The 57,671-nt window shown below is 49.0% G+C and carries 19 protein-coding genes (2 of these 19 only partly in view); 15 read left to right on the top strand and 4 right to left on the bottom strand.

The features are described from left to right. A protein-coding gene (locus MHN31_RS01205) for a fasciclin domain-containing protein (protein ID WP_239443222.1) crosses the window boundary here: on the top strand, nucleotides 1-1,525 show its 3' portion. 644 nt of this gene lie to the left of the window's left edge; 1,525 of the gene's 2,169 nt are visible here — the last part of the coding sequence; the start codon falls outside the window, past its left edge; the stop codon is at nucleotides 1,523-1,525. A gap of 70 nt (nucleotides 1,526-1,595) precedes the next feature. On the opposite strand, the gene adhP is transcribed toward MHN31_RS01205, so the two are convergent. Then, nucleotides 1,596-2,612, bottom strand: coding sequence for an alcohol dehydrogenase AdhP (adhP, locus tag MHN31_RS01200; RefSeq protein WP_239443221.1), 1,017 nt, complete (start codon nucleotides 2,610-2,612; stop codon nucleotides 1,596-1,598). Nucleotides 2,613-3,576: 964 nt separating this feature from the next. Here adhP and MHN31_RS01195 point away from each other — a divergent pair. The 9 genes from MHN31_RS01195 (at nucleotide 3,577) to MHN31_RS01155 (ending at nucleotide 42,235) form a co-directional block, all read left to right on the top strand. Next, complete coding sequence (locus MHN31_RS01195; protein WP_239443220.1) at nucleotides 3,577-13,593, top strand: non-ribosomal peptide synthetase/type I polyketide synthase; 10,017 nt, start codon at nucleotides 3,577-3,579, stop codon at nucleotides 13,591-13,593. Nucleotides 13,594-13,595: 2 nt separating this feature from the next. Then, entirely contained in the window at nucleotides 13,596-23,507 is a 9,912-nt protein-coding gene (locus MHN31_RS01190; protein ID WP_239443219.1) for a non-ribosomal peptide synthetase, read from the top strand. Then, a complete protein-coding gene (locus MHN31_RS01185) occupies nucleotides 23,507-35,542 on the top strand; it encodes a non-ribosomal peptide synthetase (RefSeq protein ID WP_239443218.1) in 12,036 nt (4,011 codons plus the stop codon). Before MHN31_RS01190 ends, MHN31_RS01185 begins: the two co-directional genes overlap by 1 nt. A 128-nt stretch (nucleotides 35,543-35,670) precedes the next feature. Continuing rightward, the gene (locus MHN31_RS01180; protein ID WP_239443217.1) at nucleotides 35,671-36,624 is read left to right on the top strand and encodes a TauD/TfdA family dioxygenase; all 954 of its coding nucleotides are present in this window, start codon (nucleotides 35,671-35,673) and stop codon (nucleotides 36,622-36,624) included. 73 nt (nucleotides 36,625-36,697) lie between these two features. Continuing rightward, nucleotides 36,698-38,065 (top strand): serine hydrolase domain-containing protein, encoded by a 1,368-nt coding sequence (locus MHN31_RS01175; protein ID WP_010380845.1) that lies wholly within the window; start codon nucleotides 36,698-36,700, stop codon nucleotides 38,063-38,065. 331 nt (nucleotides 38,066-38,396) lie between these two features. After that, a complete protein-coding gene (locus MHN31_RS01170) occupies nucleotides 38,397-38,957 on the top strand; it encodes a DUF697 domain-containing protein (protein ID WP_010380848.1) in 561 nt (186 codons plus the stop codon). Nucleotides 38,958-39,054: 97 nt separating this feature from the next. Beyond that, on the top strand, nucleotides 39,055-39,231 hold the full coding sequence (locus MHN31_RS01165; protein ID WP_164487838.1) for a hypothetical protein: 177 nt from the start codon (nucleotides 39,055-39,057) through the stop codon (nucleotides 39,229-39,231). A gap of 188 nt (nucleotides 39,232-39,419) precedes the next feature. Then, nucleotides 39,420-41,081: a cyclic peptide export ABC transporter gene (locus tag MHN31_RS01160; protein WP_239443216.1), complete on the top strand. Its 1,662-nt coding sequence runs from the start codon at nucleotides 39,420-39,422 to the stop codon at nucleotides 41,079-41,081. Beyond that, nucleotides 41,078-42,235, top strand: coding sequence for a prohibitin family protein (locus MHN31_RS01155; RefSeq protein WP_125557291.1), 1,158 nt, complete (start codon nucleotides 41,078-41,080; stop codon nucleotides 42,233-42,235). The genes MHN31_RS01160 and MHN31_RS01155 overlap by 4 nt, the downstream gene beginning before the upstream one ends. A 503-nt stretch (nucleotides 42,236-42,738) precedes the next feature. Here MHN31_RS01155 and MHN31_RS01150 read toward each other — a convergent pair. Both MHN31_RS01150 and MHN31_RS01145 read right to left on the bottom strand, forming a co-directional pair. Next, a complete protein-coding gene (locus tag MHN31_RS01150) occupies nucleotides 42,739-42,912 on the bottom strand; it encodes a hypothetical protein (RefSeq protein ID WP_164517458.1) in 174 nt (57 codons plus the stop codon). A 1,523-nt stretch (nucleotides 42,913-44,435) separates the two neighbouring features. Beyond that, a complete protein-coding gene (locus tag MHN31_RS01145; protein WP_125557289.1) occupies nucleotides 44,436-45,149 on the bottom strand; it encodes a LuxR family transcriptional regulator in 714 nt (237 codons plus the stop codon). A gap of 336 nt (nucleotides 45,150-45,485) precedes the next feature. Between MHN31_RS01145 and MHN31_RS01140 the strand changes: the two genes are divergently transcribed. Next, nucleotides 45,486-49,445 (top strand): hybrid sensor histidine kinase/response regulator transcription factor, encoded by a 3,960-nt coding sequence (locus tag MHN31_RS01140; RefSeq protein ID WP_239443215.1) that lies wholly within the window; start codon nucleotides 45,486-45,488, stop codon nucleotides 49,443-49,445. A gap of 72 nt (nucleotides 49,446-49,517) precedes the next feature. Here MHN31_RS01140 and MHN31_RS01135 read toward each other — a convergent pair whose 3' ends face one another. Then, a complete protein-coding gene (locus MHN31_RS01135) occupies nucleotides 49,518-49,688 on the bottom strand; it encodes a hypothetical protein (protein WP_164517457.1) in 171 nt (56 codons plus the stop codon). A gap of 383 nt (nucleotides 49,689-50,071) precedes the next feature. On the opposite strand from MHN31_RS01135, the gene MHN31_RS01130 reads away from it, so the two are divergent. From MHN31_RS01130 to MHN31_RS01115, 4 genes are all read left to right on the top strand, one after another. Next, nucleotides 50,072-52,024, top strand: a complete 1,953-nt coding sequence (locus MHN31_RS01130; protein ID WP_239443214.1) for a BNR-4 repeat-containing protein — start codon at nucleotides 50,072-50,074, stop codon at nucleotides 52,022-52,024. Nucleotides 52,025-52,655: 631 nt separating this feature from the next. After that, nucleotides 52,656-53,255: a class I SAM-dependent methyltransferase gene (locus MHN31_RS01125; RefSeq protein WP_239443213.1), complete on the top strand. Its 600-nt coding sequence runs from the start codon at nucleotides 52,656-52,658 to the stop codon at nucleotides 53,253-53,255. Continuing rightward, nucleotides 53,248-56,220: a DEAD/DEAH box helicase family protein gene (locus tag MHN31_RS01120; RefSeq protein WP_239443212.1), complete on the top strand. Its 2,973-nt coding sequence runs from the start codon at nucleotides 53,248-53,250 to the stop codon at nucleotides 56,218-56,220. Before MHN31_RS01125 ends, MHN31_RS01120 begins: the two co-directional genes overlap by 8 nt. A gap of 10 nt (nucleotides 56,221-56,230) precedes the next feature. Next, nucleotides 56,231-57,671 carry the 5' portion of an NACHT domain-containing protein gene (locus MHN31_RS01115; protein WP_239443211.1) on the top strand. 1,088 nt of this gene lie beyond the right edge of the window, so only the first 1,441 of its 2,529 coding nucleotides appear in the window; the start codon lies at nucleotides 56,231-56,233; the stop codon falls past the right edge of the window.

Raw genomic sequence — 57,671 nt, 5'->3', positions numbered from 1 at the left:
AACAGATGCCGCTTTTGCAGCACTGGGTACAGCAACCATTAACACCTTACTGGCAAACCCTGACGTGCTGGGTAGCATTCTTAAGCAGCACATTGTGGCGGGCAAAGTGGATTCAGTGACGGCTATGTCACTGAACGGTAAAAATGCCACTACGCTTGAGCAAAACCAGCAGAGCGTCGCGATCGACGCAGCAACAGACATGTTGAAATTTGCAGGTGTAACTGTAACTCAAACTGATATTCCGGCTTCAAACGGCATCATTCATGTACTGGACGCCGTGGTGGTGGGTAATATCAGCGTACCTGAATCTTTGGGGCTCATTCCTGAGGTCGCAGCAGGCGCTGGTTCATTTAATACTTTGTTAAGCCTGGTTACTGCGACGGGTTTGGATACAACATTGGGTGACCCGACTACTAAGTTTACCGTTTTTGCGCCTACTGATGCTGCTTTCGCGGCTTTGGGTCAGGAAACGCTTGATGCGCTAGCCGCAGACACCGACAAGCTAAAAGACATTCTTCTTTATCATGTTGTGGCAGGGCAGAGTGTGATGTCAGATGCGGCAGCTGGTATTGCCTCATCTGCAGATAATATGGTGGCTATGGCAAATGCTGACAAAAGCGCTTTGAGTATAGTCGATAGCATGCTGTTTATTGATGATGCCGTTATTCGCACTGCTAATGTAAAAGCAGATAATGGCGTGATCCATGTGCTCGACAAAGTGATCATGCCACCTATGGATAAAATGGCTAGCGAAAAAACCATCGTGGATGTCGCGGTTGAAACGGATGACCTGTCAACTTTAGTCACGGCACTTCAGACGGCAAATCTGGTTGAAGCGCTATCCGATACCACTAAGCAGTTCACCGTTTTTGCGCCGACTAATCGCGCATTCCAGAAAATCCCGGCGGCAGATCTGACTGCCTTGTTGGCCAACCAGGCAGGTTTAACACAAGTGCTGACTCAGCATGTATTACCGCTGGAAGCATCGTCTTCACTGGCTTATAGCCTGAACGGTAAGCAGGTTGAAACACTGGCTACCAATATGTTGGACTTGAAAGTGGTTGATTTCGTGTCGACGGCGAACACTGAAAACGACATGGTAGCTTATGATGCAACCAACCAAAGGCTGGTATCTGGCAATGGTGCAGCCATGGCAGGTAAAACGCTGTATGTATTCGACGATGACCTGACTTTTGCTAACAGCCAATGTGTTGATGCGTGTGCGACTAACTGGCCACCTGTGACTGCGACACAGGAACAGGTTGCAAATATTCCGGGCTTGTCACTTATCGCCAGACAGGATGGAAGCATGCAAGCTGCCTATCTTGGCCGCCCATTGTATATGTTCGCACAAGACGTCAACCCTGGTGATGCAACAGGTCAGGGTGTTGGTGGCAAATGGTGGCAAGTGAGCTTGCCGACGTCTGGTCTGCAGGTAGAAGGTAGTAATATCACCCAGGTTGATATTTACACTGCAAATGGTGTGGTGCACCTGATTGATACTGTGATCACAGCAGTCGATTGATTCCCTTCCTCACCTTTCCTATGAGGCTTTGGCGCAACATCCTTAATGTTGCGCCTTTTTTATGTAGTGATTACTCATCAAGCGTCAGAACAATTCTGCCAGTGATGTCATTATTAAGCATGTTATCAAAGACTTCATTGATGGCTTCGAGTGGTTTGGTCTCAACAATGGCTTTTACTTTACCTTCTGCTGCAAATTGCAGGCATTCAACCAGATCCTGACGGGTACCGACGATACTGCCAACGACACTGACGCCCTTGAGCACTGTATCAAAAATGGGAATTGGCATTTCCTCCGGTGGCAGGCCAACCAGCATACAGACTCCACCACGTTTAACGCTATGAAAAGAAGCCGTAAAAGCTGATTTAGAAACTGCGGTACATACTACCGCCTGAACGCCGCCAAGTTGTTCTTGTATCGTGGTGGCAGGATCTTGCTGAGTATAATCCACGACCATATCAGCCCCCAGAGAGTGAGCCAGAGCAAGCTTATCGTCACCACTGTCTACAGCCACGACATTGAGGCCCATGGCTTTGGCATATTGAATTGCCAGATGACCTAAACCGCCGGCACCAACAATCGACACCCAGTCGCCCGGTTTTGCTCCTGAAACTTTCAGTGCTTTGTAGGTCGTTACGCCCGCGCAGAACAAGGGAGCAGCTTCGACGAAGGGCACATTTTCGGGGATTTTAACCACATAATTGGCGTCAGCTTTAGTAAATTGTGCGTAACCGCCATCGACCGAATAGCCACTGTTTTGCTGCTGTGGACAGAGATTTTCTTCTCCTTTTAAGCAGTGTTCGCAATGGCCACAGGCACTGTGTAGCCAGGGCACACCAACTCTGTCTCCAAGCGATAAATGGGTCACATCGTCGGCCTTTGCTACGACAGTGCCCACGCCTTCATGACCTGGGATTAGGGGGAGTTTAGGTTTTACGGGCCAGTCCCCGTGGCAGGCATGCAGATCTGTATGGCATACACCACATGCAGCAATTTCAACCAATACTGAACCTGGGGTCAATGACGGCTTGGGTACTGTTTGAATTTCTAAAGGTTGTTTAAATGCATGAACGAGCGCGGCTTTCATAAGAGTCTCTCCTGAAGGTGTTAGCCACGAGTATAGAGATTTAAAACTGACATATTTTGATCCGGCGCAAACTCGCCAGTGACTGTGTATTCATTTTAGGTTCGTCATTGCGCTGCTAACTTTTGGTCAGACTGTAACGATTGTCATACACCCGGCTCAAGATACCTATGCGTTTTTAAAAAGAGCAACTAAACTTCATGCAAAATAGCAGCTTGTATTAACTTCCTTTGGCTGGACGCGTCGCGTCATAGAAGTAAGGTTGGTTTATCTTTGGGTACGTAAGCAACTGTAATTTACCAATGCAACCAGCTGCGTTAAATTTGGCACATAGCCTGCTTTGTCATTCATCGCTGATTATGTGGCGTTTATCGCAGGTGATATAAGGGGGTGGCGCTTCCCCCGACTTAACTCTTGAGTTAATTGTGGTTGCATATTTGTTAAATTTGTATTCTGTTTTGCTTTATTTTTTAGTGCTTTGTGATAGCATCAGTATGAAAACCATCAAACAGGAAGCGTTATAGCTGTTTTTAAAATGGCTACAAGAAGATAAAAACAACGTTAGGGAATGGTATTTTTAGTTCAGTTGTCGTCCCGTCAGATTAACACTAACAAACAATTTGAGCCTGTACGAATACAATGTGTCATGATTAATTTTATTTTTAATCATGCGCTTATGTTCTTCAGGTGTTAAAGGTGTAGTTGATTAGCGTGGCTTGCGGTTTTAAGCGGTTAGTTAACCTTTAAACCACAATGACAGGATAATACGACTTTGCAGTTATCAATAGCCGCAGAGGTCGCATATTGTCATTGTGTTTATGTAATTAATTGGTTTTTTCCAATTTTACGGATCGGACAACTGTGCTTAATACCAGCAGAGGCGCTAGCTAATGTCGCCAGATCTGGGTCGTTGAGTCAGGTGTTCTGATCAAAGGAACTTACTCAATAAACCTTGTATGGGTATGGCATGAATAACGACTTAGTGGCTACATTAGTGACATTGGCCCGGACACGTGGCGATGACATTGCATATCAGTATTTCTTCGAAGATAACCAACCGGCAGTTTCCCTGAGCTATGCTGAGCTCGACTTAAAATCTAGAAAAATCGCAGCACGTTTGCTCACTTATTTTGACAGAGGTGACAGAGCTTTGCTCTTGTACAACTCAGGGTTTGAGTTTGTCGAAGCCTTTTTTGCCTGCCTATACGCTGGCATAGTGGCAGTGCCTGTATACCCGCCAAAAAAGAATCAAAATACCGATAGACTGAGGAGCATCATAGAAGACGCTGGTGCAACCGGTGCGCTGACCAGCAGCAAGATTTACGAAATCGCTCAGCCACTGTTTGAAGCTGAAACCAGCCTCAGTAATGTGTCTATCATCGCCACCGACAGTGAAGGTGTTGAGCAGGTTGAGCCTATGGCCTGGCAGGACATTCGCATAGCACCACAAGATCTGGCCTTTTTGCAATATACCTCAGGTTCGACGGGTAGCCCCAAAGGGGTGATGGTGAGCCACGCGAACATCATGGACAACGAAGAAATGATGAAACAGGCTTTCGGTCACAGTGCACAAACACCTATCGTCAGCTGGCTGCCGCATTTCCATGATATGGGGCTCATTTTTGGCATCTTGCATCCTATATACATTGGTGCCCCTGCGGCCCTGATGAACCCGACATCGTTTTTGCAAAAACCCCTGCGGTGGCTGAAGTTATTGAGCGAGACCAAAGCCGTGACTTCCAGTGCCCCTAATTTTGCCTATGATCTGTGTGTCGACACAATTAAAGAAGAAGAGCTGGCAAACTTAGACCTATCGCATTGGCAAAGTGCACTGAATGGCGCTGAGCCAGTTCGAGCCAGCACTCTTGAGCGTTTTTATCAGAAGTTTAAGCACTGCGGTTTTCGTCGCGAAGCCACTGCGCCTTGTTATGGCATGGCTGAAACCACCCTGTTTGCCACGGGCGGACGTTTAATGAAAACGCCGTCGGTGCTGCAGCTGGATAGTAAAGAGATGCATCAGGGAAAAGCTTCGTTACTATCAGAACCTGCGGCGCACACAGAGTTGTTTTACGATTTGAATGTTACGGATAACACGCCAACAGACAATCAGCCCTATTATGCGGTGTCTTGCGGCAGTACCTGGCATGGTCATACCCTGGCGATTGTGAACCCAGAGACTAAACAGCGTTGTGCGGATGGGCATACTGGTGAGATTTGGGTAAAAGGTGCCAGCGTTGCTCAGGGTTACTGGCGCAAGGCTGAGCAGACGAAGGAAATTTTTCAGGCCCATATTGCCGATGATAATGACGGCCCTTATTTGCGCACTGGCGACCTGGGGTTTGTGCATCAAAACGAGCTGTATGTCACGGGGCGTGCCAAAGACGTGATGATTTTCCGCGGTAAAAACTATTACCCTCAGGATATTGAGCTCACTGTGGTGGAGGCGCATGCTGCCATGGACAATAATGGCGGCGCGGCGTTTTCCTATTTGTCTGAACAAGGCGAAGAGCGCCTGGTTATCGTGCAGCAGGTCAAGCGTACGGCCGTGCGCAAACTGAATGAACAAGAGATTTTTGCGGCTATTACGTCAGCGATTACCGAACAACATGGCATTACACCACATGAGGTTGTGTTGATTAAGCCCGGGCGGATACTGAAAACCTCCAGCGGCAAAATTCAGCGTCAGGAAAACAAACGCCATTATCTGGCAGATACGTTTGACGTGTTAGCCCGTTCACGAGCCCAGCAGAGCGCGTCAGACAAAGCGTCACACTCGGCAAAAAACACGCACTATTCGGACATTGAAGCGACGTTACGCACAGTCTTACAGGAAGTGGTGGGACTCGAAGTTGACCGCCAGCCGAAAAGCCTGGATGTTGACGCCACCTTTTTATCTCTGGGTGTCGACTCGATGAAAGCCGTACGGATCTCGGGCGAGTTGATGGAGCTGCATGATATCGAACTCGAAGCCACGGTGCTTTACGAGTATCCATCGATTGCCCAGCTTGCTAATCATCTGAGTCAGTTTGACTCGGTACGCGAACGATTGAGTGCGCAAGTGCCTGAACACTCAGCGCAGCAAGCGACAAATTCGACGGCCACGCAATACCAGCGTGAAGTGCGCGTACTGACGGACAATATGGATGTGGCCGTCATCGGCATGGCATGCCGTTACCCGCAAGCCGCAGATCTCAGTGGATACTGGCAATTGCTTGTGGATAAACGCGATGCTATCGGTGTGCCAAACGCAGTGCGGCAGGCGCTGTGTCCTGAACTCGGCCAGACACGTCTGGGAGGGTATCTGGATAATATTGAGCAGTTTGATGCTGGGTTATTCGGTATTTCACCGGCAGAAGCCAGATACATCGACCCACAGCATCGTTTGCTGCTTGAAACCAGCTTCCATGCCATTCAGTCAGCTGGCATGATGCCCGCTGAATTGGCCGGTCAGCCCGTCGGCGTATATGTGGGTATTTCCCAGAGTGATTACTTCAATATGTCGAACAAGGCACAGCAGGGTAATGCGTACCTTGGTACCGGCACCGCACTGAGCATTGCGGCCAATCGTCTGTCCTATACCTATAATTTTACGGGCCCGAGTCTGTCGGTGGATACGGCTTGTTCTTCCTCTTTGGTTGCTTTGCACCATGCGCTGACCGGGATCCGTGCGGGTGATATGCCAATGGCACTGGTGAGTGGTGTGAACCTGATCCTCAGTAATGAGGTCACCGACGCCTGTGAGAATGCGCAAATGCTGGCGCAGGATGGTCGCTGCAAGACATTCTCACGCGCTGCCGATGGCTATGTGCGCAGTGAGGGCGTGGGTTGTGTGTTATTAAAGCCCCTGACTCAGGCAATGGCAGACAGAGACCCGATCTACGGAGTACTGAAAGGCAGTGCAGTGAATCAGGACGGGCGCAGCAATGGGATTACGGCACCGAATGGTGCATCGCAACAAAGGGTGATCAAGTCGGCTTTACACAATGCGGCTTTAGCAGCTGCGGATGTGCAATATATTGAAACCCATGGCACGGGCACTGAACTGGGTGATCCAATCGAAGTATCGGCACTGGCTAAAGTGTATGGCGAAGGACGCGCGCCCAACCAGCCTTTACTGCTGGGCTCTGCAAAAGCCAACATTGGTCACCTGGAGTCCGGTGCGGGCCTTGCCGGGCTGATTAAAACGCTGTTGTGCCTGGATAAAGGGCAAGTACCCGCGCAGTTACATACCGCGCAGCTCAACACCCATATTCCCTGGCAAAAGCTGCCGGTGCGGGTTGCGACACAAGCCCAGAGCTGGCCCGCTCAGACGGGACAGGACAGGCTGGCTGCAGTTAGTTCGTTTGGGTTTGGTGGCACCAATGCCCATGTGATCTGTGCCCAGGCACCTGCTTATGCGACTCAGGATAACAAAGCCTCATCGCAAAACTCGGGGTATGTGCTGCCATTGTCGGCAAAATCTGCCAAATCAATGACTGAGCTTGTTAGTCGTTATGCCGATACACTGAGCACGGCAACGCCACAAGCGTTCGATGCCCTGATCAGTCAGACCGCGAGCATGCCGCATTTCAAGGAAGCTCGTTGTGCTTTTGTTGGTGAAACCCGAGAGGCGCTGGTTGCGGCGCTAAAAGATCATGCTCAGTTAACTGGTTCTGCAGATGACGCGCAGACGTCAACGCGGGAGCTGGTGTTCCTGTTCACCGGGCAAGGGGCACAATATCCGGATATGGGTAAAGCTTTGTATGAGTCGCAGCCGGTGTTTCGTGATGCCATCAATGAATGTGACCGTTTGCTTGGCGAAAAATTGGGACCAAGACTGACTACTGTTTTGTACAGCGATCCGAGCGAGCAGTATCTGGCGCAGACTCAATGGACTCAGGTGTGTTTATTTGCCATCGAATATGCACAAGCTCAGTTGTGGCTCAGCCGAGGTCTCAGGCCGGAGCGTCTGGTGAGCCACAGTGTTGGAGAATATGCTGCGGCCTGTATAGCAGGCGTGTTTTCGCTTGCCGACGCAATCAAGCTGATTGCAGAGCGTGGCAGGCTAATGAACGCACTGGCGGATAATGGTCGTATGGTGACTGCGCGCTGTGAGCGTGCTCAGGCTGATGCGTTGGTGACCGATATAGCCGGTCAGCTCTCTGTATCGGCTTACCATGGTGAGTCGGGGGTGGTGTTTTCTGGTCACAATAGTGCCATGGATATTTTGTGCCAGGCGCTCGATGATGCAGGTATACGCCACAAAGCTATCAATACAGCGCGGGCATTCCATTCTCCGCTGATGCAACCTATGCTTAGTGAATTCGCTGAGGTGGCCGCGCAAGTTACCTACCATCAGCCAACAATCCCTTTTATTTCGTCTGTCACGGGTCAGCAAGAAGCGCTGCGGCTGTGCGATCCTGGTTATTGGGTTGAGCAGATCTGTGCGCCGGTACAGTTTGAATCCTGCATCGCTCAGCTGTCTCAGTCAGACGCTTATTGTGCCCTTGAGCTGGGGCCTAAACCGGTGTTATGTGGCCTGTTGCAGGAAAATCGCCCTGCTGAACGATGTGAGTTTTTACATGTATTGCATGCCAAAGGCGCTGATTTACCACGCTTGTTATCAGTGCAAGGGCGTTTGTTTGAGTTGGGCATAACGCTTGACTGGAAGCAGCTATACGCGGATGACACTCAGCCCAATGTTCCATTGCCTTTGTATCCGTTTGATCACAGCCCTTACTGGATAGCGGAATTACCGACTGCATTAAGCGCGCAGCCCGATACTGAGAGAGCGCAGTTGCAGGCGGCTCAAGCAAGTACCACCCGGGAAGAGGCGATCCGTCATTTTGTACTCAGTACTTTGTCGCGCTTGCTATCTATGCCAGTCAGTGACATTCAGACTCATGTGCCGCTATTGGAAATGGGTGTGGATTCGTTGATGATTATGAATGCTGTGCGCACTTACGAGCGGGAATTTGGATTGGAGTTTAGTGTACGCCAGTTCTATGAAACGCTTAGTACGGTTGATTTACTGGTGGCATACATCATTGAACACAGTGATTATCAATGTCAGGAAGCAAAGTCAACGCCACCATCAGGACAAGGCAGCAGCGACACCGTACTTGCATTACCGGCTGAGCCAACGTCAGTGTCCGCGCCGAATGACCTGGTTGCAACTATTTGTCGCGAACAATTGCAGGCCGCCGCGTCAGTCACCAATACCAGTGCAGCAACCAGTGTTGAAGCCATCGCCGCTCGTCAATTAGCCATGCTACAAGGTATGAGTGGCCAGGTTGGCACACAGCCAGTTAGTACGGCACTTGCAGCGACAGCTGCTCCGCAGGCTGTAACCACACAGACTTTAGCTGAGCAGTCTGTGACGCAGCAAAGTGAAGCCGCCCAGGTTTTACCCGGGTTCGCTCAAAAGCAAATAACCACGGCTGCCAGCAGCCAATCTGTACAAAAGCATCTGGCTTCACTAATTGAACGTTATTGTGCCAAAACACCTTTGTCGAAAGCCATGGTGTCTGAGCATCGCCCACATTTGGCGGACTGTCGCGCGTCGGCAGGATTCCGTATGTCCAGCAAAGAACTTCTGTATCCGGTCTTTGGACAACGCTGTGAAGGCAGTCGGATCTGGGATATTGATGGCAATGAATATATTGATATTACCATGGACTTTGGCGTCAACCTGTTTGGCCACAAGCCCGACTTTGTCACCGAGGCGCTGAATCAGCAGATAGAGAATGGTCTGCAACTGGGGCTGGCAAGTGCACAAGCCTGTGATGTGGCTGAACTTATCAGTGAGTTAACCGCACTGGAGCGCGTTACCTTTTGCAACTCCGGCACTGAGGCGGTGATGACTGCGGTGCGTCTGGCACGCAACAAAACCCGGCGTAACAAAATCGTGCAGTTTGAAGGGGCTTATCATGGCCACTATGACGGCACGCTGGCGCAAAATGCCCCGGGCGGGGAGTCGGTTGAACCTATGTGCAGCGGCGTCAGAGCGGGCGCGATTAGTGATAATCTGGTGCTTGAATACGGTGCAGAGTCCGCGCTGGATGCCATCCGAGCGCAGGGTAGCGATATTGCAGCTGTGCTGGTTGAGCCGGTGCAAAGTCGTCATCCGGGGCACCAGCCTTGGGCATTTTTGCACTCACTCAGAGCACTGACTGCCGAGCTGGGGATCGCGCTTATCTTTGATGAGATGATCACTGGGTTCAGAGCGCATCCCGGTGGTGTGCAGGCGATGCTGGGGATCCAGGCGGATATGGCCACCTATGGCAAGATCGTCGGTGGCGGTTTGCCTGTGGGGGTTGTTGCAGGCAGCCACGAATATATGGATGGCATTGATGGGGGCGTCTGGCAGTATGGTGATACTTCTTATCCGCAAGCGGATACCACCTTTTTTGCCGGCACTTTCTGTAAACACCCATTGGTGATGGCCAGCGCTAAAGCCGTACTAAGTGAAATTAAAGCGCAAGGCGCGCAGCTACAAGAAGCGATTACCAATAAAACTCAATATCTTGCACAAACACTGAATACGTTTTTTGCGCAGCAGCAAATTCCAATGCAGATAGAGCATTTTGCCTCTTTGTTCCGTTTCCGCTTTAGTCAGAATCTGGACGTGTTCTTTTATGAAATGCTCAATCGTGGCGTGTTTATCTGGGAAGGGCGTAATTGTTTTCTGTCGGCCGCACATACAGAAGCAGATGTTAAGGCCATTATTCAGACCGTCAAAGACAGTGTACTGGCGCTAAAAGCGGCCGGTTATTTTGGCGAACCGGACCCGACAGATGCACAGCCTGAGCGTTTCCCGTTAACGGGGGCGCAGCAGCAACTACTGGCGCTGGCGCTCAAATCTGAGCAGGGCGCTCAAGCGTATCACTTACAGGCGGTAATACGTCTCAGCGGACCTTTGGACAAAACCCGTCTCACTCAGGCGATAGCTCAGCTGCTTACTGATTATCCATTGTTGAGTTACACCGTGGATCCGCTCACTTTGTCGCATGTGCAGCTTACACGACAGGCTCTGGCTTTAACTGAGCATGAGTGCAGTGATAAATCGCAATCACTTCAGACCTGGCTTACGGAATTGCGTTATCGGCCCTTTGAGTTTGGTGTCCAGCCTCTGTGCCGCTTTGATTTATTGCCATGCGGTACTCATGAGTATGTACTTAGCATTAGCGCGCACCACGTGTTGTACGATGGGCTCAGCCTGCAACAGTTGATGAGTCGCATTGCGGACAATTACAGCCAAGCGGATAGTCAAGCAACGCCACCTGCTACGGTGCACTTTAGTGCCTATGTTGAGGGCGTGAAACATTATCTGAATAGTGAAGTATATCAGCAGGATAAAGCGTATTGGCTCGGTAAACTGACCCCGTGCGAAGCGCTGACTCTGCCAATGCGTTCCGGGGCAGGCAGTCAGGAAAGCTTTGCCGTTGAAAAGCGGGTGTTTACACTGGATGCGTTACCTCAAATTAAGGTGCTGAGTCAGTCTCAGGGATGTGGTCAGTTTGCCACCTTGCTGGCTGTCTATGCCTTATGGTTACACAAGCTGACGGGACAAAAACACATCGCAGTTGGCATTCCGGTCTCTGATCGGGGCTTACTCAGCGGCAACTACGACCCGGATGATCTGGATGAGCACTTACCTGGTTATTGCACCAATATCTTACCCATCGTCGCTGAATTCACTGGCCCACTGACTGTGGGTGAGTTAATTAAGCAGGTGCAATCCAGCCTGCTTGAGGCCTTTGAGCATCAGCACTTGCCATACAGCGAACTAACGCATGAGCCAGTATGTCTGCCACAGACACTCTTTAACCTGGATAAAGTGCAACACTTGCCTGAATTTTCTGGACTGAAGGTGTCGACTTGCACAACGGATACCCGCTTTGGTCAGTATGAATTAAGCTGCAACCTGTTGTGTGTGGACGGTCAGTGGACGCTGGAGTTGGAGTATCTGAGCGCACGCTACGACAGCGCTATGATGAACAGTTATGCGCAGTCGCTGATCACTCTGTTTGCGAGTCTTGAAACTGAGCAGACGTGCAGCCGTGCAAGTTTGCTGGACAGCGAGACTCGGGCACAGTTGCTGGCGCCGGTTTCTGACAGCCCAGCCTTGCCGTTGTTGCTGGATGCATTAACAGAGCAAGTGGCGCACTCGGCGCAAGAGACTGCTTTGATTTGCTCAGGACAGTCGCTCAACTATGAACAATTGCAAGCGCGCGCCAATCAGCTTGCAAATTACCTGATGGCGCAGGGCGTGGGCCGTGACTCTCTGGTAGCGATTGCATTGCCACGACGGACTGAGCTATTGGTTGCTTTACTGGCCGTGTTGAAAACCGGTGCCGCGTTTTTACCACTTGATTTGAGCTTTCCGCAGGCCAGGTTGCAGGACATGCTAAACGATAGCCAGGCTGCTTTCTTGTTGTGTGATGAGCTGAGTGAAGCGGCGGTTGCCATTGCTAATACCCATATTGAGGTTGTTGACCTGGATGCCCGGCAAACTGAGATTGCTTCATGTCCGAGCACATTTGAAGTCCAGGCAATTTCTCCCGAGCAACGTGCTTATGTGATTTACACATCAGGCTCCACTGGTAAGCCCAAAGGTGTGGAGATCAGTCATGGGGCGCTGGCAAATCTGTTACACACTATGGTGAAAGAACCCGGTTTGTGCCGCACAGATTGCCTGTTAAGTGTGACCACTATTGCCTTCGATATCGCATTGTTGGAGTTGTTCGGACCCCTGATGGTTGGCGCAACGGTACTGCTGGCTTGCGACCAGGCCTGTAGTGACCCAAATGCGCTGCTTGAGCTCATTGGTCAACATCCGGTGACTGTCATGCAGGCTACGCCAACCTTATGGCAATTACTGCTCTCGGCCCGTCCTGAATGTGTTACCGGATTAACCGTTTGGAGCGGCGGAGAGCCCCTGACCGAGATACTTGCTGCGCAACTGCTTTCACAGGCAAAAGCACTGTGGAATATGTACGGACCCACCGAAACCACCATTTGGTCTGCAACCACTCAGATCCTTGACCCTGAACACATCACCATCGGCAAGCCTGTCGCTAATACGCGCCTGATTGTACTAAGTGAAGATGCGACATCCAGTGCTGATATGCAGCCTGATGGCGTATGGGGAGAGCTGTGGATAGGTGGCGCTGGCCTGGCCAATGGCTATTTGGCGCGCCCTGAGCTGACAGACGCCCGTTTTGTGAACTATGAGTTTGATGGTGAACACAGTGAACGACTTTATCGGACCGGCGACAGAGCCCGCAGACTGGCTGATGGCCGATTTGAACTAGACGGTCGCCTCGATCATCAAGTCAAATTACACGGTCACCGGATTGAATTAGGCGAGATAGAGGCTCAGTTGCGTAAGGTTCTGAGTGATGTGGATGTGCGCGTATTTATTAAAACCACAGCGCAAGATCAGAGGGCGTTGTGTGCCTATGCCATTGAACAGGGCGAGCTGGCACAGCACTGGAATATCAGTGCGCTACGCAGCGCGTTGGCTAATCACTTACCAGCTTATATGTTGCCGGAGTATTTGTGCTGGCTCTCGCAGTGGCCAACCACGGCCAATGGCAAGCTGGATCGTAACGCGCTGACGGTACCCGACACCAACTATGCGACACAAACCACCTTATGCGCGCCGAACAACCCGGTAGAAACTCAAATCCTGGCCTTCTATCTCGAGTTGCTAAACACCGAGCAGCTAGGTACCCGACACAACTTCTTTGAATGTGGTGGCAATTCGGTGCTGGCCATGCAGCTGATCTCCCGGTTAAACCAGCACTTTGCTATCAGAGCGACAGTGGGAGACATCTTTGATAACCCCAGTGTCATGCAATTGGCAGTGCGTGTTGATGAGTTGGTGAGTGCAGGGCCAGTGACAGACTCACAAGGCGTTGAACGCCTCAGTAATATTGTCAGTGGTCGCGATATCAGTGTGGCATTAGATGATCAATCCATGACGGAGATGGACTTGTAAGTATGGAAAATTCAGCGATTGAAGCGTTATTGGCCGAACTGGATGGTCAGGGTATTTATGTTTATCTGCAAGAGGGTCGCCTGAAACTGCGTACCCACCTTGCAACTGTGCCAGCTGCACAGCTCAATAAAATTAAAGCGCACAAGCCGGCGCTGATAGAGTATATGCAGGCGCACCATCAGAAGCAGGGAATGCTATCCGCCTCCCAGCAGGGGATCTGGCTTATCGACCAGTATCATGGAGGCGATATTGCCTACACTATGTCTGGAGTACTCAGGCTATCACAGCCTGTCGGTAAAGCGCAGCTTGAAGCCGCCCTGAATACCTTGCTGGCCCGTCACGATATTTTGCGCAGCCAATTTTTCGCTACAGAACAAGGTGGATGTCAGCGCGTAAATACCGAGTTGTCACTGACCTTAACCCAATTGTATGTGTCTGAGCCTGTGAGCCAGGGGCAGATTGAAACCGAGTTACAACCTTTATTGCAGCAAGGGTTTGATCTACAAAAAGCGTTACCGATACGCGCCGCTTTGATTAGCACAGCGAATGAAAATCAGGGACGTTGGGTCTATTTGATGCTGCATCATCTGGTGGCTGATGGTTGGTCGGTTCAGTTGCTGGTGAATGAATTGCTGGATATATTGCAATCAAAGGAGGTGCCACAGACGGCACCATTACAATATCTGGATTATGTACATTGGGAAAAACGCTTTTTACAGTCTGATGACTACCTGCAACAGCATGCCTATTGGCAACAACAGCTTGCAGACTTTTCGTCTTTTTCAATGCCCACCAGCTTTGCCAGCCAGGCTGAGCCCTCGTTTCGCGGTGCCAGTCATCAATTTACACTGAGTGAGGCGCTTTGCCAGCGTTTCGAACACAGCTGTCAGCAGCTGGGCGTCACGCCATTTTCTGCGCTACTGAGCGTTTTTTATGTGTTGCTTCATCGCTACAGCCAGCAACAGGACATCACGGTTGGGGTCCCAGTGCTGGGTCGAGAGCAGAGTGAGTTTGAGTCCATGATCGGCTGTTTTATTCATACCCTGCCACTGCGTCAGCAGCTGGATGGGGGGATGTTGTTTAACGAGCTGGCTCGTAGTACTCAGTTAAAGATGACTCAGGCGCTGGAAAATCAAAGTGTTTCTCAGGACACACTTGCCAGGCTGGCGGATACTTCTCAGTTGTTTAGTGTGCTGTTTAACTATGATGCGTTGCCAGTAACACCATTGCGTTCCGGCGAATTGGAAGCGCAGCTATTCACGCTTAATAACCACACTGCCAAATTTGATCTGACCTTAAATTTAACGACGCATGACAACGGCATGCAGGCTGAACTTGAATATAATGTTGGCTTGTTTTCGTCCGAGTTGATTGCTCAGATTGCCTGTGATTTCGAGGCGTTAGTGCGCACGTTAAATGACGATCTGGCTCAGTCACTTGGCGGGGTTAAATTGCCGTCAGTGGAAGCTGCGCAACAACAACTGAACAAAGCGACTGACACGACATCAGCGCCTTTGCTGTTGCCTCAGATCCTGGCCCACGCACAGTCGACACCAAGACACATGGCAATTGTGGATGCTGATAATCCATCTCAGTCAGTGAGTTACGCTGAACTCGGTGGACAAAGCGCCAGTCTGGCTGGTGCGCTCAATGACGTTGCACAGGGTGAAGAAGTGGTAGCCGTGCTGGTCAATCGCCAGGTTCACAGCCTGGTTGCGCTGATAGGCGTGATGCGCGCCGGGGCCGCTTATTTGCCCATAGAGCAGGATACCCCTGTACTGCGGATTTTAGAAATTATGGCGCAGGCTGGCTGTCGTACATTATTGGTGTGTGATGCTGAAATGATGACAGAGCAGGTGCAAGCCGCACTGAATGAGCGCGACATTGTGGCGTGGGATTTTCATCAGCTGTTAGAACAAAACCGCACTCTATCAGAAGAGTCAGAAGTAGCGCTGAGGCGCGATGCACAAGACCTGGCTTATGTGATCTTCACCTCCGGGTCGACGGGTAAACCAAAAGGTGTGGCGATGAGCCATGGTGCCCTGGCCAGTTACTGTGAGTCGATTACGCATCGTATAGAGTTTTCGTTGCATACGCGGGCCGGGATTGTCACTGGACTTGCGACCGATCTTTGCCTGACGGGTATCTACCCGGTGCTTGCGCAGGGGGGCTCAGTTGTTATGCCAGGGAGCCGCACACTACCAGAACCTCAGTATCTGGTAGAGATGCTCACGATACAGCAGGTCAATATGCTAAAAATAACGCCGTCATTTGCTCGTGAGCTAATACCTCAAATTGCAGCTATGGGTGAGAACCAGCCAGCGATAGAGCAGTGGATACTCGGCGGTGAAGCACTGGATGTAGCCTTAGTGAGCGAGTTACAGGAGCATTATCCGACAGCCCATATCGTTAATCACTACGGCCCCAGCGAAACCTGTATCGGAGTGACAACGCATACCGTTACTGCTCAAAGACATGCCAACAGTGAACATTACCCCATTGGTAAGCCGCTGGCACATACCCGGGTGCTGGTACTGGATGAACAGGCTCAGCCGGTGCCATTGGGTATGCCGGGAGAGCTTTATATTGGTGGCTCGTCCCTGGCCGATGGGTATCTGCGTGCGCCACAGCTGACAGATCGTTACTTTGTTCACTGTGAAATGCAAAATGGAAAATTAGCGCGCTTTTATCGTTCCGGTGACAGAGTTCGGTTAACTCATCGGGGTGAGCTGGAATATCTGGGCCGTCTGGACAATCAACCCAAGATCCGTGGCTACCGCGTTGATATTAGTGAAATTGAAGCAAAACTGACAGCACTGCCTCAGGTAAAAAGTGCGGTTGTTATCGCCCGTAAACAGGCCAATATTGATACGCTTGTGGCCTACTACGTTGCTGCCGGTGAGGAGGAGGTGGTTACCTCTGATGTTTTACGAGATGCACTCAGTGCGCTTTTACCTCAGGCCATGATCCCCAGCCATTTCAAAGCACTGGAAAAACTGCCAGTGCTTAGTAATGGTAAAGTTGACCGTAAACAGTTGGCAACTTTATCGCTCAACGAAACACGTAATTATACGCCACCTAAAACAGAGCTACAGCAACAGCTGGCCACCTTATTCAGTGACCTGACAGGTGTGTCTCAGGTCTCGGCAGACGATGACTTTTTCGCAATCGGTGGTCATTCTTTACTGGCCATGCGACTTGCTAATCATATTCGCGCCAGATTTGAACGAGTGTTGTCTCTGCAAGTCATTTTTGCTAACCCCACGGTGGAGAAACTGGAACGTTGCCTGCTTGGACAGGACATTCATGTAGGCCATAACTTAGTGACGGTCGATCAATCTGGCGCGCATCCTCTGTCTTTTGCACAGCAGCGGATCTGGTTTGTTGATCAGATGCAGGGCCACAGCAAGCAATATAATTTGCAGGGCGCTTTCACGATTAAAGGTGCGTTGAATATCGCGGCCTTGTCTCAGGCATTTGAACAGGTGGTTCAGCAGCACGCCATTCTAAGATTTAATTATGACCAAAACGAGCAGGGCGAAGCGGTCCAGTCTTTCAATGACACCCTGAACTTTGTGTTACGGCAACGGGATTTAAGTGGCTTTGATGATGAACGGCAGGCAGACACCCTGCGTCAGCTGTTGGCTGAGGATTATCATACCGGATTCGACCTGAAGCAGGAGCTGCTATTACGAGGTCAGCTGCTGCAACTCGATGCACAACTGTATGTGCTTATCGTGACTATGCATCATATTGTCTCAGATGGTTGGTCAATCGGGGTGTTGTGTCGCGCACTGGAAACCGCTTATCGCCAGGCCTATGAGGGCACTCAAACAGGGTTGCCAAAGCTCACGCACAGTTACATTGACTATGTGCACTGGCAACGGAGCCTGGCCACTCAGCCTCAGTGGCAAACGAGTTTGACGTACTGGCAAAATCAGCTGGCTGACTTGCCCCGGGTCCATGAATTACCCCAAGATAACTCACGGGAAAACCGAGTGATTAGTGGGGGGGCTTTACATTGTTACGAGCTGCCAGCTGACTTAACCCAGGTACTGCGCCGCTTTGTTGTGACAAGCGGACAAACCTTGTTTGGTGTGCTGGAGAGTGCCTTTGCGTTATGGATGAGCCGGCTGTCGGGTCAATCTGACGTGGCGTTGGGTACGCCGGTTGCCGGGCGCGAGTTCAGTGAACTTGAGCCTGTTATTGGCAACTTTATCAATACTCTGGTGCTGCGTCATCATATTGAGTCGGATATGACGTTCAGTGATGTGTTGACGACAAGCAATGAGACACTGCAAAGTGCGCTGACTCATCAACATATCCCGTTTGATTTGTTGGTTGAAGCGCTCAACAACGAGCGGAGTTTGGGTATTCATCCGTTAATTCAGGTGGTCTTTCGGGTCAACAACCAGATCAACGAAGCACTGCAACTGGAAGGCCTGGATGTCACCGTGAATGACACCGGCGTACGAAGCGCTAAATTGGATCTGGAAGTGTCAGTGATTGATTGTGGCGACACTTTGCAGATTGAATGGCTCTACGATAGTGCCTTGTGGCGCGAGCACAGCATTGAGTCTTTCGCCCGTCAGTACACCCAGTTGCTGAGTGCCTGCCTGGAAGCACCGCAACGCCGCGTGAGCGAGCTGAACTTGATAGACCCAGAGCAGCTGGTACAGATACTTTCCTATAGTGCCCCCCAGAATGAACAAGATAGCAGTGATATTGGTTGGCACCATCACTTCAGCGCGATTGCTGAGATCCAGCCTCATAGCATTGCACTGCGATGTAATGGTGAATCATACAGTTATCTGGAAGTGGAGCAGCGTGCCAATCAGTTGGCGCACTGCCTGCTTGAAATGGGGTTTGATGAGCAAAGCCGGATTGCCTTATTACTCCCGTCCGGTCCTGCCATGGTTATTGCGGTACTGGCTATTCTTAAAACACGTCACGTCTATGTGCCCTTGCATTACGATACACCAGAAAAATCATTGTCTTATATCGTAGAAGATGCAGATATTGTGATGATTTTGGCACTCAGCGAAGATACTGAAAAACTCATTGATAGTGGCACTGATTTTTTGTTTCTGGACGATTTATTTGACGTTGAGTCAAATTTTGCCGGTTACCCAGTGTCTGCTCCTGGCCTGGAGGAGTTAGGGGAATCGCAGACTTCAGATGCCCTGCGCTTGTGTTACATCATTTATACGTCGGGCTCAACCGGGCGGCCAAAAGGCGTGATGATCAGCCATGGCAATCTGAATGTTTACTTATCTCATGCCATGGATACGTATCTGGACGCCGACGCGACCTTACCACTTGCGGTGGTAAGTACACCTTTGGCATTTGATGCCACGATCACCGCACTGGTTCCCCCCTTGCTGTGTGGCGGTGAGGTTGAAATCGTGACTCAGGGCCCTCATCAGCTTGCGGCCATTACTGAACTTCTGTTCAATGCCATCCGACCGCGTTTATTCAAACTGACGCCGGCGCATTTGCGGGCAGTACAGGCGCTGATGGATGAGCTGGGTAGCAATAGCGCACCCCATACCATAGTGATTGGGGGTGAGGCACTCGATAGTGATTTACTGATTGCGCTGCGCGCTAAGCTGCCGGCTTGCACCTGGGTTAATGAATATGGTCCGACTGAGGCAACCGTGGGCTGTAGCGTCTTTTCGCTCACTCCGGATCTGAATCCGCAGGCGGCACTGCGTTATCCGGATGTGCCGATCGGTCTGCCCAATCCGGGCGTTGCTATGTTGGTGGTCGATCAGTGCGATCAACCAGTGCCTGCTAATACTCCTGGAGAGTTATTGATTGGAGGGGCAGTGGTCAGCCCGGGTTACGTCAATCTGGATGCGCTGAATCAAACCAAATTTGTCACCCTGAGCGTGGCTGATCAGCCGCCAATGCGTTTCTACCGCAGTGGAGATTTGGTACAGTGGCAGAGCGATGAGCAGGGCAGACTGAGTTATCTAAGATATTGTGGTCGTACCGACGAGCAAATCAAACTGCGGGGCTATCGCATCGATCTTAATGCGATTTGTCATTATCTTCGCGAATTGGATGGTGTTCGCGACTGTGCGGTGTCAGTTGATGAAGGGCAGCAGTTGTTGCAGGCCCACCTTCTTTACCTTAACGGTAACGTACCGCCGGACAGCCATTTGCGTAATCATCTGGCGCAGTATCTGCCGCCGTATATGATCCCTGGGCAGTTTAATCGTGTTGAGGCTATCCCGCTTACCGCCAATGGCAAAGTAGACAGCAAAGCACTCAAAGCCCTGGCGCAGCAGGGAGAAGGCAGAGCCAGCAAAAGTATAGACCTGACAGCGCTGACAGCCATGCAGTCTTATTTATATCAGCTCTATCGTGACACTTTGCTGACTGAGCATATCGACCTGCACGACAGCTTTTTTGACCTCGGCGGTCATTCCTTATTGGCCATCAAGCTGATCAGTCAAATTCGTCAACAGAAAAACCTTGAGGTGACGTTACCTCAGCTGTTTAAAACACCAACCATTGCATCATTGGCGCAGGCACTGGAGCACTGTGAGCCTATCTCAGCTGTGCATGCTATTCAGCCTGTATCACGGGAACAGGCATTACCTTTATCGTTTGCCCAGCAGAGGCTGTGGCTGATTGAGCAGCTCCAGGAGTCGAGCACCCAGTACCACATGCCAGCCGGGTTTAAATTCAGCGGCACACTCGATAAGGCTGCTTTCAGTGAAGCGCTGAAGGCGCTAATCGCACGTCATGAGGTGCTGAGGTCGCGGATAGTGAAAGTGGAGGGGGCGGCTGAACCTGTGCAGCAGGTGAGCGAGCAATTCGAGTTGCCGTTAACTCAGCTAGATTTGACGAAAATGAGCGAACGTGCCCGGCAACAGCGTTGGCAGCAGGGAGCGCATGACAACGCGACTGCGCGATTCGACCTGAGCCAGGATCTGCTGTTGCGGGTATTGTTGGTCGAGTTTGCCAAAGACGATTATCGGGTGCACTTCAATATGCATCATATTGCCAGCGACGGCTGGTCGATGGCCATTCTGGTGCGGGAGTTTATCGCATTCTATCGTCACTTTGCCAAAGAATCCGGCTACCAGTTGCCTGCTGAGCTGACTCAGCCATTGGCTGTGCAATATGGCGACTTTGCACACTGGCAGCGCAACATTTGGGCGAAAGAGGCTAATCAGGCAGATTTACAACACTGGCAGACAGCCTTAGAAGGCCATCCTCCGCTGCACCAATTGCCACTTGATTATCCGCGTCCTGCCATGGCTCAGCTGAATGGTTCGCGACACACACAACGTCTGAGTGCCGCGCTCACCCGAGCCATTCATGAACACTGTAAAGCACAAGGCGTGACCTTGTTCATGTGGCTGCATACGGTATTTTCATTGCTGGTACAGCGTTACAGCCAGACAAACGATGTGGTGATTGGCTCACCGGTTGCGGGTCGTGAACACAATGAAGTGGCTAATTTGATTGGCTTTTTCGTCAACACGTTGGTGATTCGCACGCGCACCCAGTCTGGGCAAAGCTTTAATCAGTTACTGGAGCAGCAAAAACAGGTGATCCTGGATGCGTTTAAGCATCAGGCGCTGCCCTTTGAGCAGTTGGTGGAAGCGCTTAAGCCCGAGCGTAACTTGGGGCATCAGCCCATTTTCCAGATTTTGTTTGCATTGCAAAACAACGAAACCACAGATTTGGTGCTGCCTCAGTTGCATATTGAAGTAGAAACGCCGAGTGAGCCCATGATGAAGTTTGACCTGGAGGTCAATGCAATTGAAAAGGGTGATGGCATTGAGCTGGAATGGAATTTTAGCTCAGCGCTGTTTAAGAGCGCGACAGTCGCAGCACTGGCTGAATCTTTCGAGGTATTGATCAGTACCATTCTTAAATCGCCTGAGCACAAGGTGGAGCGCTTAGCTTTGTTGACTCAGTCGCGTCAGCAGCAACTGGTGAGCATCAAGGGCGCAGACACGGCCATATCAACACAGTGTATTCACAGTCAGGTCACCGCCCGGGTACAGAGTGCCGCAAATCAACTGGCCGTGCGTGATGCGGATGCATGCATGCTCAGCTATCTGGCGTTAGAGCAAAAGGCCAATACCCTGGCCAGTTACTTGCTGGAGCAGGGCGTTAAGCCGGGAGCACGCATTGCCTTGTGTCTCGGCGCTGAGTGTGACCAGCTGGTTGCTATGCTGGCGGCCTTTAAAGTGCGTGCCGCCTATGTGCCGATTGATCCGACACTGCCTGCGTCGCGCTGTCAGTTTATTGTGCGTGACAGTGGTGCAAGCTGGTTGATTACCAACAACAAACTCCTGTCACAGTTAGAGCCCGTGATTGATGCCGTGCAGCAGCCGCCATTGTCCGTGCTGGTTATGGATAGCCCACAGAGCTGGCAACCGAGGCAGCTGCATGCGCGTTTTGCCAGCAGTGAATCTTCAGATCTGGCCTATGTGATTTATACCTCAGGCACCACAGGCCAGCCTAAAGGCGTCGCGATATCACATGGCAGTCTGGCGCTCTACCTTGACCATGCTTGTCATGCGTATTTGGATGAGCAGCCCAGCTTTAGCGTTGTCAGCACTCCCTTGGCGTTTGATGCCACAGTAACCGCTATCTGGCCTGCGTTATTGCAGGGGGTATGCATAGATATGTTGGCTGATGACGAGCGAATGTTAAAAGAGCTGGCTAACCGCCTGTGCGGCAAGGTTGCTGGGGTCTTTAAAGTGACGCCAGCACATTTACAAGGGGTTGTTGCAATACTGAAACAATGTGGCCTGTCGGATGAGCGTTCCTTTGACGCTGCACATAAAGTGGTCGTGGGCGGTGAGGCATTACCTGTTGCGCTGTTAGCCGAACTGAGTGAACGATTACCGAATGTCTGCTGGATTAATGAGTACGGTCCAACCGAAGCCACGGTGGGCACCAGTACTTATCAGTGTGACAAACAGGAGATTGACCGACTTTCAGCACAATCGATGATCCAGGTTCCTATCGGTCAGCCAATCGCTAATACGCATTTGCTGGTGCTGGATGAACAGATGCAGCCGGTCCCGGCCGGGGTCATGGGGGAGCTGTATATTGGGGGGAATAACCTCGCTCTGGGCTATCTGAATCGTCGTGACCTGAGCGATGAAAAGTTTGTCTGGCTGCCTGTTGGCGTGCAGCAAAGTGAGCAGCGCTTCTATCGCAGTGGCGATTTGGTGCGTTGGTCTGTCAATGATGATGGTACGCCGGGTGCACTGCAGTTTTGTCATCGACTTGATGCACAACTGAAGCTCAGAGGCTATCGCATTGAGCCTCAGGAAATTGCTCAGCAATTGCAGCAAGACCCGCGAATTGAACAGGCTGTGGTGGTGCTGAATGAAGCCGCTGATAACCTGGAGGCCTACCTGGTCGCTAAGCCAGATGAGGGCCTGGCACGTCCTGAACCGGCAGAGTTGGTGAATGCCGGGGTTGCCACCGAACTGTCGGCACGACTGAGTGAATCGCTGCCCGCTTATATGGTGCCTTACCGCTATGTACTGACTGATACAATTCCTCTGACTGCCAACGGCAAGGTAGACGCGCGGGCGCTTCATGCGCTGGGGGCACAATGTGACTCTGTGGATAAACTCATTGCACCGCGCACTGATGTGGAGGCTGTCCTGGCGGATATTTTGGCGTCAGTGCTGAAACGCACTTCAATCAGTGTTGAAGACAACTTCTTTAGCCTGGGCGGTCATTCATTGCTGGCGACGCAATGCATCGGACTGATTGAAGAACGACTGGGTGTCGGTATGTCAGTCAGAACGCTGTTTGAGCGGCCGACCGTGGCTGCACTGGCCCAGTGGGTTGAAATTCAACAGGCCATGGCACATCAGGCACAGGATGATAACGAAAACGACACTTCAGAAGAGATGTTTTTGTAATGACGGAACAGTTGATAATAATTGAGCAGTTAATCGCAGATGCATTGCGTGCAGGCATCACCTTGTATGAAAAAAACGGTGCACTGGCATTTAAGCAACAAGGCGCGTTCCCGGATGAGCTCAAACAGCGCATAGTGGCGAATAAAGCTGAGATCATTGCCTATTTTCAACAGCAGCAGGGTGAGGCGCGGGTATCGGGCGCGTATTCGACGATAGCAAAAGTCGATAGCTCACTGCCTTTGCCTGCCAGTTATGCGCAGCAGGGGCTGTGGTTCATCGAGCAGTTACAGGGCAGCAGTCAGTACTATATGCCCGCTGAATTTGTCCTTACCGGCCACCTGGACATCAATGCGCTGCAGGCGAGCATCCACGCCCTTATCATCCGTCATGACGCTTTACGCAGTCATTTTATCGCCGACAGTCAAGGTGATCAGGGCGTTGTTGTGCACGTGACAGAGGCATTTGAAACGCCGTTTGAGTGGCGCGATGCCAGCGCCTGGCCTGAGACCGAACGGGCGCAGACAATCCGCACCCAACTGACAGAGTTTCTGGCTCGGCCATTTGATTTAACGCACGATGTACTGTTACGAGCCTTAGTGATATCTGATCAGCAAACTCACTATCTGGCGTTCAATATGCACCATATCGTGTCCGACGGCGCGTCGATGCAGGTGTTGGTCAAAGAGTTAGAAGCGCTTTACCGTGCAGCGTTAAACGAGGATAAAGCCCCTCAATTGGCACCTCTGAAGATACAGTATGGTGATTACGCAAGCTGGCAGCAAAATACTCTGAAACCCGAGTATCTGGCGAACAAGCTCTCGTTCTGGCAGCAAGCGCTGTCAGACCTGGATCCGATCCAATCTCTGCCCGGAGACTTTGTTCGCCCGGCGGTACAATCACACTGTGGCCGGGTTTATCGTCAGACCCTGAGCCCATCCTTGGCTGTCGGCATCCAGGCCCAGTGTGCCAGCCAATCGGTTACGCCATTTATGTGGTTGCTCAGCAGTTTTATGCTGTTTGTTGGCCGGTTAACGCAAAATGAGCAGGTGGTTGTTGGTACGCCTGTGCTGGGGCGCGACCACCCTGAGTTAGCGCCCTTGATTGGCCTGTTTGTGAATACGCTGGTGATCCCGGCCAAAGTCACTGAGTCAATGCGCTTTAACGACTGGTTACAGCAACAAAAAGAGCAAATCCTGGCAGTATTTGAGCACCGGGAAGTGCCGTTCGATAAAGTCGTTGAGGCGTTACAGTGTGAGCGTGACATGAGCCACCATCCGCTGGTACAGATTTTGTTTACGCTGGAACAAAATACATCGGCACATACTCTGAATCTGCCTGGTTTAAGTGTGGTAGAGCAAACAGCCAGCAGTGACAAAATCGACATAAAATGTGACCTGGAGCTCAGTGCCATTCTGGACAATGAGACCCATTCACTTACGCTCAACTGGAAGTACGACAGCGATCTGTATCGCAGCGAAAGCATAGCGCACTGGGCTGAGAGTTTCGCGGTTATGCTGGAGCAGCTGGTTGACGCGCCGCAAACGCAGGTTGGGCATGTTGCGTTACTCAGCGAGCAGCAAACTGAGACTATTTTGGCACATGCACAATACACAGACACCCATTGGGATACCAGCCAGACGCTGGTGAGCCTGTTCGAAGCAAAAGTTGAGCGCTTTGGTCTGCGGATCGCCGTGGTCGATGAGCTGGAACGTTTGAGTTATCAGGCGCTGAACAACCGGGCAAACCGGCTTGCCAGAGTGCTGGTGAAATGTGGTATCACACCCCAAGCCATGTTGCCCGTTAGTGTCACTCGCTCTGTGAATATGGTGGTGACTTTACTGGCGATATTAAAAGCCGGGGCAGCGTATGTACCCATTGACCCGGATTACCCCAGAGACCGGATTGAATACATCATCGGTGATGTTGGCAGTCGCTGGTTGATTTGCGACAACTATACTCAGGCACGCTTTGACACCTGCGCTGAGCAGCTCATCAACATTGACGATGAAGCTCTTTACGATGGCGTTGCGATTAGCGATAACTTAGCACTGGATATTGAGCCACATCACCTGGCTTATATGATTTATACCTCAGGTACCACCGGCCGTCCTAAAGGCGTGCAGATAGAACACCGTCATGTAGTGCGCCTATTACACGTAGAACCTGCTTTATTTGACTTCGATGAGCATGATGTGTGGACTTTGTTCCATTCATTTTGCTTCGATTTTTCGGTTTGGGAAATGTATGGCGCCTTACTGTTTGGCGCAAAACTGGTGGTGGTCAGCAAGGCAGTGAGCCAGGATACCCAGGCCTTCGCTCAGTGTTTACTGAACGAGAAGGTGACAATACTCAATCAGACACCCGGTGCGTTTTATGTCCTGCAATCAGCGATGTGCGCACTACCCGAAGCGGATCAGGCGCGCTGTCAGGTGCGCTATGTGATTTTCGGGGGAGAAGCTTTGCAGCCGGGCAAGCTCAGGCCCTGGGCTAACCGATTCGACATCTGCCAGTTGATAAACATGTACGGGATCACCGAAACCACAGTGCATGTGACCTTTAAGCGACTCACGCAAGCGGATTTAGCGCTGGGAGTGAGTAATATCGGCCATGCTATTCCAACCACGTCGTGTTATGTCCTGGACAAACATCAACAGCTGTTGCCAATGGGGGCGGTGGGCGAGTTATATGTCGGTGGTGAGGGGGTGTGCCGGGGTTACTGGCAAAGAGAAACGCTCAATACTGAGCGCTTTATCGCCGATCCGTTCGCCGCATCAAGTGACAAAAAACTGTATAAAACCGGCGACCTGGTGCGTTTTCTGCCAGATGGCGAGCTGACATACATTAGTCGGGCCGACGATCAGGTCAAAGTGCGTGGTTATCGTATTGAGCTCGGAGAGATTGAAAATCAGCTGCGCCAGCATCCACAACTACAAGCTGTCAGCGTATTACTCAACCGCAATGACCAGCAAGGTGCGCGGATCAGCGCGTTTGTGGTTCCGTGTCCCGGTGTTGAGCTGGCAGAGCCGCTGACTCAGCTGCAAGCGTATTTGCGTAGCTCACTGCCCGACTTTATGTTGCCCACCAATGTGGTGGTTGTCGACACTTTACCCCTGACCAGCAATGGCAAAATAGACAAAAAGGCGCTGCTGGCACTGGACGTTTTGCAGCAAGAAGCGGTGTATCGTGCACCAACTACGGATACTGAACATGTAATTGCTGCGTGCTTTTCGAGTTTACTGGGGGTGGAGCAGGTCGGCCTGGATGACCATTTTTTCCGCCTGGGCGGACATTCTTTGCTGGCCACGCAACTGGTAAGTCAGCTCAGGGAGCATCATAGTCTGCCTGTCACATTAAAAGATGTGTTTCAGAACCCGGGTGTTGCTGAGCTGGCAAAAGTGGTCACTCAAGCCGGTGATCAAAGTGCTTCGGCGTTTGATATTCCACGTACACAGACCACGCAACCTTTGCCCTTGTCTTTTGCGCAGTCGCGACTGTGGACAGTCGAACACATGACGCCTGACTCAGCGCAGTATCACATGCCCGCGGCTTTCACTCTCCAGGGCCCATTAAACCTGGTTGCATTTAAGCAGGCCTGGCAGGCTATCATTGAACGCCATCAGGTGCTGCGCAGTAAAATACTGCTCGATGACGCGGGCAGACCACAGCAGGTGCTTAATTCCGACTTTGAACTGCCTTTGCACTACATAGATGCACGCGCTCTGGCACCAGAGGCGCAGCAGCGACGTTGGCTTAGCGCACAGCGCGACGATGCCATGCAAACCTTTGATCTGAGTCAGGACCTGATGGTGCGGCTGACCCTGATGTCATGCAGTGATAGCTTGCATCAACTGCGTGTTAATTTGCATCATATCGCAGCGGATGCACACTCTTTGGAGATTTTAACTTCGGAGTTGGCGGCATTCTATCAACACTATGCCACGGGGCAGCCACTACCTGAGTTGCTGTCGCAACCTTTGCCATTGCAATACGCCGAGTATGCACAATGGCAGCGCGAGACCCTGCAAGGTGAAGCTTTGCAGGCACACAAAGACTTTTGGTTAGCGCACCTGGCAGATGCACCACCACTGCATCAGTTGCCACTGGATCGGGCCAGAACCAATGCACCGGATACGCATGGTGCAGTACACATTGCACACCTTGACCTGTCGCAGCTCGAATCTATTGAAGCCCAGTGCCACCACAACGATATCACCTTGTTTACCTGGTTGCAGACTGCGTTTGCATTATTTGTTGGCAAATACAGTCGTTGCGACGATGTGGTGATTGGTACGCCTTTTTCGGGAAGGGAACATAGCCAGTTGCAGCCTTTGGTAGGGTTTTTCATCAATACCTTGCCAATTCGTACGCACTTTACGCCACACATAACTTTTGGTGAGCTGCTGAATCAGCAAAAAGCACTGATGATAGACATTCAGGCCCATCAGGCAATGCCCTTCGAGCAGATCCTCGATGCGCTTAATGTGTCACGCGACCTCAGTCATCAGGGCGTGTTTCAGCTGAGTTTTTCACTCAATCCCCGGCTGGACACACAGCTGCAACTGGCTGATATAGAAGTGTGCCCGGAGCAAGCGGTGTCCGTGTCAGCTAAGTTCGATATCGAACTGAGTGCGGTACAAACTGCGGACGGACTGCGTCTTAGCTGGTGTTACAACACAGGTTTGTTTGATGCCGCCAGTATTGCCCGCATGAGCGAGGCGTTTAACGTGATGCTCAATGCACTGGCGAATAACACCGAGCTTCGCATCGCCGATATTCCTTTGACACTTCAGCGATACCAGGCAATTAACGGGCAGTCGCACAGTGTATCCGAACACACCACGCTGGTTGAGCAGCTCGCTCGGTTTGCCAGTCAGACACCCAATAAAGTCGCAATTAAGGATCCCGCAGCGGATAGCATGCTCACCTATAGTGAACTTGATGCACGCGCCGGCGCGGTGGCCAAATATCTGGTCGGCCGGGGTCTGGAGCCACAACAAAGAGTATTGGTCAGCTGCGATGCTGGTATCGATTTAGTGGTGGCCATGCTGGCGACCCTCAAAGCCGGTGGGGCCTATGTGCCTGTGTCGCCGGATTACCCCGAAGCACGCATCAGACACATTGTCAGCGACAGTGACAGTCGCTGGTTGTTGACGCAAAAGCGCTTTGCCAGTCGGTTTGCGGCATATCAGGACTGCCAGCAGGTATGGCTCGATAGTCCTGACCTGAACGCGCAGTGTGCCATCTATGCACAAATGACGTTACCAGCAATCGATGCTGGTCAGCTTGCTTATGTGATTTATACCTCGGGTACCACAGGACAGCCCAAGGGCGTCATGATCCCACACCGTGGGCTAACAAACTTGTGTCACTGGCATCAGCGCTCCTTTGCACTGGACCAGCACAGTGTCGGCAGCCAGACCGCCAACATCGCGTTTGATGCGGCTACCTGGGAAATATGGCCCTATCTGAACGCCTGTGCACAGCTGGTGTTTGTTAGCAGCGCGCATCTGAATGATCCGCAATTATTGTCAACATTGTTGACCGAAGAGGGAGTAAGCCATTGCTTTTTGGCAACGCCCATTGCAGAAGTCATGCTGGCAGACTCAGCCTTTACACCGGCAAAGTTAAAATATTTGTTGGTTGGAGGTGACAGGCTGAATCCGGTCCGAGGTCAGTATGAATTTAAACTAGTTAATAACTATGGACCCACAGAGGCTTCTGTAGTGGCAACCTCGGGTCAAGTTGCGTGGCATAGCGAGCAGCAGCCGGACATTGGTCTGCCGGTGGACAATTGTGCGATTTTCATAATTGATGAGCATGGTCGCAGTGTGCCCGACGGCATGGTCGGAGAGCTTTATATTGCAGGCGCAGGCCTGGCTCTGGGCTATCTGAATAAGCCCGAATTGAGCGATGAAAAGTTCACTGAACTGACACTGGATAACGGTGAATGTGTGCGCGTTTATCGCAGTGGCGACCTGGTTCGGCGGCTTAATAATGGCCGCATTGCGTACATAGGGCGTAATGATGCGCAAGTTAAATTACGTGGTTATCGCATTGAACTGGCTGAAATTGAGCATCAATTGCGTGAGCAGGCTGGTGTTGCGGACTGCGTAGTATTGATAACGCAAACGCACCCAGGTAACAAACAGTTGACGGCATTTGTGGTGCCTGAGGCTGCGCAATCTGGGCACGACTCGGGTGAAGTTTGGCGTGCTGCACTTCGTGCTCATTTGCCAGATTACATGGTGCCAAATGCATTTATCGTTTTGCAGGCGTTGCCATTGACTGCTCATGGCAAGCTTGATCATCGTGCATTGGCGCAGCTGGCTGCGCAGTCTGACGTTGAAAAAGTCGCACCGGTTGAGATGAGCGGCGCAGCAAACGCTGAACACAATCCGATTTTAACGCTAATGCGGTCACTGCTGAATACAACGGACCTGCAAGCCCAGGATGACTTTTTCGCCAGTGGCGGTGATTCCATTTTGGCCATTCAGCTTGCCAGCCGGGCCAGAGCTGCTGATATTGCCATCTCTGTGGCTGATATTTTTACACACAGTACAGCGGACGCTTTGGCAGCAAACTTTATCACTAACACTGCGCAATCCAGCATTGCCGAGTGTGAATGTGAGCAGCAGCATTTTGTCGGCAAATTGACCCCACATCCAATCCAGCACTGGTTTTTCGAGCAGGCTTTTGCGGTGCCCGAGCACTGGAACCAGGCGGTCATGTTGAGCATAGATAAGTCCGTTTCTTATGCACATTTGTGCGATGCAGTCCAGGGGCTGATACAGTGTCATGATGCGCTCAGACTGTCTGTCAGAGAGGGTGAACAATTACACATCATGGAGCAGCTAGACAGCGCGGATGTGTGCCATGCTTACGACTTTAGCGCCAAAGGCAGTTGCTGGCGGGATGCTCTGGCGGAGATCTGTGCGCCGGCACAGGCGGGGTTTACTTTTGACGGTTCACCCTTGCTGCACATGTGCCATATCGTGACACCAGACACGGAACAAGCTGATCGGCTACTGGTGATTGCTCATCATTTACTCATTGATGGCGTGTCCTGGCGTATTTTGCTGGCCGATCTTGAGCAGGCCTGCGCTCAGGTTCAAAGCGGACAGGCTGTGCAGTTACTGCCAGCCAGTGCTTCGCTGGATGCCATTGCGTTTTATCTTCAGGACCGCGCTCAGGAAACCCAATATCTTGCCAGATGGCAGGATGCGGCGGCGGTCTCCCGGTGCCAACGCCCGCTGGGCGCAAGTTTTACGGGCAGTCAGCTGACCACGGCCATTATCAATAAAATACAGTTCAGCCAGTCTCAAACACAGCAGCTGCTGAATGAGGCAAACCGGCCGTACAGAAGTAATATCCAAACCTTATTGCTCAGTGCGTGGCAGTGGCTTGCGATACGTCACTATCAGTGTACAGATCAGGTGGTGATGCTCGAAAGCCATGGTCGTGCACAGCTGCAAGGTGCGCTGGATGCCAGTCGTACCATTGGCTGGTTAACCGCTTTATTCCCGCTGCGTTTAACTTGTGGCAGTGTTGTATCGGGGTCGGCACTGACCGAGGTTATCTGCGCTGTTAAAGAACAACTTGCCTGGACCACCCGCCATGGCAGCGAATTTGGCGCTTTGCGCCATGCCCACCCGGAGCCTCAGATCAGGGATTCATTGAATATAAATACCCGTGAACAGGTCTTTTTCAACTATCTGGGGCAGCTTGATACGGTCTTGCAGCACAGTGGCTTGCTTGGTGACGCCGCTGAGCCCACAGGCTTGCTTCGTAGCGAGCTGGATAACGTGTTCGGGGCATTACAAATTACCGCGGCGGTGACGGGCGGCTGTTTGTCAGTGACGCTGGAGTGCGCATCTGATTATTATTCTGAACAAGATGCCAGGCAGCTGAGCACGCGTTTTGAGCAGGCCATTGAAGAAGTACTTGCGCATTGTGTCACGCAGACAGAGCACTATTTCACACCCAGTGACTTTCCTCTGCTGCCGCAGCTCGACAAACTACAACTGGATCAATTGCTGGACAAAGCAGGGCAAGGTGTTGCCGATATCTATCCAATGACGCCTCTGCAGCAAGGCATGTGGTTTCATGCACAAGGTGCTGACAACAGCGCCTATCTTGAACAGTCAGTGATGTTACTGGAAGGGGTTTTAGATACAGAGGCTTTTGCCTATGCCTGGGCGCAGCTGGCAGCCAATCATTCAATTTTGCGCACGGCATTTTTTGTCACCCCACATCAGCCTGTTCAGGTGGTATTTGAGCAGTGCACTGTGCCTTTGCAAATTGATGAGCCACAATCTTACGACGGTACAGTTGAAACTTGTCTGACGCAGGTGGCTGCACAGGAATATCAGCATCCCATTGATTTACAAGGTGCGCCTTGTATGCGCCTGAGGCTGGTGCCGTTTGGCGAGCATTGTCACGGGTTTGTCTGGACGTATCATCATATGATCATGGATGGCTGGTCCTTGCCCGTGTTGTTCGCTGAGCTGGTTGAGCACTATCATGCGAGAGTGCAAACCCGGATGGTGAAATCTGTCATGGATCCGTTCCGCGACTATGTTGAATATCTTGAAAAGCGGGATATTCAGGCAGAGCAAGCGTTCTGGCAACAGCAACTTGCAAAGGTCGATACGCCAACGCTGGTGACAGAGCACCTAGCCATCAGCGATGGAAAAAATCACAGCGTCAGTGAGCTGACAGAAACCTTGAGTACTGACTTTACCGCCCAGCTCAGTGCATTTGCGAAGCAACGTGGACTGACGCTCAACCAAGTGGTTCAGGGGGCGTGGGCCTATTGGTTGCGTACCTGTTGTCAGAGTGATTACGTGTTGTTCGGTCAGACTGTTTCCGGGCGTCCCGAATCCTTGCCTCGAGTCGCAGAGCGGGTTGGCTTGTACATCAATACTCAGCCGGTGTTGATTCATACTCCAGGGCACTTGTCGGTCAATGACTATCTTGCGCAGATCAAAGAGTTGCAGGGATCACTGGCGCAACATGCACATACGCCACTGTCACAGATCCAGCAATGGAGCCAGATTGACAACAGCAGTGATTTGTTTGATGCCCTTTATGTGTTTGAAAATTACCCTAGTGATCCGTTGGCTGAAAACACCGCGCCGTTTAAAGTCACAATATGCTCGGAGCGGGACCAGACGCATTATCCAATAACGCTTGCAGTTGGTGTTGCAAAACAGCTTTCACTAACGCTGTGCTACCGTGACGCGATGTTAACCGCGCAGCAGGCGCGCCAGAGCCTGAGCCTGATAGCGGATTTACTGACTGCCTTCATGGAGGCACCGGATAGTACGCTGGCTCAGTTGCCGTTGGTGAGGCCAGACCAAACTACCCAGCTACCTTATTTCGAGCTGCCCGGTGCGAGCAAACAGGCTGTTCATCATCAGACGTTGCAGCAGGCGTTTGGTCAGGTTACAGCCAGCAACAAGCAAAACACCGCTATTCGCTTTTATCAGGCGGGGACGAAGCTCCCCGTTCAGACACTGACCTACGGCGAGCTGGATGAGGCCGCCGGTCGACTGGCAAATTACCTGATGTCTCGGTATTCACTGCCCGTCGATCAGGCTGTGATTGCGATATGTCTGGAGCAGGGCCCACAATTGGTCATTGCGATTCTGGCCGCACTCAAGCTTGGCGCATCCTATTTACCGATCGCACCAACACTACCTGAACAAAGGCGTCAGTACATGCTCTCTAATGCAGGAGCCGCGTTGTTGATCAGCACAGATCAAGACTGGCTTGGAGGTATGCCCGCTTGCCCGGTAGTTGATTTGGCAGCCTGTGAGGCTGATATTTCAACTGAGTCAGGCGATTGTGTACAGCACACGTGCAATAGCAACGCTCCTTGTTATGTGATTTACACCTCAGGCACTACGGGTGAGCCAAAAGGAGTACAAGTTGCTCATCGCAGTGTACTCAATTATGTGGCGTGCTTGCAAAGCAATTACGCTATTACACCGGCCGACAACTACCTGCAATTTGCCAGTTGCAGTTTTGATGTTTTTGCAGAAGAAGTGTTTTGTACTTTACTCAGTGGCGCAACTCTGGTGATGGCCGAGCAGAAACAGTTGCTTGATAGTCAGGCGCTGGCCGAACTGGCGCGTAATGCCGAGCTGAGCCTGATGAGTTTGCCAACGGCTTACTGGCAGCAGCTAGCGGCCAATCCAGTCGATTTTGGTTCACGCATGCGGATCATTACAGTCGGCGGTGAGCAAATGCAAAGTGCGGCACTGCGCGCCTGGCAGGGCCATTATGGCTCGGCTATTCGAGTTATCAATGCTTATGGGCCGACTGAAACCACCATTTCTGCCACGCTTCAGGATGTGACGCGTTATCAGGGCGAATCCGTGCCAATTGGTCAGCCACTGGCCGGCCTCAAGGCACATGTGCTGGACAGCGAGTTCAGACCCTTGCCGGATTACGTTGCCGGAGAGCTTTATGTCAGTGGCGAGGCACTGGCACTTGGCTATTTGGGTGATAAAGAGAAAACAGACAAAGCTTTTGTGCTCAACCCCCGTACTCAAGTGCGTTGCTATAAAACCGGTGATAAGGTGCGAGTGATTGACGGAGCGTTACACTTTTTAGGACGTCTGGATGAGCAGGTAAAAATTCGCGGCTATCGCATTGAACTGAGCGAAATAGAAAGGGCTTTGTTGGCGCAGGAAGCGGTGTCTGCCAGTGTTGTAATTGTGAAACGAGATCAATACAACGGCGATCAGCTGGTGGCCTTCGTTGAGTCTGCGCTTGAGCCTGATGTTTCGGGGCTTAAAGCGGCACTGGCTGAGCATTTGCCCACTTATATGGTGCCACAGTGGATAATCGTCCGCGCACAGCTACCCCATAACCACAACGGCAAGCTCGACAGAAAAGCACTTGCCAGTGAGGCTGACACACTAATGTTGGCCGAGCCTGAACAGTATGTTGCCCCAACCACGCCCCTGGAGCGTCACTTATGTGACTATCTTGGCGAACTGTTGCAGTGTTCGCAGGTGGGGCTCAATGATGACTTTTTTGCACTGGGTGGCCATTCATTATTGCTCATGCGATTGCATACTGAACTGTGTGATGTACTTAAAGCCCAGGTACCCATAGCCTTGCTGCTGCAACATACCCGTATTGATGCGCTCGCGCAGGCTTTAAGCGATTTTCAGCAAGCCAGTCAGCAACATCCTGCGGAACTTCAAAGTTTGTTATGCCTGCAAGCTGGCAGTCCAGGCGTTACACCTGTGGTGTTGATAGCCGGTGCAGGTGGTCTACTGATGGCCTTTCAGGCATTAGTGCAGGGGTTAGATAAACAGGTCCCTGTCTATGGCCTGCAGCCAGATCTGATTGCACATAACCCGGATGTTGTCGGGTCGGTTGATGCAACGGCGCAGCATTACTTGTCAGCACTCGGGAAGGTGCAGATCGGTTCTGTGCATCTTATTGGTCATTCGTTTGGCAGCTTTATCGCACTGGCAATGGCGCAGCAGCTGGACAAGAACTCCCTGCCTGAAGGACAGGCGCAGAGTGTCGCTGTGTCGTCAATAACCATACTGGATACACCAAAACCAACGCATAGCTCAGTGTCGATTTCGGCCGCAGAAGCAGATCAGTTGATGCTGGAGAATCTCAATGAATTCTTTGGACTGAGCTTGAAAGCCGAACAGCTTCGCGTACTCAGAGCTGAGAATCTTACACAGCAAACCATAAGCCTGGTGGATGTCATGGCTCAGTCAGGTTATCACTTTACAGCTGAACAGTTATCACGCCTTCAGGCCGTGTTTCGTGGTCAGTTACTGGCAGAAGTGCACCTGGGGTCAGAGCTAAGTTGTCCGCTGACCGTGATCAAAGCCAGTCAAACCCGGGAGTTTGAAGGCCGAAGGCTCTCAACTGATATGGGCTGGCAAACCTTGTATGCCAATGTGAATGCCCATGAAGTTGAGGGCACTCACTTGTCGATTTTGCAGTATCAGCAAGTCGATAGGGTTATAGGAATAATAGAGAGTTACTACAATTTGTAGTCTATTGTTTAGCAAAGTGTTTTTAAATTGTTTTAATTTGATGTTGGTTGTGCGTAAAAAACAAACAATAAATGTCAAAATTGCGATGTAAATTTTATTTGATACCTAACGAGAAGGATGGGAATAAAATGGATCAGTTACTATCAACAGACATGGATCTCAGTTCCGCCGAAACAGATCAACGGATCCATGATCTCTCAGGACAAAAGCAAAGTGGTCTTGCCTGGGTCAAGGCGAATGTGAAGGAAATTAATGCCTGGGTAGACCGCGATGGGTTTGCGTTACTTCGCGGTCTCAACATCGTCAGCACCAACCAGTTCAGCACAATATTGGAAACGATTTTTGGCGAGCAGTTGAGCCAGTATATCTATCGTTCTTCCCCTCGCACTGCACTGCGCAACAACATTTACACCACCACTGAATATCACGCCGATCAGGTGATCCTGCAACACAACGAAAATGCTTATTCAAATTGCTGGCCAATGAGAATGGGCTTTTTCTGTGTCGTACCGGCAAAAACTGGAGGGGATACGCCACTTGCTGACAGTCGTGAAGTTTATAAACAGCTACCAGAAGCGTTAAGAAATCGCTTTGAAGAGCGCGGCATTATGTATGTGCGCAACTACGGCGATATAGATTTGCCCTGGCAAGAGGTGTTCCAGACACAAAGTCGTGACGATGTAGAAGCGTACTGTTGGAAGAATGACATTCAGTGCGAATGGTTTGACGATGGCAGGTTGCAGACTCGCCAGTTCAGACCTGCGGTGATGACGCATCCGCAGACCGGTGAAAAGGTTTGGTTTAATCAGGCACACCTGTTTCATTGTTCTGCCGTTGACACCGAAATGCCCGACAGCATAGGTACTGACTATTTACCGCGTAACGCTTATTACGGTGATGGCAGTGAGATTGCGAAACAAGATATTGATGTTATCAACCAAGTCTATCGCGATCTGACGTTTTCCTACCCCTGGCAGCGCAACGATATTTTGCTGCTGGACAACATGCTGTATACCCACGGCCGTCAGGCCTACACAGGTACTCGTAAAGTACTGGTGGGAATGGCAAAAGCTGCGCGTTAAGACGCGCATAATGGGGTTTGTTAGTGGTGCTGCGGTTGACAAACAGAGTAGTCAAATTTGAGGAATTCAAACAATGAAATGGTTAAACCCTTCAAGGCTGAATATCATGGTGATGTGCCTGATCAGCCTCGCCCTGGCATCGTGTCTGCAAAATAAAAGTACTGCGAAAGATACTACGATCACCGCATCGCAAATTGAAATGATAGATACGTCTGTCAGGCAATATTGTGATGCCATGGTGTTTTTCGGGACTATTTATATCACTTCTGTAGACAAAGTGGTTTATGAATACCACTGCGGTCCGCAAAACATGCAGTACAACGTGGATAACACGGTTAAATCTAAGTACCGGATTGGCTCAAATACCAAAGCGTTCGCAGCTGCGATCCTGATGCGGATGCTCGAAGGAAAGGACCTCAGAGTGGAAACCGTCGGCGATCATCTGCCCTGGTATCCTAAAAACCAGTGTGCGGACGTCACTTTGCACAACCTGTTGGCCATGTCGTCGGGGATCCCGAACTACAGTGACAACGAAGAAGTCTATAACGACTGGGGTTGGCGTCCTTATTTGTACGACGAAACCCTTAATCTGAACGGCCCTGAAGGGTTTGGCAATCGCTTTTGTACCTGTGAAGAGCAGGGGGGACAGCCGTCTTTCAGCCAGGGTAGCAAGTACGAATACAGTAACTGTAACTATTACCTGGTTGGCAACATCATTGAGCAGCTTGCAGCGGGTACTCAGGGTGACATCGACCGCAGTTTCTGGTTCAGCAATATCCTCAAAGAGCAGATCCTCGATCCGCTGGACATGAGCGAAAGCGGCTCATTTAGTGCCATTGGTATCTACCCAGATATGACGACAGGATACATCTACAAAGATAACCAGTATCTGCCACTGGCCAATGGGCGTCCGCCAGCGACTGGGGGCCCTGCGCCGTATGAAGATATTCTGGTGAACCCTTACAGCAATCCGCTCGTGCTTTACTCAGCCGGTGATATGTATTCAACCGTGGAAGATATGCACAAATGGGATCAGGGTTTGTACACCAACAAAATACTTAATGAAGCCCAGAAACTGGCTGCATTTGCACCTTATTCCAACACCGGTAGCTCCTCATCGTGTGAATACTATGGTTATGGCTGGTTTGTGACCTATATCGACCCAAATCAGTACGGCAAAGTGGCCGATTGTCCGGATGACCCAAGTGAAACAAATCTCAGAAAATACGAAAAATTCTTACAGTATTCAGGCAGCTATCCGTACTCGTGGGTGACCAGTTTTAACCGTCTGTTGGAGCGCGACCAGAACGTAATGGTGTTCAGTAATTACGTTAAAACGGGCACCGAGTCGGATTGTATTGCGCAGGAAATTCGCAACATTATCTTTTATAGCGATAAACACCGTACCGAAGCCTGTCAGACGGTATTGGATGAAGCGTAAAAGTGAATGTGACCGATCAGGTGTGACGACTTGGATTCTACTAAGACACCTGCACCTGATGCGGGATTTGCGAACAGGCTATGCGTATAGGAAGCAATGAAATCAGAACGATGATGTCATCGCTAAGAAAAGATAAAAGCAGTGGTTAACGGCGGTTTTGTATCGTATCCATTGCATTTTAAACGAATTTACTTGCTGTGTTTTAGGACATGGAAAGTGAAAAAGGGCAAGTTAGGGTCTAGGCTTTACCTGACTTGGTGGGTTTAACAACTGTTTATGCCAACTGAATTTTTAATGACGTTGGTACAATTCCAATCATAGAGGAAAAAACATGACAGCGACAAAAACAGCGAAGGATGACAAGGCCACAACGGCTGCTGGCGCTGCTCCACAGCAGGAATCAGCAAATGTTGAGGTTGAGAATCGCGAAGCCGTAGCGCGCATTATTGTCGACAAGTACACCAAATGGTCTTTCGGTACGGGTCTGATCCCAGTACCGGCAATCGACTTGGTGGCCTTGACTGGGGTACAAATCAAGATGATCAGTGAGATTGCTCAAGTATATGGTCAGTCTTACAGCGACAATAAGATCCGCGGTACGGTAAGTGCGGTGATTGGCGGCTCATTCCCACAGTCTTTGGGCGGTGCAGGACTTAGCAGTTTCTTAAAGTCGGTACCAATCATTGGCACGCTTAGCGCACTCGCATTTATGCCAGTGGTATCCGCTGCATCTACAAATGCAGTAGGTTCTACGTTTATCCGACACTTCGAAAACGGCGGCACTTTGCTAGATCTTAATCTGGCAAGCATTAAGGGAGACATCTCTGAAATTGCAGCTAAGTATCGAAAAGATAAAGGCAACAGCACTCAAGACAACCAAGCTACAGCGTAAGTTGAGAGGCTAAAACACAAATAAACCAACGGCGTGTCTGTTGGTTTATTTGCTCATCGGTTAATTGGAACTGCTAGTCAGTTCAGAGGAGCAAATCATGTTAGTTACTTTGTATCTGGTGTTATGTGTACTTTCTGGTTACTGGGGACGCAATACCTTTGCGGGTCCAGTTGGGTTTTTCTTTATTGGCCTAGTATTTACGCCACTGGTGAGTTTACTGGTGTTATTACTGGCTAAAACACGTCTGGCAGAGCCAAGAGAAGCGGAGGAATAACAGAAAATCCGGCATTGCCTAAATTCACTATTTGATTGTGACCAAAAAACAGGCAAGCTGAAAACAGAGGATGTAGATCCTCAAGATAAGATAACAAGGATTGCAGTTCTGACTGCGTCGTAGCGCTCAGTATTATGACCAGTGGCGGACTTTCAGGCCACTGGTAACACAATGAAAAGACAATAAAAATGGTATTATACGATTTAATAAGTCGAAACATTAAAATTAAAAAAAGGACCTTTGTATTACTCGGTTGTATCTCTGGCCTTGCCAATGCACTGGTGCTTGCTCTTATCAACAACGTGGCAGAAAACATTTCTGATATCCACAAGGAAAACCATGTATTTTACTACCTGGTGCTTTTTACCCTGACGGTGTTGATCTACGGATTAACCCAGCAGAGGTTAATGACTAAAGCCGCTAAAATGGTTGAAAAGTCCATTGATCATATGCGGGTTGAGTTATTCGAATCGGTTCGGCATACCGAACTATCGATGCTTGAAAAAATTGGCAAGGAGCGGATTTTCAATACGCTCAGTAAAGAGCTGCAAACCATTTCTCAGTCTGCTCAGCTCTTTGTGATCATTGGTCAGTCTATCAGTCTGGTGTTTTTCACCTCATTGTATATTGCTTATCACTCGGTGATGGCGTTTGTGGTTTTGAGTGTACTGATCATGTTGGGCGGCAGTATCCACCGCTTACGGGCCAATGAAATTCAGCGTAATATGGCGCAGGCATTTCAGAGCGAAAACCAGCTTATCCAGCGCTTGTCGGACTTGCTCGACGGTTTTAAAGAAGTAAAACTGAGCGCACCGAGAGCAGACGACCTGGAACACGAGTTTTCTCTATCTTCTGGCAAGGCGCGGCGCGCACAAACAGTGACCAAAACGTTGTTTGCGACCGACTTTGTCCTTTCTCAGATAACCTTTTTCGCTGCAACCGGTGCAATGGTGTTTTTCGTGCCAGTGTTATCAGATGTTTATCCGGAAGTGGTCATCAAGGTGACGACGGCCTCGTTGTTTTTAATCGGCCCGATCACCAGTATTGTTGGTGGTATTCCAGTGTTCACGACGGCGACGGAAGCGGCGCAAAATGTACTGACGCTCGAGGCAGACCTTAAACGGGAGCAAGCTGAAAATACGGTACGGCGCAATACCCAGGTACAATCCATTGATAGCTTTGAGGAGTTAAGGCTTGAGGGCGCGTATTATCAGCATAATCGTAAGCCTGGCGACAGACCTTTCTTTGTCGGGCCGGTCGACTTAACGGTTAAAAGAGGACAAATTACCTTTATTACGGGTGGTAACGGCAGCGGTAAAACCACGTTTATTCGTATGTTAACCGGTTTATATGAGCTTCAGGCCGGACAAATCTTCCTGGACGGGCGGGCGGTTCACGATGCCGATCGAGAGAGCTTCCGCAGTATTTTTACCTCAGTCTTTGCGGATTTCCATTTGTTTAAACAGCTCTATGGGATCAAGACAACGTCTCAGGAAGATATCGATGAATGGCTGACCTTTTTAGAAATGAACGCAAAGGTCAGTGTGATTGATGGAGAGTTCAGCACCATAGACCTTTCTTCCGGGCAAAGAAAACGCCTGGCACTACTCAGCACCATACTGGAAAATAGGCCGATTTATATTTTTGATGAATGGGCCGCCGATCAGGACCCAATATTCAGACGAAAATTCTATGAACAGGTATTGCCCAGACTCAAGGCCCGTGGCAACACGGTGATCGCAATTACACATGACGACGCCTATTTCCATCTGGCGGACGTGCATTTGAAGATGGTAGAAGGACAACTAATGGAACATCATGAAGTAGAAACAGATGGAGTACCGTCATGAATATTATCCTGCCTCCTGATCTGGCACTCATAGGGCTGGCAGGTGCCTGCCTGTTGATCCTTATTGCCAACTTGGTAATGCGGGCACTCAGGCGTTACAAGCCGGCCTGGCGTAAACGCATATTATCCTGGCGCTTCAGAGCCGGTTTAACCATATTGATCTGTTTGTTTCTAATCGTGGCATTGGTGCCGTTTATTTTTATCCGGGTTGACTCTGGTGAGGTCGCTGTTTTGTGGAAGCGCTTTGGTGGAGGTACGTATCTGGAACAGCATTTTAGTGAAGGTACTGTGCTGGTTATGCCTTGGGACAAGTTGGTAATTTACAACGGACGTTTTCAGACGGCACATGAGAGCATAGATGCAATCACCAGCGAGGGTCTCAGAATAACACTCAATGTCACGGTCAGGTATCGTCCTGTCATTGAACATGTGCCTTATCTACATCAACTGGTGGGGCCCAAGTACCTGGAAGAAATGGTGTTGCCGGAGGTGGCCTCTGCGGTACGCATGATAGTGTCAAGATATCGTGCTGAGCAGGTTTACAGTCATCAACGGATAAAAGTGCAAAAAGAGCTGCTTGAAGAAGTGCTGCATGAGTTACACCTTCAGGAAGAGACGATTTTAGAGCAAACAGGCCACATGAAAGATGGTCATACCTTAGTTAATTTAGACGATATGCTGATCAAACGGGTAGATGTGCCGGATAAAGTACATGAGGCAATTATTTCTAAGGTAAACCAGAGCTACCTGAATGAGGAATACGCAATGCGTCTTGAAGTAGCAAAGAAAGAAGCACAGCGTAAGAAAACGGAAGCTCAGGGTATTGCTGATTTTCAGGAAACCGTAGCTGGCGGTATTTCTGAAACTTACCTGAGGTGGCGCGGTATTGAAGCCACCATCGAGCTGGCAAAATCGAACAATGCTAAAGTGGTTGTGATTGGTAGCGGCAAAGACGGGCTGCCATTGATCCTGAACACAGAAAGCAGCTTGAATGGATCTGTACCAAACCTGGTTCAGGACTCGGCCAATTTGGTTAAAGCGGAGGAAGCGACAAAGCCTGTGCCTGACTACGTAAATAGTGTAATTAAACCAGGTGAGCCTATGAGTACACATCATATGAGCTCAGCAAAATCTGGGGAACCATTGCATAAGTGATAAGGCCTGAATCGTCTTTGCGTCGTCAATGGAGCCCGAGTTGAGCACGGGATGACGCAAAGCGAGGTCGGGCCGTGGCAGGCTTGAGCGCATTTACATACTGTGAGCCTAATATGTTTGGCCAATCTGGTCTTTGAAGCGATATTGCATGTTAAATGCGCCTTCACTCGACATGAGATCAACTAAGTCGCCTTTCAACCACCTTGGGTGTGACAGGTGTCGCCTAAGCTATTTACCCCGCCGTCATCCCGGCCTCCGAGCCGGGAACTACCTACAAACCGCTCGATACGCCAGATACCCATAGAGATTTCGTTGCCTATAGTTCTCGTAAAGGGGCTTTACATTTTTCTCAGGCTCGATCAGGTGTGTAGAGCTGTGAGTAAAGGGCTATAGAAAACGGCAAATATACGTTTGTTCTGAGTGGGGGGCAGAAATGGCCAGATAATGTGAGAGGTTCATTTGGCTTACTGTACAGGGCACTCAGAGTGCCCTTTTTTACCTGCTTATCGAGGGATACAGGTATTCACTGGGAAATAAGAAAAATATGGGCAACCTTTCTGTACTCGGGTTGGCGGAATCGCACTTGCCCCGCCGGCGATCATTGGCGTTTGATCTGAGTCCAGTGCATTTTTATTGCCCAGGTTTTTTAGGTTCTTTTTGCTTAGGTGTAACTTCATGGGGATTTCCTTCTTCTGTTTATAAATTGTTCGGTAATATTCTTTGCACAAAGTTTACTTTGTGTAAATTGAAAGAATCTAATGTGTTAAATTTGCGTTCTGATATGAAGTGACAATCCATACGTTGGGTTTCAACGTAGCAAGCAGTAATTCTCTGTTTTTTTGTATGATTTTTATGCTGTAGCCTTTGCGTAGAGTAAGTTTAGTACAGAGGTTTTTTTGTTACATCCATATTTTGTTCTCATTTCTTGGTTAATCTTTCGGGACGGTCTGAGGGAGCATTGTCTACTTATGAATTGAGCTGTTACCAAAAGCAATCACTTGTGTGAAGTTGCTTGGTTTGGTTGGGAATATTTCGTATTTTTATGCGCCAGAAAGTAACGGTTCGATAATTTATTTGGTCTTATTCCAAAGAGTAAATAGATTCAATAAGTATAGTCGCTGGCCAGGGTAGCCTGAAAAGGTGGTCAGTATAAAAGACTGTAATTGAGAGTACTTGTATTGAGGCACACAGGATGTGCCTTTTTTACCCCAGTGCACCTGCACTAATATCAGCCGCCATATCTTTTTAGACAAAACATAATGGACTATTCGCGTTTTACCTATAAAGCACGCCACTATGTTTCGAATTTTAATGTCTGTACTCCCTTTTTGGGGAGTTATCATCGCCGGTTTTCAGGCGTATATTCTCTATGCACTTAAACAGTCAGCCGGATAACAAGACAAGGCTCAATAGGCGTTCTCATCTTGCTGTAATTAGGCACAGCTGGCACTAGCGCACAGGCAATACCACAATAAAAATTAGGGGCTTTGGCATAGCCATTATATCGCCGTGTTTAGGAAAGGCCTGACATGCAAGCAGACGATAGAAAAATAATGTCTCAAGACATAGAGCAAAAATAACCATAGCATGCACGAAACTTGTCCTCAGCAAGTAATACTATAAGTGATCAAGTTTGAGGCGAAAAAATAGGGTCGATAACACCGCTCCCGCATCCTGCTATCGCTGAGGCACCTACACCCAAATAGGCGAGGCAAAAATTTATAAGCTTATACCTTAGGTAGCGGTTCTAAATGGGAAATTTTATCGCTGTTAGCGTCCTATTTGCTCCTTCAAATAGGCCAGGAAATTAAGTGAAATTGGTATACTACCTGAGCCCTTGGATATCATCACACACCAGTCATGCGGATTAGCCGATGGCTGAAATAAGCATTTTATTTTGATATGTAAAGCCTGCAACATATTAGGTGTACTTGTAGGGAACTCCGGGCTTTCCCGGGAGTCGAAAGCTTACAATAAGCAAAGTGTTATAACGAGTAATAATGGTGCTTTGAAAGCCAGGTTCAACCGGGGTACTGGCACTTTGTTGGTTATTGCGAACTGTGATTTTGCCGCGGAGCAGCAAAAGTAATTAACCAGCCAGGATGTTTTCTCAGGATTGAGCATTAAGGATCCAGCTAAGTAAATTGAGTGTCAATAAGTAGGCCAACCACAGGGTACTTCCTTTTGGTTGGCCTCTTTTTTATGGAATGAGCAAGCTTTGTTTTGCTTTGAGTACTGCCTCTGTTCTGTTTGCTGCACCCAGTTGATTAAGGATCTGGCTGACCAGCTCCTTAACTCTGTCCTTAGATACCTGCATCAGTTCAGATATTTCAGGGTTAGTCATGCCCTTGGCCATATATAGCAAACACTCGCTGCTCTTTGGCGTTAATGTTGGTCGCAGAAATAAATAGTCCGGGCACTCTTTGATAATTCTGGGGATCAGAGTGAGTGTGATGTCACTTAATATTGTACTATGCTGATAATATACAGATTTTATCTCATCGTATGATTGGCTGGAAAAAAAGTTTACCAACACAATCGCACCGCTATAGTGGACTGGTATGACTATACCGCCATTGATGTTTTCCTGAGCCAGAAGATTTCCCAGAGTTTTTGGGGCAAGCGATGCATTGTGATAGTCATGAGTGCTCCAAAAGCGCGGCGCCAGTGTTTGCTGGCAGTAGTGGATAAGGTCATCAGAAAAACAATACCCATCCGTAAAGTAGGCGCGAAGGAACTGTTCGGAACACGTAGAAAGGTACCTGAACACTGGCTCGGTGCCATTCACCCCAACAATGAGAAACTGGTCCATGCCCAGAGGTTCTGAAAATCGGCTTAAAGAGGTAGTGATGGCTGTCTCCGGATACAGTGCAAACGCATCCGAATGGCTGATTTTGTTACCTGAGTAATCCATATAGACTCCTGTGTGCTTTTTTGTTTTGTCGCAGGTTCCGTTTTTTCGTTCTGCACCTTTAACATAATGAGTTTTTTGATATATCAGTTATGAGAAAAGCGACGCCTAGCACTGTAAAAGCGACACATTAAAAATATTAGCAAATAAAACAATGGGATATGCTTTTCAGTGTTGGCGATATGGCATGTCTTTTTGGTGGTTGATTATTGTGCAAATCAAAAAGCTCATCTTTTTGGATGAGGGTTGTTGGCAAATTTTTAACAAATTTGTTGACTGTACCTGTTAAAGGTTATAGAAAGTAATTACGCATTTTACAGGAAGGACGTAAGCGCAATAATGCTAAAATGGAGCCTGGTAATTATATTATTCGTTATTATTCAGTGCCATGTCCAGGCGCGCGAGGTGTCCCAGCTCAGGCTGCATCTTCAATCCATCGACAAGCTTGATATGGTCACCATCATTAACTCCGTTTCACAAGACAGTCAGGGCTATTTGTGGATCAGTGGTACGTCTGGTGTATTGAGATTTGATGGTTATCAGTCCATATTCTACCCGCACCCGCTTGCAAGAAAAGTTGTGGAAGATGCTCAGGGACGCAGGTGGTTGCTGACAGGCCATGGTTTGTATCTGCATAATGACCAGCAGGACAGTTTCATGCCTTATATGGACACGTTGCGGCAACAGGTTCCTAAGGGCACACGTCTGTTCAAGGATAGCTTTCTTTCTGTCCGCACCATGGATAATGATGCTTTCAGACCGGCTGCTTTATATCAGGATAGCCAGGATAAGTTTTGGCTTGTGGGCGATGATGGTCAACTAGTCCATTTTTCTGCTGATGAAGATGCCTATCAGTTATATGACCTTCACAGCTCAGGGGTTAAACACAACCTCCGTTTTAGTGTCACTTTGTATAAAGGTGCCCCTTTATTTATCTCTAAACTTGGCGAAGTATTTTGGTTTGAAAGATCGTCCGGAACTTTTATTAAACTATGGCAAAACAGGGGACTTGCCGATACTAGAATCGTTACGACCGGACCTGATAACGCTTTGTATGCAGTATCTGAACAAGGTTTTTTCAGGCTCGAACAGCCTGACTCCAGTCAGCCTTCTCTGATCCATTTTAGTGATATTGATCACCATGCGATTACTTCTGTGCGTTCAGGAAGACATGCGGTTTACCTGGGAACTGGCTCTGAGCTCATTGTATTAGATTCTAATGACAGAGTGAGCCGGGTTAGCAAGTACCATTCTGATGCGCAAATTCAGCAAATATTTCTGATAAGTAATGTATTTGATGATCAAGGTACAGTTTGGCTCGCAACCAATCGCGCCATATTTGAAGTAGAACTTAAACATTCCAGTGACTCAGCCAATGAGATTTCTGCGGTAACCCAGCAGCCTAATATCGATGGCCTGCAGTTTGATGAAGGCGATAATCTGTGGTTTGTGAGCCTGAACCGTGTATACGTAAAGTACAAAGGCCATGCAGAATCCAAACCTGTATATCTGGATCCAGCTCAGCCGGAACTCGATGTTCACACTGTTTATGCCGGGCGAGACGGAACACTGTGGTTTGGTGCATCATCTGCCTTATACCGACTCGAAAAGGGCGCGTCCTTAGCAACCAGGGTCAGTGTGCCACCCGTCAATGCGGGTAACGACTTTGAGATAAGAGATATTGAACAATCGGAAAATGGTCATTTATGGTTGATGACCTTTCAGGGGATCGTAGAATACGACCCCTACACTGAGCGGCGGGTGTCCTTTTTACCTGGGCATTTTAAAAATCTGAAAAAAGGCAGTAATGACGAAGTTTTGGCTTGCGGCTTTGAAATCTACATATTAGGTCAGGGCGTACCGACTAAGGTTGAATTACAAATACCGAAAAGTAATAAAAAGCTTGCTGTTTATGACGCCGATATTGACCCTAAAGGGCGACTCTGGGCAGCAACCTCTTATGGGTTGTTGCTCCACGACTTGCAAGCCAAGCGCACACAACAGCTCGACCTGAACGGTGTATATCCCAATGTATTATTTGCATTTATTTACCGGGATCGCGCAGAGCACATGTGGCTGGCCGATATGGCTAATTTGTACAAAGTCTCGTCAGACACGCTGCAAGTGCTGTATTCAACTCCATTTAAGCGCCTGAGTATAGGGGCAAAAACATATGACAGCGCGTCTGAATCCGAGGCAGGAACCTTATATCTGGGTGGTATAAATGGGATTGCCGCATTATCAAACACACAAGCCCTGGCCCCTTATGGCGTGCATATAAGCAGAGTAAATGTTCAGGGCGAGCCGTATGCGGTATACCAGGATGAACAGTATTCAGAAAATACAATTCTGCCAGGCAGGTGGTTCAATAGTACCCAGAGGAATTTTAAGTTTGAGTTCGTTAATATCAAACGGGACCGGAACGTTGATGTGTATTATCAATATCGTTTGCTGGGCTTTGATAAGGACTGGACGGAGGCAGAACAAACGCAACGCAGCGCTACTTACACTAACTTGCCGCCGGGTATATACAATTTTGTGATTAGAAGCAGGGCGATTTCGAGTGACTGGACTGAATCGCGCTTTGAATTTGAAATCGCAACGCCCTGGTATTTAACTGGCTGGGCTTTCACACTTTATGCTTTTGGCTTTGTGATGTTGATTGGTCTTCTTCTGTTTGCCAGAACATACCAACTGAGGCGACGTAATCTGCACCTGGAAGAGCTGGTACTGTCCCGCACCAAAGAAATAGATCAAAAGCGTGCACAAATTACCAGCTTGATGGAAAGTAAAAATGTGTTTTTTGGCAATGTATCCCACGAGCTGCGAACGCCGCTGGCCGTGATCATGCTGCCAATTAAAAGCATGTTGAAGCAAGAAAATAATGACGGTAATAGCAAATGGCATGCAGCCTATTCACAGGCCCTTAGGCTGGAAAAACTCATCGACAATCTGATCCGCTATGCAAAAAAAGACGATGTCTCCCCGTTTGAAAATCATCACTTTACTGCCAAAGAGGTGCTGCTAAAGCAGGCTCATGCATTTGAGTTGCTCGCCAACGAAAAACAGATCCACTATAAGGTTACACATACCCTGGATGCACAGGAAGTTTTGCTGAACGAGGCCGACTTTGAACAGATAATTACAAACTTATTGTCTAACGCTGTGAAATATACGCCTGAAGAAGGTGAGATTTTTATAGAAGCGCACCAGCGTGGCGGATTCCTGAAACTTGTGTTTACTAACTCCGGGCCCGGTATTTGTAAATCCTTACAGGCTGATGTGTTTAAACGATATGTGCGGGGCGAGCACAGTGAAATAAGCGGGCAGGGGATTGGTTTGTCTGTGGTTCATCAGCTAATCAGTGACTGTGGAGGCGATATAGTGCTGAGCAGTGAGCCGGGACAAGGGTGTCAGTTTACCCTCATGCTCCCTCTTTACAGTGAAGCCATAGCGAACGATCCAGACTGCGGAGTACAGACAGAGACTGAGTTTCAGGTGACTGATAAAGCTGAGTCTAATGCCCATGTGTTGATTGTGGAAGACAACCCACAGCTAAGAATGATGCTTAAGGAGTCCTTGTCTGAGTGGTTTGATTGCACAGTTGCCTGTGATGGAGAACAAGGCCTGTTGCAAGCAAAATCTGAGTTACCTGATCTCATTATCAGTGATGTGATGATGCCCAAAAAGTCAGGGCTGGAGATGCTGCAAGAGATCAAGCAGGATGAGACAACGAGCCATATTCCCGTGATATTACTGACAGCAAAAGAGGATGACGATAGCCGAATTTTAGGCTTTGAAGCAGAAGCAGATGATTATATAGGGAAGCCTTGTGATCTTGATGTGCTAAGGCATAGGGTTGAAAACCTGATCAAAGGGCGTAAAAAACTGGCGCGGCTATTTGCTGATCAGATCTTAGGTAGTAAGCCCCGGGTGGGAGCGCTCCGTGATACAAAACGGCTCCCCTTTATTGATAAAATTCAACAAGTAATAGCGCAAAATTATCAGGATCCTAAATTCGATACTGAGAGCATGGCGAGCCATGTGTTTTTGAGTGTACGACAACTGCAACGCAAAACCCGAAACCTGACAGGGTTGTCGCCAAATGCGCTGCTCAGGCAATACCGTTTAGAGCAAGCTCGTACGCAGTTACAAGCGGGTACTTTAGTCGCTGAGGTTGCTTATCAGGTCGGGTTTTCATCCCCAGCTTATTTCAGTAGTTGCTTTAAAGCCGAGTTTAATATGTCTCCGCAGCATTATACGAAGCAGTATGAGAAAGAATCTGAGCGACGAGAGTGAACCAACGTAAAAAGGCACATTGTGTGCCTTTTTTATTTTTAATTAATTATATAGACCAACATGCGCCTTTGTTTACCACCAATTTGGATCACATGTGGTAATATTTGAGCCTGTTGCATGTGGCTTGCTATTTGGTTGGAATGCGCCTGCTGCTCCCCCTTGCACGCGCGGTGTTAACTGTGCCTGTATTGCTTGATTACCTGACAGATTCTTCATCTTTTTTGTTTTTAGATTAAGTTTCATAATGGTCTCCGTTTTGTTATGTCACCGGGGATCACTGTTACATTTTCGGAGCCGCATGTAAATGGTTTTGTTGCAAAAATGAGTACGCCTTCCTCCCCCCATCTGGGGAGTGTTTTTACAAAGAAAGACTGCTAAAGAACAAGGCAAGTTAGGTGTAGTTTGGTTCCCTCAGACGCGCTGTGATGGACTCTTTAGTCAGCTATTACATACCGAAAATGTAATGTGGTTATATTTTGAGTGATGAACTTTTCTTTTTGGGTGTTATTTAATGATTTATTGTTAATTTTTATTTGATTATGGCCTTGTTATTACGTCTTTACTCTTGTTTAATGGCCGTGAATTTGTACTGTTTAGGTACAAATCATAATAAAAAAGGAATAACAATGAAGACAAAAGCAACAAAAGCCCTGATAGCAGGGTTATTACTTTCACCTGTGCTTAGTGCACACGCAGCGCTTGACCCAACCAAAGGATATGCTGATCCGTTTAACTTCAACAATCATGGTAAGTGTAGTTTCAATGATTCAGGCCCGAGCTATTCAGATGACTCTGACTATAACTACGACACATATATCAAAAACAAAGTCTCGCCGTATCACCACTTGAATACCACCCTGAATGAACGTTTGCTGCGCGGCAGTTACTATAGTCTGGACAATCAGCTGTTCTATGTGGGCGGACAAAATGTGCCTAAGTATTCCGGCCCAGCATCGACAGGCTCAGCCAAAGCGGCACCGATGGCCGTTCAGAGCGGCGACTGGACTTATTACATCATCAATGGTGCTCACTCAGACTGTGCCTTGAATGCGCCTGCGCCAAATAAAGGGTATGAACGTTTGGTGTACGCAGTGGGTGCCTACAACCACAAAACGGGCATGATCAAAGAGCCTGTGATCGTGCATGTTAAAGACACCAGTGATTTTCATGATACTGCAGTCCTAAATGTTGACAGCCAGGGCTATGTTTATGTGTTTATCTCCGGGCGTAACTCAACCCGTGGCGGCCTTATTTACCGCTCATCCAATAAACATGATAATTTTTTTGCAAACTTAGGCTCATTCAAACTGGTCGATGCAAAGAACGAACGCGGCCTGACACTGGACAGAGATCATAACTGTACTGACAGCACTAAGAGTTGCTACAACCTAGGCTTTACCTATCCGCAGGCATGGTGGGTTAATAATAAGTTTGTACTGCTGAATACCCGTTATATCCAGGCACCTACTGAGATGACCAATAAGTACAAGCAAACTGCGCGTCGCCAGCTTTATATGACGGAATATCTGCCACAGTCGGGTGGCCTGACGGCTTTGACAAGTAAAAAGCTGGTTGCACTGGATGATAAACTGAGCTTTGGTCACTATTCAGTAAGTACTGAGCGCAATGGCGTATTGGCTATGGCCTTTAATGTGCATATGCCAGACAGCTGCACATTGAAAACTGGTGCACGAAGTGAGTGTCTCGCGCTTGGTAAAAATGGCATAAAACAAAACCGACATGTCCCTAACGACAACCGTACTAACCTGTACTTTATGTATTCCAGAGATGGCGGTAAAACCTGGAAAAATGCCAAACACAGGACACTGATTGACACAAGTCGTGGGCAATACATTAATACCCTGAATAAGCTCAACGAAGCCTTATTGTATCAACCAGATACCAGTGTTGATATCGTGAGTGGCTACCATCCCGAAAGCACAACCATTAAAAAGCGTATTTACGTTAAAGATCTGGACATTACCACGAATGGGTATGGTGGTTACCTGACCTCTTTGAAAGTGCTGGTCACAGAGGCCGATGGTATTCACGGATTTGTACCAAAAACATCTGCTGAGTCTCGTCGTATGATCCGCGCATTGGTAATCGATCAGAATGGCAACAAAGATTATGTTGGCTGTTACAACTCAGCTGATTGCTGGGCTGATCACGCTTATTCATCTGGTACGGTGATCTCTCATGGCCAAAGCGGTTACAGCGAGCTTGCTTTCCCAATGTCCAGCGGTGACAAGCTGGCCGGTGGTAAAGTGCACCTGTATAACAGCAATCTGAAAACAGCGGGTGACGTGAAAGTGTGGAGCTATATGGGCGCACAACACTACCGTGATCCGAACGATGTAAACTATATTCGTAAGGTACACGACGCTAAATCTGTAACGGGTCAAGAGCCTGTTTACTTCTGGGCACAAAGCGCCAGTAATTCGCGTGTTGATCTGGTGCTCTCTGGTCGCTACGGTCAGCAAGTTCAGTTGACAGGCAACTTTGGTACAAGCAAGAAAATGGCCTGCCCAACGGCCTATGTGTTTAACCGCTGTACAACGGCAAATAATGTTATGTAAGTAAACATCACAACACCGACTCTGGTAAATACGCCAGAGTCGGGCACGGCCTGATCTTGTCACCTTTCCAACAAGTTCCATCTCACCCTGCCCAAATAGCTTATAGTGTCATCCTGGCTAACGAGCCCGTAGCGTCATTCCGGCAAACGAGCCGGAAACCACCCACCGAAGACACTAATAGCTTGCGCTATTCACATTGAAGAAAGCGCCATTCTCAGTGTGTAATAACCTGTAATAGCAATAAAAATCGCCATGAGTTACTTTTAAAGGTTTTTCAAAATCAGGGTAAAGCTGCCTTGAGAAAAACAAACTGGACTCATTATCTAATTTGTAACCAAAATTTGAACACTTGTATTAAAATCGCTAATAACGGCGGACAAAAAGCTACTCAATCAGACAAAAGTGTTGTAGATTATTCTTGTGTCTGCACCAAATATCGGACTACGGTTTCGGTATCAAAGCAGCACCAGACCGCTAACAAGAACAGTTAACAAGAATAGTTTTAAAGTGTCGCGCAAAGGAAGTTGTAACCGCCGAACAACAGGCAACGAGCCGGGAACCCCCGAATGCCATTACCTGTCCCACTGCATCATCTCCTTACCAGCTACACCACAGAGTAAACGGGTGAGAGATGTCTGACTCCACATTAGAATACTATAGCCGCAACGCAGTCAGTTTTGCCGAGGAAACGTTCGCGGTAAATATGCAGCCACTGTACGACGAGTTTTTACCTGCCATACCCAAAGGTGGAAAAATCCTCGATGCCGGCTGCGGCTCAGGCCGCGATGCACTGGCGTTTAAAAACCTCGGCTACCGGGTCGATGCCTTCGACGCCTGCGCAGAGCTTGCCAATATCGCCAGCTTCCATCTGGAACAACCCGTAGGTTGCTTCAGTTTCGACGAACTCAGAGACCTCAACACTTATGACGCCATATGGTGCTGCGCAAGCCTGTTACATGTCCCCATGGCAGAGCTCCCGGCGGTTTTTCAGTGCCTGCAAAAAGCACTCAAACCAGAAGGCATCATCTATATCTCGTTTAAATACGGCGAAGGCGAACGCACCACAGGTGGCCGCGCATTCACTGATCTCACAGAGCAGAGCCTCAGTACCTTACTTGCACAAAACACCGGCCTCAAAGCAAGCAAAACCTGGCAAACCGGCGACCAACGCCCCGGCCGCGAACACGAACGCTGGCTTAATGCTTTGTTGGAAAGGGTGAGTGGTGAATAGTTTTAGTCAGAGCACCGTATTGCAAAATAGCGCACGTCAGCTGACGACAGGTGGCTCTGACCCCTTATTGCCAAAGCTTGTGCATGCCATTAACCATGCCGACGAAATAGAAATCACTGTATCTTTTATTCAACCAAGCGGACTGGCGTTGTTGTTCGACCCCCTGCTTGAGGCATTACGCAGTGGCGCGCAATTAAAACTGCTCACTTCTGATTATCTGGACATTACCAGTCCAGTGGCATTACGGGAGCTAATGACCCTGGTTGAGCGCGGCGCTGATATTCGCATCTATGAAAGCGATAAAAGCCAGAGCTTTCATATGAAGTCGTATATTTTTGTCAAAACGCAGGAAAACAGCGCAGAGATTGCAGCGGGCTGCGCTTTTGTCGGCTCAAACAATATCAGTAAAAGTGCGTTAACGACGGGGCTTGAATGGTGTTTTCGACATGACTACACCCATCCACCAGGCAGCAAAGGTGCCTGCGAATTCAACCATATTCGCCAGTCTTTTGCTGAGCTGTTTTCTCATTGCAACGTTAAAACACTCAGCCATATCTGGATTGAAGCGTACATACAAAGACGAAAAGCGCCGCAGTTTATTGTCGCTGGTGAGACGGAAGACGCCAGCGATGCAGAGCCCATAACACCGCGCGCCGACCAACAGTTGGCACTGGATGCGCTGGCAGAAACGCGGCGTCAGGGCTTCAGGCGGGGGCTTGTGGTGCTGGCAACCGGAATGGGTAAAACCTGGCTTTCGGTGTTTGATGCGCAGCAAATGCATGCAAAGCGAATTTTGTTTGTTGCCCATCGTGAGGAAATCCTGACTCAGGCCCAGCGCACATTTGCGCGCCTGTTACAATGCAAAACCGGGTTATATACGGGCAAAAAGAAAGATGCGGATGCAGATTGTCTTTTTGCATCGGTCCAGACGTTAGGTCAAAACCACCATCTACAGCGGTTTGCTCAGGATCATTTTGATTATATCGTGGTGGATGAATTTCATCATGCCAGTGCCCGGGTTTACCGTGCATTGCTCAATTACTTTACACCACAGTTTTTATTGGGCCTGACTGCCACGCCGGAGCGTACCGATCAGGCCGATATACTTGGACTGTGCGACAACAACCTGGTGTTTGAACGCAACCTCACTCAGGGGATCGGCAACGGCACACTGGTACCATTTCAGTATTATGGCATTTGGGATCAAGACGTTGATTACACCGCAATTCCCTGGCGCAATGGCCGGTTCGACCCGGATGCACTGGAAAATCAGTTTGCCACCAGTAAACGGGCGGCACATGCATTAAAAGAATGGCAAGCGCGTAAGCAGCAACGCACGCTGGCATTTTGCATTTCTAAGCGCCATGCCGAACATATGGCCGGGTACTTTAATGATGCTGGTGTTAAGGCGCTGGCCGTACACAGCGACTCTCAGGTACGCCGTAATGATGCGCTAAAGCAGCTTGAGCTAGGGCAGATTGAGATTTTATTCTCCGTTGATTTATTTAACGAAGGCACCGACTTACCCAGCATTGATACGGTATTGATGCTGCGGCCCAGCGATTCCAAAATTCTGTTTTTACAGCAGCTTGGCCGGGGATTACGTACCTGTGAAGGCAAAACCCACCTCACCGTGCTGGATTTTATTGGCAACCACCATAGTTTTTTGAACAAACCGGCGGCGCTACTTGATGCGCAAGGCGCAAAAGGGGTCACGCAAGCACTGAGAGATCCGAAATTGCCCGAAGGGTGTTTCATTAACTTTGACCTGAAGATCACTGAATTTTGGCAGCAACTGGCCAAAATACAACGCACCACAGCACTGGAAGATTATGAGCATCTGGCGCAGTTGCTTGGTCATAGCCCGAGTGCAAGCGAGTTTTATCGTCACTACGGCGACCTGAAAAAAGTAAATAAACAACACGGCAGCTGGTTTGCGATGCTGGCCGATATCGGTGACCAAATCAGCGCTGACTGGTTAGCGCCTTACGTTGATTTTCTGTTTAATGCTGTACAGCAAACCAGTATGACTAAGTGCTTTAAGGCCATTTTATTGCAAGCTTTTATACAGCTCGACGGCTTCAGGGCCGCACCAACCCTGATGGAATTGGCTAAAGTCAGTGCGGCAATTTTAGCACGCTACCCGCACCTTAAAGCACACGACCTGCCTGAGTCTAAACGAGCACTGGAACCAGACAGCCAGACCTGGTTCAGTTATTGGTTGGGTAACCCCATTGAAGCCTTCACCGGACTTAAAAAAGCAAAACAAGGCACTGTCTGGTTTAAGGTCGAAAAAAACGGCGAAGATTTGAAAACAGCCCGGCTGGTTGCTCAAGTGAATATTGGCCAGCTCCCGGACCTGGATATCGACAAGCTGGCAGATTGCGTTGCAGAGCTTATTGAACTCAGACTGGCTGAATATACCCAGCGCATCGAAAACAAGCGTATTTCAGAGCCGCAAGCAGCAACCCCTGAGCCGGATGGCGAAAAAGAGCCAGACATAACAGAACAGCAAAGTGAGCCCGAGAGCACCAATGTGGTTCAGTTGCCGTATTTCCCCAATCTAAAAATTGCCTGCGGCCACTTTAAAACTGGCGACGACAGCGACATGACATGGCGCCCGGCACCTGACCGTGCTGGCAGGGTAGATCCGGACAAGCACTTTCTGGCCCATGCCAGCGGTAACTCAATGAATGGCGGCAAAAACCCCATTCTGGATGGCGATTTATTGGTACTGGAGCGCATCAGCAGCGACAACGCCGGTTCAATCACAGGCACCACTATCGCCATTGAACGATTTGACGAATCGGGCGACGCCCAGTTTTTACTACGCGACGTGCAAAAAGAATACAACGAAGAGGGCGAAGCCAGATACCTGCTGGTCGCTCGCAATCCGGATTACACAACCATAATCGCGGACGATAGTTTAGTGACGTTTGCGCGGCTAAGAAAATCCTCCATATAAAGAGAAAATTATGCTTGATATTTCCGATGAAGAAGTACTAATAAAGTTGGCTGAATTGAGGGAGGATGACTTAAGCAAGAGCATATTAGTTCCGTTATTTCAAATTATCTATGGCTGTAGAGCTGAGTTTGTAGGTGGGAGAGAGGAAAAAGGTCGTGATATCATTATCTACAGGAATGATCCAATTGATGGGGTACATCCATACGCTGTACAAGTAAAAAAAATAAAACCTACTTCGAACTCTCAAAGTAACTCATTTCAACAACTGATAACTCAACTCCATCAAGCTTCTTCGGAAGAAATTATTTGTCCAGAAAGTCACGTAAAACTGCAAACCAAAAGGCTGATTTTTGTTACTCCTTTTAATTTAGGTCAACGGGTAATGGATAGCCACTATGGTGCTCTAAAAAAAGCTAAATTGGAGGGCGTGTCAATAATTGATGGAGCTAAATTGTTATCTCTTTTGCACAGTAATGCTCCTGATCTCTTGCGTTCTTTAATGAGAGATAATGAAATTCTGAAGAGTTATATTAATCCAGAGCTTACAAATGACTCTTTAATGAAGGCTATTAATCTTGGTGACAAGAAAAATGTATTTGATATTTATTGTGAAGTTGACTTTTCTTTCTTTCTAGGTGCAGGAATAGAAAGCCCAAATTTTAATTTTGTCAATGAAGGGAAATATATAACGAAATCTTATAATTTGGAAAGGTTAAGGGATGTCATTGATAGAATTGAGAAAACTAAAGAAACTACAGGGTTTATGTTAGTTTCTGATGGGGTATTGCAGAAATTTTTAAATATAACAAAAGGAGTGGATGAAAGGAAAAGTGAAATTTCTCAGTTAGATGTTGCTATACGAGAGGATAGAATGCAGCTCGCGGAAGATCTATCGTCTCTGAGTGGTAATTATTACAAAAAATTTAGAGCAAATGGCATTGTTGATTTTATTAAGTACTTTGAAGGTGAATTTGATTCATTTTCAAGTTTGAACTCTAAGCTTTATGACTCATCATTAAGCAAGTGCTATAACCTGAGAATAAAAAAGACCAGATATGACGAATTGTTAAAGCTTATGGATGAAGCTTCCTATACCCTGGAATTTGACCTGGAAGAAGTTACTAGAGCTCTAAATTCAGCGTTCAAGTCAATGCGGAATTTTAACTTTAAATCTGAAGACTTGGATGACTATTTTACGCTAATTGATAATGCTAACAGTACACTTTTTTGGTATGGAGAATTATCTAAAAGCATTAATATAGTAGATGTTGAAAAAGTGCAGTGTATTAAACCACCTATAACACTAAGTAAAGTCTTTAACTCCAATAGAAATATTATTATTTTAGGGGACGCAGGGTCTGGCAAAACTACTAGTCTCCAGTTTTTTGCAAAAAGCCTTTATGAAGAAAAACAAGGAGGTGTGGTTGTATTTTGCACTCTTCACAAGATTT

This window comes from Pseudoalteromonas sp. McH1-42, assembly GCF_022347845.1.
In the GTDB taxonomy this organism is placed as follows: Bacteria; Pseudomonadota; Gammaproteobacteria; order Enterobacterales; family Alteromonadaceae; genus Pseudoalteromonas; species Pseudoalteromonas rubra_D.
Note: the sequence above shows the minus strand (reverse complement) of the source record. Positions and strands in the feature narration are given on the sequence as shown.

Bases quoted from the DNA above. Each gene is read 5' to 3' on its own strand.
- MHN31_RS01165 (WP_164487838.1), top strand. From the start codon at position 39,055: ATGTTAGTTACTTTGTATCTGGTGTTATGTGTACTTTCTGGTTACTGG.
- MHN31_RS01130 (WP_239443214.1), top strand. From the start codon at position 50,072: ATGAAGACAAAAGCAACAAAAGCCCTGATAGCAGGGTTATTACTTTCA.
- adhP (WP_239443221.1), bottom strand. From the start codon at position 2,612: ATGAAAGCCGCGCTCGTTCATGCATTTAAACAACCTTTAGAAATTCAA.
- MHN31_RS01155 (WP_125557291.1), top strand. From the start codon at position 41,078: ATGAATATTATCCTGCCTCCTGATCTGGCACTCATAGGGCTGGCAGGT.
- MHN31_RS01175 (WP_010380845.1), top strand. From the start codon at position 36,698: ATGAAATGGTTAAACCCTTCAAGGCTGAATATCATGGTGATGTGCCTG.
- MHN31_RS01125 (WP_239443213.1), top strand. From the start codon at position 52,656: ATGTCTGACTCCACATTAGAATACTATAGCCGCAACGCAGTCAGTTTT.
- MHN31_RS01140 (WP_239443215.1), top strand. From the start codon at position 45,486: ATGCTAAAATGGAGCCTGGTAATTATATTATTCGTTATTATTCAGTGC.
- MHN31_RS01170 (WP_010380848.1), top strand. From the start codon at position 38,397: ATGACAGCGACAAAAACAGCGAAGGATGACAAGGCCACAACGGCTGCT.
- MHN31_RS01145 (WP_125557289.1), bottom strand. From the start codon at position 45,149: ATGGATTACTCAGGTAACAAAATCAGCCATTCGGATGCGTTTGCACTG.
- MHN31_RS01195 (WP_239443220.1), top strand. From the start codon at position 3,577: ATGAATAACGACTTAGTGGCTACATTAGTGACATTGGCCCGGACACGT.
- MHN31_RS01135 (WP_164517457.1), bottom strand. From the start codon at position 49,688: ATGAAACTTAATCTAAAAACAAAAAAGATGAAGAATCTGTCAGGTAAT.
- MHN31_RS01185 (WP_239443218.1), top strand. From the start codon at position 23,507: ATGACGGAACAGTTGATAATAATTGAGCAGTTAATCGCAGATGCATTG.
- MHN31_RS01180 (WP_239443217.1), top strand. From the start codon at position 35,671: ATGGATCAGTTACTATCAACAGACATGGATCTCAGTTCCGCCGAAACA.
- MHN31_RS01190 (WP_239443219.1), top strand. From the start codon at position 13,596: ATGGAAAATTCAGCGATTGAAGCGTTATTGGCCGAACTGGATGGTCAG.
- MHN31_RS01160 (WP_239443216.1), top strand. From the start codon at position 39,420: ATGGTATTATACGATTTAATAAGTCGAAACATTAAAATTAAAAAAAGG.
- MHN31_RS01150 (WP_164517458.1), bottom strand. From the start codon at position 42,912: ATGAAGTTACACCTAAGCAAAAAGAACCTAAAAAACCTGGGCAATAAA.